This is a genomic window from Streptomyces sp. NPDC086787 (assembly GCF_044745865.1).
Lineage (GTDB): Bacteria > Actinomycetota > Actinomycetes > Streptomycetales > Streptomycetaceae > Streptomyces.
Genome location: NZ_JBIVBC010000014.1, coordinates 27792 through 82802, shown reverse-complemented (window position 1 = coordinate 82802; position 55011 = coordinate 27792). Strand labels below are relative to the sequence as shown.

Genomic DNA, 55011 nt, shown 5'->3' with positions numbered 1-55011 from the left:
CTGCGCGACGTTCACGCCGGCGAGGAGGAGTACCAGGATCGTGGAGCCTCCGGTCAGATACATACGGGCCTCCGGCCAGCGCAGGCTGACCCCGGCCAGTGCCAACGCCAGCCCGTAGCCGCTCAGCGTGATGAGGGCCTGGATCACGAGCACCAGCGGCAGCGCCGTCCAGACCATGGGGAACCCCACGAGAAGGGGGAGCAGCGCCAGCACGGTGCAGGAGGTCAGGAATCCGTCGGCGACCCAGTACAGCCCGCGCGAGGCGATCACCAGGAACGGGCTGCTGGGGCTGATGACGATGAACTGGAGTGTGCCGCCCCGTCGTTCGCCGACGCACGAGGACACGACGCCGAGGGCACCGAGCGGGCCGAGGACCACCGCGTTGCCCAGGGCGATCGCCTGCTCGGTGTGCACGGAGCCGACCAGCCTGCCGAGCGAGGCGAAGAACAGCACCTGGGACACGAGGCGCAGCATCCAGCCGAACAGCCAGGAGCGCCAGGTGAACATCGCCCGGTAGTCCTGGAAGCTGCTGATCACCCCGTACCGCAGCCGGGTGAGGAACAGCGCGAAGCGGTCAGCCATGAAGGATCACCTTGCCGTCGCGTGCCCGGTGCAGCACGCGGCGCAGTACGACGTAGCCGATGCCCGCCTGGAGCGGTGCCAGGACCGCGAGGGCGCACACGGCTGCGGCGTCGACACCGGTTCCGCCGACGGCGGCGCGCAGCGACTGCGCTCCCCAGGAGAGGTAGAAGGCGTGGGCGGGCCACTGGAGCGGGAGGGGCAGCGAGCCGACCGGCATGACGAGCCCGCCGAGCAGGTAGAAGGGGTACGTCATGGCGTTCTGGAGGGTTCGGGCCCCGCGTACGACGACGAGCAGTCCGCTGATCGCGAGGGAGACCCCCGCGCTTCCGCACAGCACCAGCAGCAGGATCAGACAAGTGGCGAAGGGGCTCTCGACGGTGATCGGGTAGCCGAAGCCGAGTCGCCCGATCAGCAGGATCTCGGCGAACGCGGGCAGACTCACCGCGGTGGTGGTCAGCACCCGCACCGCCAGGGCGTCGGCGTAGCGCCGGGGGTTGAACAGCCCGGCCTCGAGGGTGCCTTCCCAGCGGTCGTAGTCCACGGCGTCGGATGCGACGAAGACGGCCTGCGACCACATGCTCATCAGGAAGGCGGTGGTCGCCGCGGTGGTGGCCAGGCCGGCCCGGTGGTGTTCGCGCAGGACCGAGAAGAACACCAGGGAGTACAGCGGGGTGATCACCAGCGGACCGAGCAGCCGGGGCGAGCGCAGCAGCAGCCACCACTGCGCGCGGAAGTAGGCGCCCATCACACCACCAGTTCCCGGTCCTCGATGACGCTGCGGTAGACCTCGCTCAGGCTGGGAGGCGTCACGCTCACGTGGGAGGCGTGGGACTTGGCGAGGAGCCCGAGGACCGTGGTGGGGACGTCGGCTCCGGTCGCCTCGGCGCGCAGCGAGCCCTCGTCGTCGCGTTCGGCGCGGCGGACACCGGGTACGGCGCGGATCTGTGCGGTGGTCGCCTCGTCCACGCCCGTGGCGGTGATGACATGGCACTGGCCGAGTTCGGTGAGGAGTGCCGCGGGGGTACCGATGCGCAGCAGCCGGCCGCGGTCGATCAGGGCCACCCGGGAGCAGAGCGCCTGGGCCTCGGGCATGTCGTGGGTGGCGAGCAGGACGGTGACGCCGGTCGCCCGGAGTTCGCGCACCAGGGTGCGGAATCCCGCCCCGGCGTTGGGGTCCATTCCGGCGGTCGGCTCGTCGAGGACGATCAGCTCCGGCCGGTGCAGCAGGGCACGAGCCAGGTGGACCCGCTGGACCATGCCGCGGGAGAACGTCTCCAGGCGGTCGTCGGCGCGCCCGGTCAGCCCCATCCGCTCGATGAGTTCCTCGCTGCGCCGCTTGGCGTCGGACGAGACGAGCCCCTGGAGGGCCGCCCAGTAGCGCAGGTTCTGGCGGGCGGTGAGCCTGCCGTACAGGCCGCGTTCGCCGCCGAGGACCAGACCGACCCGGCGGCGTACCGGCTCGGGGTCCGTGACCACGTCGTAGCCGAGGACGTGGGCGGTCCCCGCGCTGGGCAGCAGGAGGGTGGTGAGGATGCGTGACAACGTGGTCTTGCCCGCGCCGTTGGGGCCGAGCAGCCCGACGACCTCGCCGCGCTCCACGGTCAGGCCGACGTCGTCGAGGGCCACCACCTCTTGGCCGCGCCGGGTGCGGAACCGCCGTGAGAGGTGCCGGACGTCGAGGGCGGCGGTCAACGGGCCCCCTTCCGGACGGCGGTGCGGGCGGCCTCGTACAGGTCGGGATCGACGATCTCGCCGTCGACGAGCAGGAATACACCGAGGGGGGTGCGCAGCAGCGTTCCGGCGGAGAACTCCTCGGTGACCGCTTCCGTCCCGGGCCCCGGGGCAGCGGTCTTCTCCAGGAGCATGCCGTGGACGGGCTGTCCGGAGGCGAGGCGTTCACGAACCGTGCCGGCTCCGGCGTGCGGGACGGTCGGCGAGCTGTTCCCGGAGTTCTGTCCGCCGGGGTCGCCGGCGCGACGCCGCTCCTGTTCGGCCGGTACCAGGTCCCGCAGCGCCCGCGTCAGTTCCTCGGGGACGGCGGGTGCCAGCGCCTCGATTCCGGAGGTCGCCTCGCACAGCTCGAGCAGCTCCGGCGCAAGTCGGAAGCGCTCCGCGGCGCGAGCGATGTCGGCACAGGGCGGCAGGTCGGACGAGGTGAGGACCACCGCCAGGTCGAGCATGTCCTTGACGGTGAAAGGGCGTTGGAACCGTTCCTCGGCGAGGGCGAGCAGATCCGCGTGGACCTGCTCGGCCGGGGTCTCGACGCGCAGCGGGACCGTGTCCGACTGTCCCGGGTAGGCGAACGTGGAGATCTCGACCTTGAGTTCGGGGTCGAGCATCGGATCCTCGGAGGGCCAGCGAAGGGCGAGGGCCGTGTGCCGTCGCCCGGCGGCTCCGAGGACGGTGATGTCGATGCCGTCGATCGGCCGCGCGGCGAACACCCGGGAGGCGGCCTGCCACAGCCGGGCCTCGTCGGGGACCACCACGTCGAGGTCGCCGAGTGGGCGCAGCACGCCCCGGGGATAACGGGCGGCGAGCGAGGGCCCCTTGAGTACCCGGGCGCCGGGAATGAGCGTGAGCTCGTCCGCGATGGCTTCGTACGTGGCCGCCCTGCGCCGCATCCGGTCGAGCTCCGCGAGGGATCCCGGCCCCATCGCGGCGCCCGACTGCTGGGCCACGGAGAGCACCAGCGGCGGGAGGTGGCCGCGTACGGCGCGGGCGTTGCGAAGCAGCACGATGGGCTCCCAGTGCCGCTCGATGCCGAGGAGCTCGTACAGCAGGTCGAGTGTGATCTCCACAGGCTCGGGGCGTGTGGTGGTCTGGGGGTCCAAGGTGCTTCCTTCTCCGGTGCGGTGGGGTGGCGGACGCCGTCGGGCGGGGTCCGCGAGAACGGCGGTGGGCGCGGGCGCTATCGGGTGCGCGAGGTGCCCACGCGGTCGAGTTCGTCGAGTGGTCCCCGCCGCGGGGCCGTCGCCGGCGTCGGGCGGGTCGCTGTCCGGTGCGCCGAGGGCCTGGAGAGAAGCCGGCCCATCGCGTAGTGGGTGACGAAGCCGAGCCCGATGATCAGGTCGCGGACCGGTTTGACCAGCAGGTACGCCGCCCTGTCGCGCAGCGGCGTGCCGCGCAGTTCCCGCACGTGGGCACACGTGTTGAGAACGACGGGCAGCAGTGCCCCGGCAGCGGCCCACGGGTATCCGACAGCGGCGGTGAGGCAGGCCAGCACCGTGGCCCAGGAGGCGAGGGCCCGCCAGGGCCGCCACCGGCACCGCTCCCAGAACGCCGCCGCGTGCAGGGTCGCGCACCTGGCCATGCCCTTGCCCGAGTGCCACGACTTGCGCAACAGGACGGGCACGTCGAGCTCGTCGTAGTGGTCCACCTGAAGGCGGCTGCGGAACTGGACGGCCCAGCCGTGACGTCCGGCCCTCAGCTGGAAGTCGACGTCCTCGAAGGCGGTACGGGCGAACACCGGTCCGGTGAGGCCGAGTTCCCTGGCCGCGGAAATGTTGACGATGATGTTGCCGCCCGCGCACAGCGCCTTCGGGTCGACCACCGCGTCGGGGGCGCCGGGCCGGGCGGCCAGGGCCAGTTTCCGTGAGGTCCGGGTCTCCAGCGCCCGCACCATCGGCCCCACCCCGCTGGTGGGGGCCGGATGGCGGGGGCCGAAGTACAGGGCGGTGGGCAGCGGATCCGCGCATGCCCGGTGCGCCGCCGCGGTCCATCCCGGCAGGGGAACGCAGTCGTCGTCGAGGAACGCCACGAACCGGTACGGCGAGGCGCGTTCGACGAGGAACTGCCGTGCCTCTCCGATGCGCATGGCGCGCGGAGTCGGCATCACGTCGACACCAAGGCGCCGGCACAGCGCGTCCAGGGTGCGGGCGGCGGGGCTTTCGGGGGCCCCGGTGTAGAGCACGACGACGTGCGTCGCCGGGCCGTCCTCCCGCAGCGCCTCCAGCACACGGGACAGGATCGGTTCGGGGACCGTGTGGGTGACCACGGCCACCAGCAGTTCTTCCTCCGGGCGCTCGACGGCGCGGGCGTTCACCGGCAGGTCCCGATCGCGGCGAGCAGCCGGTCGACGACCCGGCCGACGGTGTGGTCGCCGGCGGACTCGACCGCTGCGGCGCTCATACGACGCAGGCGTTCCTCGTCGAGCAGCAGCGCGACCGTCTCCGTCACGAAGCGGTCCTCGACGGCCGGGTCGGTGATCTCCCCGTCCACCAGTACACCGGTGACCCCGTGATCGACGCGTTCGCGCAGCGCCGCGACCGCGGAGAGCACCGGGACCGTGCCGAGCGCCACGCACTCCAGCGCGCTGATGCAGCACATCTCCTCGTACGCCGTCGGGTACAGCATGACCTCGCTCTCCCGGACGATCTGTGCGTAGCGGCTGCGGGGCACCGGTCCGAGGCGGGTCACCCCGTCCGTGGGCACGGCGAGTTCAGGGACCTCGCCGGCGGTCAGGGCCCCCGCCTGCTGCGGCGAGTACCCCCACAGCTCATAGCCGCCGAGGACCGTCAGCTGTGCCTGCGGGACCTGTTCGCGTATCCGGGGCCACAGGCGCAGCAGTCCCGCGAGGCCGCGGTAGGGCGCCGCCATGTGCACACACTGGAAGCGGCGACGTTCGGTGCCGGACGTGTCGGGCAGCGCATGGCCGAGGTTGTCCACGTGGTAGCCGTGGCGCGGGTTCAGCAGCGGCGCGTAGCGGTCGCGTGCCGCGTACGAGCCGACGAGTGCCAGATCGCATGCGCCCGAGGCCTCCAGGGCCTCGACGCCGGGTGTCTTGCGGTCGCCGACGAACAGCACCCGGAGCGTCCCGGTGGGCGCGCTCAGCAGGGGCGCGCCGTCCCGGAAGGCGATGAGGACGTCGGCTCCTGCGGGACCGCGGTACTGCTCGTGGCCCAGCCAGCCGCCGGCCGCGAGGGCGCCGGTGCCGGGCCCGTCGAGCACGATCCGGGTGTCGATGCCGCGGGCCCGCAGCTCGCGCCACCACAGCACGAGGGTCGCCTCGTTGCCGCCGAGGCCGCGTCCGTCGAGGTCGGCGGGGTCGAACCAGGAGGTTCCGGGGGCGATCAGATCAATGCGCATGCCCGGTCCCTTCGTTCGTGGTGCGGGGTGTGTGGTGGGCGTAGGAGGTGAGCACGTCCATCGCGTCCTGGCGTGGCAGGCGTACCCCTCTGGCCCGGTATCGCCGCAGCGCCTCGTCGAGCGTGCCCGTGCGGCCCAGCAGCAGGGCGAGCGCGACGACTCCGGTGCGGTCGAGGCCGAGTGTGCAGTGCACGAGCGTGCGTTCCCGGGCGGCGAGGCCGGAGATCTCCCGGACCAGGTCGCCCAGCAGCGTCACGGGCGCCTCGGACTCCCAGTAGGTGAAGGGCCGGTGCAGCAGCTTGCGCGGGGGCGTCCCCGCACGGTCGTAGACATCGGCGTCCGGAAGGGTCCGGGACAGGCAGACCACGGTGGTCGGCCCGGGGGGCAGCTCCCAGGACTCGGTGCGGACGCCGGCGACGAGCACGTTCGGCAGGACGGGCCAGGCGCGGTCCGCGGTGCTCGTGCCGGCGAGCGACTCAGTCGGCATACACCGCCTCCGAGTCCGCAGCGGCCAGCCGGATTCCCAGGTCGCGGCGTGCGACCTCGGCGGCGGTCTCGGCCTGTGCGGAGCCGTGGGCGCCCCAGTCGAGCAGCCCGGGGGCGTGCTCGATCGGCGTCATCAGCCGCGCGTAGACCCGTCCCGTCGATTCGTCGGGAGCGCGGTCGAGGAAGCGGGTGATCCTGGCGGCCATGCGGACCTGCGCGTAGGGCTCGGCGCCCGGTTCCTCCACCAGGACGTAGCCCATGTAGGTCGCCGTCCCGATCTCAACCTGGCTCTCCTCGATGCACTCGCGCGCGAGGGTCGCCTGGAAGTCCTCCCCGGCCTCCGGCTTTCCACCGGGCAGGTTGTAGCGTCCGAGGTCGTCCTGGAGCAGGACGCGTCCCTCGTCGTCGAAGAGGAAGCCGTAGACCTGGCGTACGCGCAGCCCGCCGGGCACCTGAGCCGCATTCCAATGTGCCTTCATGTTCTCGCTTCCATGCGTTGGTCGATGAGTGCGGTGATCCGGTCGACCACTCCCTGGTGGTCGTCCCCGGTGTTGTCGATGAACGTGTATCCGGCGCGTTCCGCCAGTCCCCGGAGTTCGGCCTCCAGCCTTTCCTCGAAGGGCTGTTGGCCGGGTGAGAAGCGGTGTTCGTCGCGCTCGTTGCATTCTCCCGAGCTGCGGTAGCGGTGCCGGCGCCGGTCGAGCGGGCAGTCCAGGTAGATCCACAGGTCCACCCGTCGGCGCAGCCGGCCGGCGAGCCGCGCGGCGATCCATCCCAGAACCGGCCGGTCGCGGGCCCGGTCGTAGGCCAGCACCCGGTGGACATAGCTCTGCTGGATGAGCACCCCGCCGCTGCCGCGCCCGCTGTGGGCCGCGGGGAACAGGTCGGCGACGTATGCGGCGTGGTACACGATGCTGCGCAGCAGCGACGGCAACCGCCGGGCCCGGTAGACGGTGTCGACGAGGCGGTCGACGGCCCCGCCGGACAGACACGTCGTTGACTCCGTGACCGGGGTACCCGCCGTGGTGAGCCGATGACGGACCTCTCGGCAGATCGTGGTCTTGCCCGCGAAGTCCAGTCCTTCCACCACCACCGTGATCACCGGACCGTCTCCTTGTGGCGTCCCTCACCGAGCCACTGCACGACCTGTTCGGTGATCTGCTCGGTCGAGTGGCGCGAGGTGTCGAAGGTGAGGACCCGGCGGTGACGGCGTCCGGCCATCGCCAGGGCCGCCATGAAGTCGTCGTGGAACTTCTCGCTGAGCACGGACAGCCGGTCGATGGAGTTGGCTCCCACGCGTCTGCTCAGCCGCTCCCGTCGGACATGCAGGGGGGCGCCGAGGTAGATCGCGAGGTCGAAGCCGATGAACAGCCCGGGGTTGCGCAGGGCGAGCCTTGCCGCGGGCCAGGGACCGCTCGCATACCCGTAGGCCAGGCACCGGTCCACGTACGACTCCTGGATGAGCAGCCCGCGCCGCTCCCAGCTCCGTGCGCCCCGGAGTGCCTTGTCGAGCACACAACCCGCCAGGTACGAGGTGTTGAGCAGAGAGCTCATGGGGTGGTCGGGTGCCTTGACGGTGTCCAACGGGCCGGTCAGGGGGTTGCGGGGCGCGAGGAATCCCCGGTGGTGGATGGGTCGGAGGTCCTGTTCCCGCAGGACCTCGGTCAGCCGGGCCGCCAGCGTGGACTTCCCGGACAGATCCAGGCCGTCGATGAGTATCCGCATGGCCCCGTCACCTCCACTCTCGGGCCGGGGCTCCGGCCGCGCTGTGCCACGGCCCGGAGTCGGTGTCCGGCCGTTCGTGCGCGGACGTCCGCGCACGGGGCGGGTACGGCGCCGGCATCCGGACCGTCGTCGTGATCGCGTTCATCGTTGTCTTCCGCCGGGGCTCGGCCGCTCGCACCCGGGGTCGGCGGTCGAGCGCCTCGGCCGTCACCACGTGCTCTCCCAGAAGGCGTGGTCGACCGACCAGCCGGTGCGCAGCAGCGCCCCGAGCACCGTGTCGGCCTGACGGGCCGCCGAGGGTTCGTGGGGATGCACCACGTGCCCGCACAGCCGGCGTTCCCGGGTGGCGTCCGCGATGGCGGCGACCAGCGCGGAGGTGGCGGCACGCCGGTGCTCCGGGTCGTCGATCAGGATGTCCACGAGCTCGGCGAACGCCTCGTCGGTGACCTCGTCCCGCTCGTCGGTGAGGACCGTGCCGTGTCCGACGGGTTCGCCGGCCACCTCGGCGATGAACGACGAACGCCCCCTGTTCGCCATGATGTCCGCGATGCCGGCGTGCAGGGAGTCCACCTCCCGGCCGGGATAGGCGTTGCGGAACGCCTGCACCAGCCAGCCGTGGACGAGGGCGTCGTCGTCGGTCCGGGCGGCACGCACACGCACTGCCGGGTCGGCGGGCGTCGGCGCGGAGTCCGTCCGGCGGTCGTGGCGTACGTAGGTGAACCGGGGCCGCCATGGCCCCGGAAGCGGCACACCGTCCGGCACCCGGAGGAGGACCGCCTCGGCCTCCCGGTGGCGCTCGCGGAGACGGTCGCGCAGGGCGCCGAGCGCCTCGGCGTCCCGGGGCAGCCCGGGATCGCAGTACTCGACGAGGATCTGCCGGCGCGCGGAGATGGGGTCGTCGTACTGGTCGGCCACGTACCGGTGGCCGAGGACCTCGTCGAGCAGACCGGCCTGCCGGGCCCGCTCCAGGTACTCCTGGGTGCTCACCGGGCCGCCGGACTGGCTACGGCCCGGAAGCCGTCCCGGATCTGCGCGGCGGCGCGCCGCACGTCGTCGGCGCCCACCGCCTCGATGTACGCGACCTCGTCGGCGGGCGACCAGGTTCCGGGCCCGCCACCGCGCATGGCCAGGTACCGCGCGCACTCCAGGGGTGTGTCGATTGAGGTGAGGACCCGCATCCGCTCCTGGCGGCGGGCGGACGTCAGGTCGTCGGGGTCCGGTCCGTGCGTGGCGATCTCGTCCAGCGCGGTCCGGATCACGTCGAGTGCGGCTTCGCCGTTGCCCGGTTCCACTCCGGCCAGGACGCGCCAGGCGCCGGTGTCGGCGTATCCGCGGTTCCACGACTGGAAGGTGTAGGCGAGCCCGGCTTCCCCGCGCAGCCTGCGGTACAGCACCGACGAGGGGCTGGAGCCGAGCAGTTGGGCGAGTACGTTGAAGGTCGGCCTGCGCGGGTGGTGGTTCGGCACCGACCGTGCGCCCGCGCACACCCAGGTGAACTCGTCCGCCCAGTGGACCGCCGCGGCCGGCTCCGGCGGCGGCGAGGCGGGCGGCGTCCACGGCGAGGCACCGACCGCGGCGAGCGTCCGCGGATCCATGCCGACCACCACGGGGTCGACGGTCTTCGGCAGGGCGGGGCCCACGACGATCACCGACAGCGGTGCGGCGAGCAGACGTTGCGCGTGCGCCGCCGCGACAGTCGCCGTGTCGAACCGCTCGACGTCGGCCTTCGTGCCGGCGACGGGGCGGCCCAGCGGATGGCCGGGGAAGAGGTGGGCGAGGAAGTCGTCCTGCACGACGTCGCTGGGGTCCGCCGCCGCGACGGCGAGTTCCTGGAAAACGGCGCGCTTCTCCCGCTCCAGGACGCCGTCGCTCCAACTCGGCTCCAGGACCGCCCTGTACAGCAGGCCGGTCACCTCGTCGGCGTCGTCCGGGTGCACCTGCGCGTAGAAGAGCATGCGGTCCAGACCGGTCTCCGCGTTGGCGTGACCCCCCAGTCGCTCGACGTGCTCGCTCAGCGACGGGACGGTCCCGACGGGCGCCGACATCAGTACATGCTCCAGCACATGGGCGAGTCCGCACTGCCCGACCGGGTCCTGCTGGGCGCCGTACTTCGACGCCAGGCAGATGGTGGTGGTGCTCAACCTCTCGTCGATCAGAGCGACGACCGGTATCGGGCCCTCCACCGTTCTGAACTGATGCACAACAGCCCTCCCTGCGGAATTCACTTTCGTCAGGCCGGTATGCCGCCACCCGAAGGCGGCGACACACCGGCCCACGTCACTTTTTAGCGGTCCTGCGGCTTGATCTTGTCAAGACGCGGGCGCAGGATCGCGGCGTGCTTCGCCATGTTTTCCTCCTTGGTTGTAATTTTTCGGACGAGAGTCAACGTAGGCAGCGATGCACGGCTGCGGCAATGGCGTTTTCCGTATCACGCAATCAAATCTCGATCAGAACCACAGTTCAGGCGGTTGCACGTCCCGAAATCCCGCGAGTTCTGCGGGATTCGGAAAGCCCTGGGCCGGGAAGTCGACGAAGTCCGTTAGGCTGGCGACTCATTTCGCGGTGGATCTTGTCCACGCGACGTACCGGAAATCAACTACCGGGAAGGTACGACGCAGTTCATGACGGCACGAATACTCGACCAATTGGTCGGCGATGCGGACTCCTTCTGGTCGTACTGGCGAAATCGCCCCGCTTGCTTCACGCCCGGCGACGGACTGAGCAGCCCCTTCACGCTCACCGACCTCGACGCGGCGCTGGCGAGCGGGCTCTTCCGGGAGCCGTACATCGAGATGTGGCGGGACGGCCGCCGGCTGCCGGTCAGGGACTTCGCCTCGTCCCGTTCCGTCGGGCTGGAGACGCCGGGCGGGTTCGCCGACGAGGCGAGGATCCATGCCCTCCTCGACGACGGCGCGACGATGCTCCTGCGCTGCATCGACCAGTGGCACGGGCCGACCCGCGACATGCTGCGCTCTCTCGCCGGCGAACTCGGGCGGGCCGTCGAGGCGTTCTACTTCGTGACACCGGCCGGGCAGCCGGGGCTCCCCCTGCACCGGGACGACGCCGACGTACTGGTCCTCCAGGTCGCCGGCAGCAAGAGCTGGAACATCCACGAGGGGCCGGCCGGCGCCTCCTGGCGTGCCGGCCGTGTGACGGCCGACGAACCGCAGCCCGCCGAGCTGTTCCGCACCGTGCTCCAGCCCGGCCAGGTCCTCTACATCCCCCGCGGATTCGCGCACTGCGCTACCGGACAGGACGGCCTGTCCGCGCATCTGTCCCTGACCGTGCGGGAGATCGGAGTGCCCGACCTGTCGGCAAGCCTCCAGGAGTACGCGCTCACCGACGGCGACGCGGGGATCGACTCGGGGCCGCTGCCCCTCTCGGACGACGCGATCACCGCGGCGGCGAAGACGCTCCTGGAGACCGCCCACCGGCAGCTCGCGGCCCTGACCCCGGACGCCCTGGTGGCGCACGCGCGACAGCGCCGTCTGGCCCGGATGCCGCAGCCGTCGCCGGGCCTGTCCCTCGCCGACCTGGCCTCGTCGTGGCCGGCGGCCGCACCGTCAGGACACGACGAGCACGACGGACACGACGGGCCCGGCCGGTAGGCGAAACGTTCATAGGCCATAGATCGGCAGCGGCCGTGTACTGATCAGTCGTTGATCGGGCCCTGCGAGTGTTTGCCGGGTCATCAGCCGCACCGAGACGGAGCACCGTGGCGGGTGGGCGCGCACGCTGTCGTACGCGCCGTCGTGCACGCTGCCACACCCGTGGCCGCACGCGTCGTCGCACCCGTGGTCGTGCTCGTGGCGGTACGCGTTCCGGGCACCTCACCACAGGGCCGTCGGGACTCGACCGCCTCCAACGGTCCACCGGCTCCGCACAACCGATGAGACACCAATGAACAGTCGACCGCCCCAGCCGCAACCCAAGACGTCCCAGCCGTGTTCTCCTCCCCCGCACCTGACCCTGGACGAACGCCAGCACAGGCTCATCTCCCTGCTGCTGGACGGGCACACGGACGTCAGTGCCGCGCAGCGGCTGGGGGTCAGCCCGCGTACGGTGACCAACATCCTGCGCTCCTTGATGAACCGGCTGGGGGTGGACAACCGGTTCCAGCTCGGAGTGGCCCTCGGCACCCATCTACGGACCGGGAACGGCCCCGTGGCCGACGACGGCCGGCCACGCGTTCAGTCACAGGGCGGGCCGAGGATGATGGCAAGGCCCTCCGTCTCCCCCGCGCTCCTGCCCTACGACGGGGCATGGAACGGAGTCTGGAACAGGGCATAGATCAGACGCTGATCGCCGATAGATCGCCTCGTGCCACCATCGATGAACTCGCACCAGCAAGCGGCACATCCGCACGAAGACGCTCTCCCGCAGCGTTCGCACGACTCGAAGGGGACCCCGATGTCCAGCCGAAACACCCCGCAGCGCAGCCAGGTCAGGGCATGGGCGGCCGGAATCGGACTGCTGGCCGCGCTGATCGGCACCGCCACGGCGGTGTCGGTGTCGCACCACGAGCTCCGCACGGTGGCGTGGAACAGCACCGGCTCCGACTGGGAGCCGCCCAAGTAGTCGTCGTATTCGCGGCCGAAGACGCGGACGACTGACTCCCTCCCCCGGGAGCAGGACGTCTCGCCGCCGTGCCGCCCGGGGGCAGCGCTCATGAACGGCAGCGCTCCACCGACGGCGCCGGACCCCCGACCGGCGCCGCAGCCCCGGGCGGCACAGCAACCTCCTCGAACAGCAACGCGGCCGCTCCGGCCGCGTCGGGCAGCCCCAGCCGGGTGAACAGGGAGTGCGCCCGCTCCCAGAAGGCATGCGCCTCGGCGCCGCGACCGAGGTCGGCGAGGACCCGGCCCAGGATCAGCAGCGCATGCCCCCGGTCCCGCTCGAAGGCGGTCCCCTCGCACTGCGCCAGGGCCTGTTCGGCATGCCCGAGAGCCGCGTCGAGGTCACCCACGGCCCGCAGGCTGTCGGCCAGCCGGTAGCGTGCGGACACCGCGCGGGAGCGCAGCCCGGCGCTCGCGCACATGGCCAGGCACTCGTCGAACCGCTCCACCGCCTCCGGGTGGTCGCCGAGCGTGTGCAACGCGAAGCCGAGGACGTAGAGGGCGTACGCGCGCTCCGGCTCCTCCAGGGGATGGGCGTCGGTCGCGAGGATCTGCCGGCACACGGTCGCCGCGTCGGCGGCGTGCCCGGCCCGTACCCGGGCCAGCGCGGCGTTCACCACGGTCGTCGTCTCGCCCGAGCGATGGCCCAACTGCCGGGCCAGGGCGATGGCCTCGTCGAAGTGGGCGACCGCCTCGCCGTAGCGCGAGAGGTACTGGGCGATGAGCCCGAGGTCGTTCAGCACCTGCCGCAGCACGACGGTGTCCCCCACCTCCCGGCACGCCAGCACCGCCGCCCTCGCCTCGCTCTCGGCGTCGCTGAGCCGGGCGGCCGCCAGGGCGATGGTGCAGCGCAGGAAGCGGGCCCGGCCCTCCGCCCCGCGGTCGCGATGCCGCACGGCTGCGTGCACCAAGGCGTCCGCCGTGGAAGCGAGTTCGGCGTAGCGGGTGCCGACGCCGAACGGGCTCAGTGCGATGAGGAGGTCGACGGCCTGACGCAGCCGCCGCACCGCGTGGTCGCGCCGCTCCCGGTATGCCGTGCCGTCACCGTGGCCACCGTCGCCGTCCCCGCCGCTCAGGTCGGCCACGGCGAGGGACGATACCGCGATCTGGGCCGCCAGGGCCCGGGCCTCCTCCGCCTCGACCCGTACCCACTCCCGTGCGGCGCCGAGGTCGGCGAAGCCGAGACCGGAAGTCGGCGGAGGGGTGAAGGTGCCGGTGATCGGGTCGCCGGGCACCGCATGCCGGAACGCCTCGCAGGCGGTCGCGAACAGGAACCCGAGCAGACGGTCCTGGGCCGTCGAGGCCTCGCCCGTCGACGCCCCGTCCGTCGGCGCCCCGTTCACCCGGGCGCCCTCCGCCTTCCGGCGGGCGAAGGCACGGAGCAGATCGTGGTAGCCGTAGCGGCCGGGCACCCTCGACTCCAGCATGCAGGCGTCGACCAGGGATTCGAGGACGTCCTCGGTGGAGGCCTCGTCCGTGGCGAGCATCGCCGCCGCGGCGGCCACGCCGATCTCCCGGCAGTCCACCGTGGCAAGGCACCGGAACGCCGTCGCCTGGTCCTGCGTCAGCTGGCGGTAGCCGAGCTCGAACACCGCCTCGACGGCGAGTTCACCGATCCTCAGCTCGTCGATGCGGCGCCACTCGACGGCCAGCCGCTCCCGCAGGCTGTCGATGGACCACATCGGCCGGGCGGCCAGCCTGGCGGCCACGATCCGCACGGCCAGCGGCAGGAAGCCGCACGCCTCGACCAGGCCCAGTGCCGCCTCGCGTTCGGCCGCAACCCGCGCCTCCCCGATCGCGCGGCTCAGCAACTCGCCCGCCTCGGTGCGGCGGAAGACGTCCACGTTGAGCTGGAGGACCACCGGCAGGCCGACCATCCGGCTGCGGGTCGTGACGACCACGGCGCAGCCCTCGGCGCCGGGCAGCAGCGGTCTCACCTGCCGGGCGTCCCGAGCGTTGTCCAGCACGATCAGCATCCGTCGGCCGTCGAGCATCGAACGGAACAGGGCCGTGCGTGCCTCCAGGTCGTCCGGCAGCACGTCGGCGGTGATACCGAGCGCGGAAAGGAAGTTCGCCAGGACGATCTCGGGGCTGCTCGGCACCGTGTCACCGCCGTGCAGGTCCGCGTACAGCTGGCCGTCCGGGAAGGCACCCCGCGCCTGATGTGCCACGTGGAGTGCCAACGATGTCTTGCCGACTCCGCCCATGCCGACCAGCACCGCGACCGCGGGTGTACGGCGCCCGCGGTCGCGCAGGGTGTCGCCGAGCGTGGACACCAGTTCCGCACGGCCGATGAAGTCCGGATCGGGGGGCGGCAGCTGTGCCGGTCTGGGCAGTGCCCGGGGGCCCGGTGCGTGCTCCGGCCCCGCCGCGTCCCCAGGTGGGTCCGCCGCCGGGTCGACCGGATCCGCCGCCGGGTCCGCCGCGTCCACGCCCGTGGCGCCGGCCGTCGTCCGATCGCCCGTGGTGAGGGCGGTGAACTCCGTAGCGGCACGCATGAGGGTGGGATCCTGGTCGAGGATCCGCCGGTGCAACTCCTCCAGTTCCGGCCCCGGTTCCACACCGAGCTCGTCGATGAGGAGCTGCCGGGCGCCACGGAACACGGCCAGCGCATCGGCCGAACGGCCCGCCTGGTACAGGGCCGTCATCAGCAGCCCGTGGGGGCGTTCGCGCAGCGGATGTTCGGCGGTCAGCTCGGTGAGCTCGGGCACGCACCGCGCGGCGTACCCCAGCTCCACCTCGCGGGCGAGGCGTTCTTCGAGCAGCGTCAGCCGCAGCTCGCCGAGCCGTTGACGCTGACGCTCGGCGAACGGGCCCGGTATCGCCGCCAGCGGCTCGCCCTCCCACAACGCGAGGGCGTCCCGCAGCAGTTCCAGCGCCCGTGCGGGCTGCCGCCGCGCACCGGCCCGCTCCGCCTGCGCTGCGAGGTCCACGGCCCGCAGGGCGTCGATCGACTGCTCGTCGACCTGGAGCCGGTAGCCGTCGCCGAAGCTCACCAGAACGTCCGGGTCCGAGGCGTCCCGCGCCAGGACCTTCCGCCAGCGCCAGGCGTACGTCCGCACGGTGGACACCGCCTTCACCGGCGGACCGGCGCCCCACAGCGCATCGGTCAACTCGGCGGCCCCGGCGCTGCGCCCCGGCCTGAGCAGCAGAGTGGCGAGCATCGCCTGCTGCTGCGGATACCCCACGGCCAAGGGCGCACCGTCCCGGTGAACTCGCAGGGGTCCGAGCACCGAGAACCGGAGGTCCGACATGGTTCAAACTCTTCTCGTATCGACTTACAAAGCTGCACCGACCACACTGCGCGGGCCACGGACTGCCTGCCGGGCCCACCGGGCGCGTCATGTCAGCCTGCCGACTGACCAGGTCGAATCGACGCCCTGGTAGAAGAGACGCGTCGGCGATGCTCTGCGTCACACGAGAAAAAGAACACCTTTCTTACGACCGTTGTGCGGGGACGGCGCAGGACCCGCTTCCTCCCCCGTGGGAAGCGGGTCGGCGTCGCCGCCGCGGAGCGTCACAGGGTCGCGGTCGTGCCTTCGCCGGACGCGCTGCCCGCGAGCCACTCGTCCCAGCCCAGGTTGAAGTCGGCGTAGCCGTTGTCGGGCGAGGCCTTGGCGCGGGACGAGCCGCTGATGGTGATGGGGTCGCCCTGTTTGACCTGGCCGTAGAACCACTTGGCGTCCGACATGGACAGGTGGACGCAGCCGTGCGAGCCGCGGGCGCTGCCGCCGCCCGGCGTGGGGTCGCCGGTCGAGTAGTGCACGTAGGTGCCGGACTGGGTCAGATGGACGTCCCAGGGCAGCGTCAGGTCGTAGTAGTTGGGGCTGCCCTTGTCACAGCTGATCCCAACACTGCAGGAGGTCATGTGGACCTTCTCCTGCTTGTCGATGACGGCCATCGTGCCGTTCCACGTCGGGTACTGGGCACTGCCCGCGTTGATCGACAGAGTGCGCGTCGCCCTGCCGTTCCGGCTCACCTTCATGGTGTGGCCGGTCACCGAGACGTCCGCGCGGACGTCGTCGCCGATCGTGAAGGTGTGGGTGTAATTGCGTACGCCGTAGCGCCCGTTGCCGTTGGCGACGTCCTTCATGTCGGCGTCGATCTTCACCTTGGTGCCCGAGGGCCAGTACGCCTTCGGCCGCCAGTCGGCGCGCTTGTCGCCGAACCAGTGCCAGGCACCGGCCACCGGCTGCGACGCGCTCACCTTCATGTGCTTCTCCACCGTGGCACGCGCCTTGGCCGCCACCGGGTTCGTGAAGACCACCGAGATGGGCATGGCCACGCCGACCGTGGTTCCCGTCTGCGGGGTGATCGTCTCCAGCAGCATGGGCGGGCCCGCGGGCTTCTTCGGTGACGGAGAGGCGCTCGCACCCGGCTTGCCCGGCGCCTTCGCGTCGTCCCCGCCCGCCTTGTCGCTGCCGCCCCCGCCGCAGGCGCTCACGCCCACCAGCACCGCACACATGACGAGTGCGCTGCCTATGCCGCCCTTGCGCCGTCCCACGACGTACCCCGCTCTCTCGCGCTTCAGCCCTGATGGGCCCGACTCCCTGTCGGACGGGGCGGGGGTGGGTGGCGGTTGCGTTCGCCGCGTAAAGTCTGTCTCAAAACTCGGCGGGTGCCGGTCACCCGCTCAGACCCGGGCGCGACATACGCCGACCCCGAACGGCGTTCCGCTCGCTAGCATCGCCTCTCATGATCGCACTGGTCGTCACTGTCGGGCTGGCGTTCGTCGGCTATGTCGTCGCCTATCTCAACGGCTTACGTCTGACGCAGCGCCAGGAGCGTCTTGCTCGGGTGAATCGCCAGCTCAGCGACTTCTATGGCCCCCTGTTCGCCCTCACTGAAACCAACAGCCGCACCTTCGGTGCGTTCCTCGAACGTCACGCTCGCCCTGGCGGAATCTCGCCGTTCACTCATGAAGACCCGCCCACTGCCGAAGAACTCACCGAGTGGCGGCTGTGGGTCACCACCGTCTTTCTGCCCAACATCCGGGCCATGCGCGACCTGGTCATCAAACACGCCGACCTGTTGGGCGAATCAGAGATGCCGCCGCTCCTGCTCCAACTGTGCGCCCATGTGTCGGGCTACGAGATCACAGCCGCCCGGTGGGCACAGGGAAACCTCGACCAACACCTCTCGGTCGTGTCGTTCCCCAGCGAGGAACTGGCCGCGTACGCACGCCGGGAATTCTCCTCGCTGAAGAAGGAACAGTCCCGCCTGCTGGGGCAACGGCAGATGACCGGCCCAACTGCGACTGGCGGGACCGCGAGGTGACGATCCGCGGCACTGCGCAGGCCGATGCAGCACCCCTCAGCGAATGGAGCCCCATGTACGCAAGGCGGGTCCTCGCCCTCACCCTCGTCGTCTCCGTCATGGCTCTGACGGGCGCCTGCACGGAGGACAGGCCCCGAAACGGGGAGGCGGAGGCCCGGCGGACGGCCTCCGCCGCCGCACCGACCCACTCCTGGGACGGCAAGGAGGAAGAGGAGGATGCGATACGGCGCGCCACGCGTGCTCTTGGCGCCGTGCGGACCGAAGGCGTCTCACGCGTGGACGAAGGGTTGGAGAGCCTGGCGCGGGGCCTGGACAGGACCTTCACCGGTGAGGGAGACCACCCCTACACCTTCGACGTCGCCTGCCAGGCACCCGACCGCCGCTCCGTGACGCTGACCCTCGCACGGGGCGACACGGCGAACGAGTGGGAAGTGACCTGCGGCGACCGCGAGGCCGACCGGTTCAACATCCCCGCCGGCGGCCGCTTCACGGCCAGGATCACCAAGTCGGGGCCGCACTCCGACGGCTTCGTGATGTGGCGGCTCAACACCGTGGCTCCGCAAGACGTGGACGGCTGCAAGGACGACATCACGGGGTGCGAGAAGTGACAGGCGTGGCGCCCGCTGTCCACGCCACGGTTCAGCCGCGGCGCAGCACGTCGACGGCGATGCGTGCGGCCGTGCCGATGACGGCGTCGGCCGCGGGGAGGGTGGCCGCGGTGTCGGCGCTCCGGGTGAAGACGGCCACGGCGTAGCGTCCGCCGTCGGGGTATTCGACGACTCCCACCTCGTGGCGCAGGGTCGGCAGGCTTCCGGTCTTGCCCGCGACGTGCACGTCGTCGAAGGGGAAGCCGGAGGCCATGCGGTGCGGCCACACCTGGAGGCCGAGGAGACGCCGCATCGCGGCGCCGTGCTCGGGGGTGCACGCTTCGTCGCGCCACAGGGCGCCCAGCAGTCGGGTCATGTCACGGGGGGTGCTGTGGTTGGTGCGCGAGGGATCGAGGGCCCTGAGCCGGGAGACGGTGTGCGGGTCGGTCAGTGCCTGGGCGCCACCGGGGCCGGCGTCTTCCCTGATGGTCGCGAAGAGCTCGCCGAACGTGTGCGCGGCGTGTGTGCGGCCGAGACCGAGGCGGGTCGTGGTGTCGTTGACGGCGTCCAGGCCGATGCGTCGCAGCACGAGGTCGGCGGCGGTGTTGTCGCTTACGGCCATCATCAGGTAGGCCACGTCGCGCAGTGACATGCGGACGGGGTCGAGCATGGCCGCGAGCCCGGTGGGACCCACGGTGCGGTCGATCGGGGGGCACTCGATCTGCTCGGTGAGGTCCAGCCGACCGGCCGCCGCGAGTTCGTGGAGGGTGACCAGGCAGCACAGCTTGTGAACGCTGGCGGTGGGAACCCTATGGTCCGCGCGGGCGCCGATCTGCGCGCCGGAGTCGATGTCGAGGGCGTGCAACCACCCGGTGACACCGGCTTCCGCGAAGGCCGTGTCGATGCGGCTCACGATGTCGGTCACAGCCAGAACTCCGCTGACGGGCGCAGGTGAAGCGGGCGGGGCGGGGTGTCGGCACTGGCGGCGGTGGTGGTCCGCAGCGCCCCGGTGGCCGCTTCCGCGAAGGCGTTGACGGCCGCGTCGCCGTTGCCCTGCGGCCAGGCGACGGAGTGCCGCCAAGCCAGTGGCGCGCCGGCCAGTGGACGCCACACCAGGTCCCCGTCCGGCCCGGTGGAGCCGAACGGTTGGGCATCACGCGGGCTGAAGGCGACGGCCTTCGCCGACAGCACCAGGCCCCGGACGAAGCTCGCGCCCTGGCCGTGCCGGATGACGGGAGGGGTGTAGCCGTTCCGGGCGCAGGTGGTCAGCACGTCGTCGTACAACGCCGGTGCGCCGGTCCGGGGAAAGAGGATCAGCCCGTACGCGCTCAGTGAGGAGAGCGGAACCTCGTCGAGCCGGGCCGCCGCCGCGTCACGGGGCAGCAGCACACCCAGCTCACGGCGCAGCACGGGACCGAGCTCCAGGCCGGAGACGTCGCAGGGGTGGTGGATGAGGCCGACGTCCAGTTCACGCGAGGCGAACCGGGTGAGCTGCTGAGTGGTGGTCAGCTCCTGGAGTTCCAGCTCCACCCCGGCGTGCCGCTGCTCGAAGTCGGTGAGGAGGGACGCGACGGTCTCCCCCGCGATGTCGGGCGGCAGCGCGGCGCGCAGCAGGCCGCTCTCGCCGTTGCGGATACGCCGGGCCGTGGCCATCAGCGTTTCCGAGCGGGCGAGCAGTTCTCGCGCCTCCTCCAGCAGCAGCTTCCCGGCCTTGGTGATCGTCACTTGTCGGCTCGTACGTTCGAACAGGCGCACTCCGAGCTCCCGCTCCAGGCGCTGGATGCGTTGCGACAGGGGCGGCTGGGCCATGTCGAGGCGGGCTGCGGCACGGCCGAAGTGTGACTCTTCTGCAACAGCCACGAAGCACTCCACGTGCCGGATCAGGTCCACGAACAGCAATGATATCTCAGATTAATCAATCATGCATTGATATTGAACTTGGACATGCCGCTTGAGGTGCTGGTCTTCTCGTGCCATGAGCCCGCTTACCCCGCATACCTCGCGTCCTCGCGGACGCACCCTGTTCCGCGCACGTACCGTGTTCTCCTGGAGTGTCGCCCTGGCGCTCGGAGTCGCGGTCGCCGGCTGCGGCTCGGCATCCGAGCGGACGTCACCGCCGACTTCGGTCAGCAGTGCGCCGCAGGCCGGCGGCACAGCCGTGGCGGACACCCGCGGACAACTGCGCGTGGGCGACAGCGTCCGCGAGTACCTGTTGCACCGTCCCGGCGCGCACGCCGGGACGGCCAGACCGCTCGTGATCGCCTTCCACGGCCGGGGTTCCAGTGCGGAGGGACTGCGCGAGCAGAGTCGCCTGAACGCCGCCGCCGAGGCGCGCGGGATGCTGGTCGCCTACCCCGAGGGCCTTCGCAAGGCGTGGGGCGCCGGAACCGCGGCCAGTGAGCGACGGCCGGACCCGGACGCCGATGTGCGCTTCACGCAGTCGCTGATCGACGAACTGGTGGACACCGGGCAGGCCGACCCCCGGCGGGTCTACGTCGTCGGGTTCTCCAACGGGGGCTCGATGGCGCTCCGCGTCGCGGCCCAACGGCCCACGCTGGTGGCGGGAGCGGCATCGGTGTCCGGTGAACTGCCCACGGGAGCCGCTGCCGTCACGCCCACCGGCGCCGTGCCCGTCATGATCGTCTACGGCGAGAACGACCCGGTGCGCCCGCTCGCCGGCCTGCCCTCCCCCGGGCCGGCGCCCGCGGGCGAGGAGCCGATCACCCCGACCATGTCGGCCAGGGCCAGCGCCGAGGCATTCGCCCGTGTGGGCGGCGCGGATTCACCGGCCACCCGGGCCGCGGCGGGATACGACCGCACCGTGTGGGGTGACGAGGGTTCCAGAGGAACCGTCGAACTCCTCGTCATGCACGGCGGCGGCCACACCTGGCCGGGCTCGGGCATCACCCCTCCGCAGGGCTTCGGCCGCACCAGCACCGCGTTGAACGCGACCAGCACGATTCTCGACTTCTTCGCCGCCCACCAGCGGTAGGACACGGACAAAGGACTTCCCCATGCCGAACCCCGAACACAGCACCCTCCATCGCCGCAGGCCGCGCGTGCTGCGCCGCTCCGTGGTCGCCGTGGCCGTGGTCGCGGCCGCTGCCACGGGCGGCGCGTACGCCATCGGTCTCGGCCCCTTCGCCCGGGGCTCGGACGGCCCCGCCCCCGAGGCCGTGGCGCAGGCCCGCGCGTTCCTTGCCGACTGGGCCGACGGGCGGCTGCCGAGTGCGGCCGGCCGTACCACCAGCCCCGGACCGGCGCAGGACGTGCTGAAGAACTTCACCGCAGGACTCGACATCGCCAGACCCGCCCTCACCGCGTCGGAGGCCACCACGGCCGCGAACGGAACCGTCACCGTCCCCTTCACCGCCAAGATGCCCATCGCCGGGCTGGGCACCTGGACGTACACCTCGAAAGTCCCGCTGCGCAGGCAGGACGACGGCACCTGGAAGGTGGCCTGGACACTGTCGCTCGTCCATCCGCATCTGAGCGCCACCGACAAGTTCCGGCTGGAGCGCGAGGAGGCCGCCGACGCCCCGAAGGCCACCGATCGCGCGGGAGCCACGCTGTCCGGTGACGAGCACCCCTCCCTGAAGCCGGTACTGTCCGCGCTCACCACTGCGGGCCAGGGATCCGGCGGTGCGGTACGACTCGTCAGCCGGGCCACGGGAGAGATCAAGGGCACGGAGGTCACCTTCACGAGGAAGACCGGCGGACCCGCCGACCGGCCCGTCGCCGTGACCATCGACAGTGCCTGGCAGTCCGCCGCGGAGAAGGCGGTCGCCGCCAAGTCCGGCGGCAGGGACGTGGCGCTCGTCGCGCTGCGGATCGACAACGGCGAGATCCTGGCCGCGGCCAACTCCCCGGCCTCGGGATTCAACCGGGCCGTTTCCGGCACCTACGCGCCCGGCTCCACCTGGAAGCTCGTCACGAGCAGTGCGCTGCTCCTCAAGAACGCGGTCGAACCCGGCGACGTCGTGGACTGCCCGAAGTATCTGACCGTGGGCAAGCGGTTCCAGAACGTCGAGACGTCCGAACACCGCAACGCCACCTTCCTGAAGGACTTCACCGAGTCGTGCAACACGGCGTTCATCAGCCTGCGGGACCGTCTCGGCGACAAGGAACTGGGAGACGTCGCCCGGACGTACTTCGGTGTCGGCCAGGAGTGGCACATCGGCATCCCCTCCTACGACGGGTCGGTGCCGACACCACGGGACCAGACCGAGAAGGCGGCGTCGATGATCGGACAGGGCCGGGTGCAGGCCAATCCGATGATCATGGCTTCCGTCACCGCGACCGTGGCGTCCGGGACCTTCCACCAGCCGAGGATCACCCCCGGTGCCAAGGACACGACGAAGACCAAACCCTTGCCGAGCAGGGTGGTGAGACAGCTGCGCGACATGATGCGGGCCACCGTGACCGACGGAACGGCCAGGGTTCTGGCGGATCTGCCCGGTGACGTCGGCGCGAAGACCGGCACCGCCGAGGTCTCCGAGGACACTCCCAACAACGGCTGGCTCGTCGCCCGACGCGGGAACGTGGCGGTCGCCTGTGTCGTCGAGAAGGGGGTCACCGGCGGCTCCTCGGCGGGACCGATCGTACGGGGCCTCCTGGCCGCCGTTCCCGACGACCCGTCGTGAGATCGAGGACCTGATCACCTCGGGCGGTCCGTCGCGTCACCGTGAAACGGAGCCGTCCTCGAAGGCAACGGATGCGTGATCGCGAGTGCCGCTCGTGACGGCCACCGGGCTGGTCGGGGCCGGCCCCGGATCGGCAGAGCGCTGTTCCCACTGTCCGGTGGTGCGTATGTAGCCGTAGATCACTGAGGTCATCGCCAGCATGAGCAGGGGCGCGAACACCTCCGGGTGCCCGGCCATCTCCAGCGGCAGATAGCGGTACGACACCAACAGGACGGTGAAGACAGCGGTGCCGTAGCCGACCAGCTGGATGCCCTGCCGGTCCCAGCCCCGGTCGAACGCGCGCAGCGCTGCCTCGACCGTGAGCGCGAACACCACGCCGGCGACGAGATCCACGCCGTAGTGGTATCCGAAGCCCAGCGTCGCGCTGAGCGTGGCGATCAACCAGAACGTCCCCGCGAGTCGCAGAGTCCGTGGACCCCTGCGTGAGTGGATGAAGATCGCGGTCGCCCACGCCGTGTGCAGACTGGGCATGCAGTTGCGGGGGGTGAGGTCGTCGTACGTCACCGGGTGCGGGATGTTGACGGGCGGCGGGATGTTCGGCCACAGGTTGGCCACCGCCCAGTGCACACCGCCGGTGCCGGAGGCGCCGGGGCCGTAGGCGAAGACCGGTCCGACCACCGGGAAGATCATGTAGATGCCCGGCCCGAGGAGGCCGATCACCAGGAAGGTGCGTACCAGGTGATGGCGCGGGAAGCGTCGCTCGGCCGCCACGTTGCGCAGTTGGTACAGCGCGACGACGATCGCGGCGACCGCGAGCTGGGCGTAGACCAGGGCGAGAAGGTGGGTGCCGATCGGGCCACTGGCCTGGAGAATTCTGCCCGCCAGCCACGACGGGTTGCCCAGTGCGTGGTCGGCGGTCGCCACATACTCGTCGAGCACCGCCGGGCGGGCCTTCGACGTGATGAACAGCCAGGTGTCGCCCGTCTTGCGGCCGGCCACCAGCAGCAGCCCCAGCCCGACGCCCTTCAGCAGCAGGGCGCGTTCCTGGCCGGTGCGGCGTGTGAAGGCGATGACCGCACAGCCCAGCATCACCCACAGCGCGCCGTTGCCGAAGAGGCGGTCCTCGGTCAGCGGGACGCCGACCGCCAGCCGTGCCAGCACGAAGACGGCGTCGATGACGATCGCGGCGCCGGCGGCGATGAACCGTTGCCGCCAGGTGAGCACCACCATCGTCAACGCCAGACCGCCGTACAGCGGACCCGGTTTCGGGGCGAGTACCAGCTCTCCCACCTGGCTGGTGATCGGCCCCGGCTGACCGTAGCGACGGGCGACGATCTCCAGCGTGATGAGGAATCCAAGAGCCACCAGGCCCGCTACGGCCCAGCCCTTTCTCCCGTTTATTCGCGAATAGATCCGCGTCGCTCTAGATATCAATCACTTGGCCGATTTGCTCGATACGGGCTGAATGGACGAAAACGATGAGGTTATTCACCGTAAGTTCGAACATAATATCTGAGCAGTTCGGGCGGCTTCCGCCGCCATCCGCTGGTCAGCTGCCCGCGGCCGGCCGGCTTCGGGCGAGCCGGAGCGGCGAGGTCGGCGCCGACTGCGATGATGTACCGGGTGACCGCCAACTTGCCTGTACACGGACCCGCTTGGTGGCCCGCGCTGCTGGAGACGCCCCGCCTCACTCTGCGCCCCGTGACGGCGGGAGACCTGCCGTCCATCGAGCGGCTGTGGCGGGACGAGCGGGTGCGTCGGTTCCTGGGTGGTCCGGTGACCGAGGACAAGGTCAGGATTCGCCGCCGGCGGCTCCCCGGGACACCGGGGGCGTTTGCCGTGGAGAGCCGGACGTCGGGGGAAGTCCTCGGGCTGGTCACCGTGGAGCCGGGCTCCCCACGGGACGGCACGGAGGTGTCGTACACACTCCTTCCGGAGTGGTGGGGGCGCGGCCTGGGCCGGGAGGCCGTCGCCGCCGCGGTCGACTGGGCCCGCGGCCTGCCGGGCGGGAACCAGGTGGTGGCGGTGACACAGAGCGCGAACACTGCTTCGCGACGCCTTCTGGAAGCGGTCGGCCTGGCGGCGGACAGCGAGGTCGTCGAGTACGGCAGGCCGCAGACGATCTATCGCACCGTCCGACCCGATCGCCGCGTGCGCGAGGAGTCGTCGGCGTAGAGCCGAGCACGAAGGCGTGCTCCTGCCGAACCCCGCGCTGCGACCTGGCTCAGGCGGTACGCGTGGCCAGGGGCGCAGCGCAGTGGTTCGACCCGCGCCGGTCAGAGCCTGGTGACGTTTTCGGCCTGGGGGCCCTTGGGTCCCTGGGTCACGTCGTACTCGACCCTGTCGTCCTCGTACAGCTCCTTGAAGCCGGTGCTCTGAATGGCGGAGAAGTGGACGAACACGTCGGGGCCGCCGTCATCCTGCTGGATGAAGCCGAAGCCCTTGTCCGCGTTGAACCACTTGACCTTGCCAGTCGCCATGCTGTTCTCCTCCAGGGTTGGTCGGCGACACCGTACCGCCCCTGAACAGCCCGTATGGGTATTGACGCAGCCACGAAAGGCCGTCGGCCGGGATTCCGGCCGACGGCCCGGGGGAGCCTACGGAGCACGGGGCGACGGCCCCGGCCCGAGGCCGTCCGCTACCTGAACAGGCGGTCACCGCTGGTGGCCATGCGGTGGGTGCCGCTGTGGCGGTTCACCCAGTCACGGATCATGGTGATGGAGTTGGCGCACTGCCAGCTGTTGTCGTACTCGCGCACTCCGGTGAAAGCGCCGTAGCCCGCGATGATGCCGTCCACACGTCCGTCGCCCAGCAGTTTGTCCACGTACCACGGGTCGTTGTAGGTGGTCGTCCAGGACAGCGTTGCCGCGAGCTGTCCGGCGTCACGGTCCGCGGCGCCCTTCTTCAGTTCCGCGCACGTGTAGTAGGTGGCCTCCGTGCAGTTGCCGAACCCCTTGGTGATGTCGCTGTCGCCGTAGTCCATCGCCCGGCGACCGTTCGGGAACCCGGAACCGGACCGGTTGAAGGCGTCGCGTGCCTGATCGCGGGTCCCGGTCGTCGTGATGCCCTCCAGCGCGCCGAGCCTGCCTTCCAGGCTCTTCCAGCCCCTGCCACCGACGTCCGGGGTGCTGCCGCCGTGGTACTCGTAGAAGCCGTAGAGCACCTGGATTCCGGCGGCCGTCAGCCGCTGCGCCTTGTCACGCAGTCCGGCGACGCTGCACCCGCGGTTCTGCTCTTCTCCGCAGTAGTTCGGGTCCTTGATGTCCAGCCAGACCAGGGCCAGTCGGCGCCCCGAATTGGCGTTGGAGATGATGCGGTCGATCATGCTGTCGAAGCTGGGGCCCAGACGGGACTCGCCGGCCGAGGAACAGTCGTGGTAGGCACGCCATTCGTTCGGGTTCCACCAGGCACAGACGTCTATCTCGATGCCGTTGGCGCCGTGGTTGAGTGCTGCGTCGACGCCGTCCAGGGTGTCGACGCGGTGCGCGATGGCGTAGATCGCGTGGCGCTGGTCGGCTGCCGCCGCCGGGCTCGAACCGAGTGCGGTGACACCGATGATCGCGCACAGTGCCGTCATCAGCGCCAGTAGCATCCGCGGGGCGGCGCCATGTCGAAGGCGAGTGGTCAAGGAACGTACTCCTTCATGTCGGCGAAGCTCCCCTGTACTTGGACAGTGGGTTTCTCCGCTGGGGCTGGGTCCGGCCGCAGCGGGACGCCGGTTTCGAGTTTCGACGGCGGGCGGCACGAGGCTCAGTGATCCGCGTGCGGTCCTCACGCAAATCCAGTTGCCTCAGGCCGAGTTGAGCTGCCGTCCGCTCCCCTGGCGTCCACGGCGGCCTCAAAACCGAACGCCAGTATGCGGCTTGCACTATCGGATATGCATGGACATAGATCCGCAAAGTGCCGCACATCCCGTTCTGTGGTCTTTTTCATTTCTTCACAGGGAACCCGTGGCCGTCGAGGAGTCTCTTCACTGGAAGGCGCCCGAAAGCCCGTCAGCAGCGCGCGTCGTGTCGTCTCCGGATGAGATGTCCGAACCTTCAGCGCCTTCAGGCGCGGGCAGCGTGGCGCCGCCCGTGGGCCGCCGGCTCCACCGGTGCCCGAGGTCAATGACCGGTCTGCTCCCCGCGGCACTGGCCGTGCAGTTCCGCACACGGTCCTACCGCGCGGGCGTGTACTGGCTCGCCGTTGCCCTGATCAGCGCCGTCGGCACACTGATCAGCGACAACCTCACGGACAACGTGGGCGTGCCGCTGGAGACCAGCACCGCGGCCTTCGCCGTCATCCTCGCGCCCGTGGTCTGGCACCGGCGTGAGCGGACGCTGTCCACCCGTGACCGGAAGGCTGGGAGAGGTGGTCCCCGACGGACGCACCGAGCGGGCGGGTGAGGATGTAGGCGATCCAGAAGCTCCACACCGCGTCCATGCCGAGCGCCAGGTGGGTGACGGCGACCGCGGCGACGGCCAGGGCGAACAGGGCCTGGGGCTTGGCGCCACGGGGACCAGCGCGCTGTTCCTCACGGTGATTCTCGCGCTGGTGATCCATCTGACCGCGACCCGCAAGGACGTCGCCCCGGCCGAATCGGCTGCCCACCGCCCGGCGTGACCCGATGCCGGCAGGCGTTCAGGAACATTTCAGGTCCGGTGTGCCAGGTTCATTCCGATAGCCGCCTTCGAGACCGACCCGGTCGGCGGAGCGCTCCCCCCGAACATCGGGACGGGCGCCCCGCCGCTGGGACTAACAGGAGACCGCCCATGGGGAACCCGGAAGTCGCCACCGACCTCGACATGCCGGGAGGGCCGAGTACGACGCGGTTCGTGACGAAGAGACTCCCCGAGGTCACCCTGGCGTTCTGGATCATGAAAATCGCCGCGACGACTCTGGGAGAGACGGCCGGCGACCTCTTCGCGCAGACCCTCGGGCTCGGCTACTTCCTCACCACGATCGCCCTGTTCGGGATCTTCGTGGTGACCTTGGTGGTCCAGCTGCGGTCCGAAAGCTACAACCCGTTCTTCTACTGGACCGTGATCCTGTCGACCAGCATGGCCGGGACGACCATGTCCGACTTCATGAACCGCGACGCCAGCTCCAAGTACCTTGCCTCCGGGGCCACTTCCCTGGGATGGGGGCCGCAGGGACTGGGGCTGGGTTACCCCGCCGGAGCGGCGATCCTCATCTCGGTCCTGCTGGCCATCTTCCTCTTCTGGAGGATGAGCGGGCTGACGTTCCAGATCCGCGACATCGTCACCTTCCGCGGTGAGGCCCTGTTCTGGTCCGCGATCCTGGTGTCCAACACGCTCGGCACGTCCATGGGGGACTTCCTCTCGGACAGTTCCGGACTCGGCTACGCGGGCGCCGCGCTGCTCGTGTTCGGACTGCTCCTGGTACTGGTCGCGTTGATGAAGGTCGCCGTTGTACCGAACGTCGCGCTGTTCTGGATCGCGTTCGTCCTCACCCGACCGCTCGGTGCCACAGCGGGAGACCTCCTCACCAAGCCGGTCGCCAAGGGCGGTCTCGACCTGGGCACAACGGGCTCCTCCGCGGTCCTCCTCGCGGTCCTCTTCGGCCTGATGGCCCACGCCCACCGGCGGGAGCGCAGGGACCGCGCCGCCCGGGCCGCCGGGCAGGGACCGGTCAGCGAGCACGCAGGCCGACGATGAACCGGGCCCCGTGAACCGGCCCGGGCTCGAACGACACGTCGCCGCCGGCGGAGCGGGCCAGCCGTCTCGCGAGAGCCAGCCCCAGACCCGCGCCGTCATGTCCGTCGGCGCTGTCGGCGCGCCGTCCGGGAGTGAACAGCTCGGCGACGAACCCGACCGGTACGCCCGGGCCGTCGTCGACGACGTCGATGCGAACGGCGTCGGCGGTGCGCCGCGCCGAGACCGTCACCTGCGACCGTGCGTAGCGGACGGCATTGGCCAGCAACGGGCTGAGGATGCGTTCGAGGAGAGCGGGAGCGGCTGCCGCGTGCAGCACCGGGTCCTCGGCCGCCAGCAGGACCTCGACGTGCTCCGGCGGTCTGTGCTGCTGGAGCACGCGGTTCAGGACCGGCACGATGTCGGTGGTGCCGGGCACGGCCGTCCGCTCCCGGGCACGGTCCCGGGCGTCGTCGAGGAGCGTGTCGCAGATGGTGCGCATCGACCGGGCCGCCTCGGCCACCACCTCGTGAGTGGCCAGGGTCTCCTCGGCGGTACGTGGTCGGGCCCGCCACCAGTCGAGTTCGACGATGATCCGGGTGAGCGGGGTGCGCAGCTCGTGGGACAGCTCGCCGGTCAGCTGCTGCTCGTACCGCAGCACCGTCCGTATCCGGTCCAGCAGTGCGTCCAACGAGGATCCGAGTCCGGCGAGTTCCACCGGGTGCCGCTCGGTGCCGAAGCGGTCCTCGGAGCCCACCGCACTCCACCGGGCGGCCTGAGTGGTCATGGTCTGCACCGGGCGCAGCGCCCGGCCGACCGAAAGGCGTGTGAGGACGTACGTGCAGACCAGCATCACGCCGTCCAGGACGAGCGACCCCATCAGCAGGGTGCCGGCGGAGCTTCGGTAGGGGTCCAGACTCAGCGCCGTGACGACCGTCGCGGCATGGCGGCCCGGCACCGGCAGCGCACACAGTCGCACCGGATGATCGCCGGCGGAGGTCACGCATGCCCGCCGTCCGCCGTCGGCCAGTCGGGCGGCGGCCAGGGACAGCGGGCTGTCCGGTGAGGCCGACGGCGGCTTCTCCGTCATTCGTCCGTCGGCGTGGATCCATACGTTGGCGTCCAGCAACTCGTCGTTGACGGTTTCGAGGACGCGCGCCCGGGTGCCGCCGGTGTCCACGGTGGCGGCGACGGCCTCCGCCCGGTTGCGCAGCTCCGCGTCGGCCTGGTGCCGCAGATGCCGGTCCACTGCGAGGTTGAACACGACGGTCAGGATCGTCATCAGCAGCGCGGCGGCGGTCAGCGCCACCAGGGAGAGCCGCCCGCGCAGTGTGCGGGGGACGCAGCGACGCGGGAGGCCCGTCATGACAGACGATGCCCGACCCCGCGCGCGGTGGTGATCGTCAGGCTGCTGCCCGCGTCGCGCAGCTTGCGGCGCAACCGTGTCAGGTACTGGTCCAGGGTGTTGTCACTGACGTAGGCCCCCTCGGGCCAGCCGGACCGGAGGAGGTCGAGCCGGCGCACCATGGTTCCGTCCGCCGCGACGAGCGTGGCCAGCAGCCGGAACTCCGTCGGGGACAGATCGACTCGTGTGCCGCCGTCGGCGGTCAGGCAGTGGTTCACTGCGTCCAGCTCCAGGTCGGCGTGGGAGGCCACGGGCCGGGGAACCGACCTCTTCAGCACAGCTTTCAGGCGAGCGGCCAACTCGGCGAGGTGGAACGGCTTGGGCAGGTAGTCGTCACCGCCCGCGGAGAAGCCGGACAACCGGTCGGAGATCCGGTGCCGGGCGGTCAGGAAGATGACGGGCGCCGGGAACCCGTTGGCCCGCATGGCCTGGCACACGTCCCGTCCGTCCGCGTCGGGCAGCCCGATGTCCACGACGGCTGCCGCGATGTCGGCCGTGGCCAGCCGCAGCGCCGTGGCACCGTCGGCGGCCGGGACGGGGTCGAAGTCGTCGGACAGGGCGTGGCGCAGCACGTCCCGCAGCGCGTGGTCGTCCTCGACGATCAGGATCTTCGGCCGCATGATCCCTCCTCGGTGTCCGGGGCGGGCCGCATACCGCCGACGAAGGGGTCGGGCAGCCACCGGGCCGCGCCCCACAGCCAGGCTCCCAGCCAGCCGGCCGCGAACAGCCAGCCGCCCACGACATCGGTGAGCCAGTGCACCCCGAGCCAGATCCGGGTCAGCCCGACCGCCGCACCCCAGCAGCCGATGAGCAGCCGCAGCGGGGCGGCCCCGCGCGGAGCCCGCACGGACACCGCGACGATCAGCAGGCCGGCGGTGAGGGCGCCCGTGGTGCTGTGCCCCGAGGGAAACGCCCAGCCGCCGGCGGGTGTCGCCCAGTCCGCGTGCGGCGGCCGGGGCCGGTGCGCCAGCTCCATCACTCCGTACCGGACGGCCTGGCCCGCTGCCAGGCAGGCCAGGCAGAGCGCGGCAGCGGTCAACCGCTGCCGCGATGTCCGCCCTGCCACGAGACCGGCCAGCACGGCGAGCGAGTACGGAACGACACCGGAACCCGTGCGGGTGACCGCCCGGGCCACCGCCTGCAGCCACTCCGGCCGGTGCCCGACCGACCAGGCGAGAAGGTCCTGGTCCAGTTCCAGGGGCGCGCCTCCGCCACCGGCCGCGACCGCGGCCAGGACGCCGAACGCGGCCCATGCGCCGAGGCTGAGGCTCCCGGCGAGCTCAGCGACATCACGGCGGTTCATGCGGCCGACAGAAGTGAAGTCAGGCGCCGCCGCGTGAGCCACCTCGCCAGGGCCCGCGCATGCCGTCGCACGACGAGCATCGCGCCGGTCGCCACCACTACGCCGACCACGGCTCCGGCCAGTACGTCGTGCGGGTAGTGCGCGCCGACCCACACCCGGGAGACTCCCATCAGCAGAGCTGCGACAGCCGCGATCGCGCCCACTCGCCGCGTGACGAACACCAGCGCCGCGGCGGACGCGGTCGCGATCGCCATGTGATTGCTGGGAAAGGACCAGTCCCCGGGCGCCGGACACGCCTCCAGCGTCCGAACACGCAGGCTCTGGCAGGGCCGGTCCTCGCGCACGACCGACTTCAGGGCCATGTCCACGCCGTATGCCAGGACCGCCACGACCGGGACGGCGAGTGCGTTCACCGCCGCTGCGGCATCGGTCCGCCGGGCCCGCCACCAGCAGACGGACATGAGGACGGCGAAGGCCACGAGACCGAACGTCGACCAGGCGGTGACCGTGTCGTCGAGCCATGCGGGCACATGCTCGGCGCGGTGCACCACCGACTCGTACACGGACCCGTCGATGGAGGAACCGTCGAAGGCCAGGATCATCCGTTCCCCCCTGCGGCAGCGGTGTCGTCATGAGAACGGAACCTTTTCCATCGCACGACCTGGAGTGAGTGAGCAACCGTCATGGCGACTACAAGAATGTAGACAGTCTACAGAAGAGTAGACGATCGCACGCCGCGAGCGAGCGCCTATAATGTCTACAAGGAAGTAGTCGATCTGCGCGATCGCAGACGGCTCGCGGGTGGAGGCGGTTCCGTGACGGACACCGAGGGTCAGCGCAGAGCCGCCGGCGAGTTGGAGGCCGGCGTGCTCGCGGCACTGTGGGCGGCCGACGCACCGCAATCGGCGGCCCAGGTCAGAGCGGCCCTGTCCCAGGATCTGGCGCGCACCACAGTGGCGACGCTGCTGGGGCGCCTGTGCGAGAAGGGGCTGGTGGGCCGCCGGCCCGGCAGCCGCGGGTTCGTCTACTTCGCCGCACAGGACTCACACGGGCTGACCGCCCGACGCATGCACCGCGAACTCGACCAGGGCGGAGGCGACCGCAGCCTCGTGCTCGCCCGGTTCGTCGAGGGACTCAGTCCCGACGACGAGGCCGAGCTGCGCCGCCTGCTGAAGGACGACCACGCATGATCGCCCTCCTCCTGATCCCCCTGCTGCTGCCCTGGGCGTTGCCGCCACTGGCACGAGGGACCGCCGAGCGGGTACGCCCGGACATCGCCCTGTGCGCGATCACCGTCGCCGCCGCCGCGCTGGCCCTTGGGGTGGTCGCCTGTCTGGGCACTCTTCTGCTTCCGCTCGCACTGCGCCTGCCCACGCTCGCCGGGATGGCTCACCTGCTCCAACCGCTCGACGCGGGACCGGCCCTGGTCGCCATCGGCGCCTCGGCGCTGGCGGCCGGCGCGCTCGCCGGGACCGTGATCGTCGGGACGCGTGGCGCCGCGGCGGAGGTGGGGCGGCTGCGCGCGGCCCACAGGCAGGTGGCGGGACTGCCGCAGGACGGGGGCATGTGTGTGCTCGACGACGACCGGCCTGACGCGTTCGCGCTCCCGGGTGGCCTGCGGACCGGGGGCCGGATCGTGGTGACCGCGGGGATGCTCCGGGCACTGGACCCACGGGAACGCGAGGCGCTGCTCGGGCACGAGCGCGCGCACCTGACCGCCCGCCACCATCTGTTCCTGGCGGTCGCCCGGCTCGCCGGCTGGTGCCATCCGGCGTTGGCCGGCGTCATCGCGATCGTCTCCTTCGCCGCGGAGCGCGCGGCGGACGAGGCCGCCGCCCTCACGTGCGGAGATCGGCGGCTGACCGCGCGGGCCGTCGGGCGTGCCGCCCTCGCCGTGTCCTCCCGGCCTCCCGGCCGAACCGGGCCGGGCGGGCCGACCCTCGCGGCCGGGGTGACGACCGGCCCCGTGCCTGCGCGGGTCAGAGCCCTGCTCACCCAGGCTCCCGCGCGGCGCATGGCTCCGACCCTGATGGCGATGACCCTGCTGTGCACCGCATCCGGTGTGTCATCCCTCGCCGGCGCCGTCTGGCTGCACCGCGGCGTCGAGATCGCACAGGGCGAGCACCCCTCCGACTGACGAGGCCGTGGTGCCGTCGACTTGGGGCAGCCTCGCGTATGACTCGCACCGGTGCAGGAGCGGCCCGACGCCGGTCGTGGCTGAAGGAACGCGGCGCCGTCGACACCACTCTGGCGCGCATGGGGGACGTGCTCCAGTCCTCCGGGGCGTCGCGCCCGTTCCCGGCGCGGCCGGTCAGACGCCGGGTACGGGAGCGGCGGGTGCGGTGGCGGCTCAAGCGTCCAGGGCTCGGCCGTAGCGGCGAAGGAGGAGGACGGCGGTGGTGGCGAGACCGATCAGCAGCCCGAGCCACAGCCCCCGGGTGTCGCCGCCGAGGGGGTGGGAGAGCAGCCAGGAGGCGGGAAGGCCGACGGCCCCGTAGCCGATGAGGGCGATGCGGAAGCCGCTCCTGGTGTCGTCGAGGCCGCGGAGGAGTCCGGACGCCGATGTTCTGCGCGCAGCCGAAGAACTGCAGGACGGCGACGATGACGAGCAGGCCGGTGGCGATCCGCAGGCCCTGCTGATCGGCCTCGGATCCGGCGTCGAAGTAGGGCCGCAGGACCAGGTGGGGTGCGGCGGGATAGAAGATGCCGACGAGCGTGGTGACGGCGGCTCCACAGGCGAGGGCGGTGTTCTTGATACGGCGGGCGGCGGTGTGGTCGCCGAGGGCGAGTTCGCGGCTGACGTTGATGGAGGCCGCGTGGGAGAGGCCGACAGCGACCTGGAAGACGATGTAGACGAGTTGGTTGACGGCGGTGTGGGCGGCGAGCGCCACGGTGCCGAAGCTGCCGGCGAACAGCGCGGTGACGAAGAAGAAGCCGGCCTCGGATCCGTAGGTGGCCGCGATGGGCGCTCCCAGGCCCAGCAGACGGCGGACGGTGGGGGCGTCGGCGCGCCGGAACGCCAGGCTCAACAGGGGTGCGAGGTCGGTGCCTTGACGCGCGGAGGCGTACAGGGCGAGGAAGGACAGCAGGTATACGCTGCTGGCGGCGACGCCGATGCCGGTGAGGCCGAGCCGGGGCAGGCCGAAAGTCCGCCCAATCTACCGGTCGCGGCAACCGAGCGAACTTCGCATGTCAGGCCGGACTTCTGGGCACGGTCGACCGCCGGTGCTCACACCGTTCGCCTGCCGTCGGCGGCGACGGCCGGGGTCCTCACAGGGCTGCCGCCAGCGGGGCCGTGCGGGTGGAGAGGGCTTCGGAGAACCGGTCGACGACCTGGGCGAGAGCTGCGGCCGGATCCGGGGCGAGGGTCAGTGTGCCGTCACCGCCCACCGCGATGTCCTTGTCCAGCGTGAACCAGCCCTGGACGATGTGCGCGGCTCCCATGGAACTGAGCACCGGGCGCAGGGCGTAGTCGATCGCCAGGACGTGTGCCGTGGTCCCGCCGGTCGCCAGCGGAAGGACCGTCTTCCCGGTCAGACCGTGCTGCGGCAGCAGGTCGAGCAACGCCTTCAGCAGTCCCGAGTAGGCGGCCTTGTACACGGGAGTGCCGATCACGACCCCGTCGGCGCGGTCGAACAGCGCGGTCGCCTCGACGATCGCCGGGTGCAGGAAGTCGGCACCGAGCAGCGCCTCGGCCGGGATCGTGCGGACGTCCAGCGGGATCACCTCGTGCCCCTGGGCCGTGAGCCGGGTGTCCAGGTGGCGCAGCAGGCGGGCGGTGCGGGAGGTGGCGGAGGGACTTCCGGAGACGGACAGGACGGTGGCCATGGCGGACCCTTCGGGAACGGGAGACTTGGGACTGGTGAGGGAAGGAGGAGGGAGGCAGAGGGAGGGCAATCCGTACGGGCCGCGCGTCGCGGGGCGGGTCACGCCCTTGGGGCTTCGCGTACGCCACGGCTTCGCCCGGCAGGTTCCGGCGCTACGGCGACTTGGGACACATGCCGTTCTCGATCGCATGCTTCGCGACCTGCATGGCGGATGACGGACCGTCAAACTGCTCGGCAGTCAGGCACGCGACACGGGCGGTGGCCGAAGCAGGGCCCGACGGGGTGAGCGGGAAGGGGAGGGAGCGGTCAGGCAGTCCGCTGCCGCTTCAGAGGCAACACGCGGCGGACCACACTCGACCGAAGTCGATGTGGTCACGGGTGACCAGGCGCTGCTCGGCGTTCATGCGGTCAGTTGAGCAGTACATCTCGCGACTCGTCAACCGAGGCCCGGATGCCGGACGATCGGCTCGGTCCCGGTATTTCCTAGTGATTTACTGGGGAAGCGTTGACGGCTCCCAGCGGGATACGCAGGATGAAGGACATGTCTCACGCACAGCTACGACTTGGTCGGTGTGCGGCACACAGGAGAGCCCCGGCATCACATCTTGTTGTCGACCTTGAGGAGACCACAGCCATGGGCATTGCCACCGCACCGTCCGGTCCCGCTTCGGAGTCCGAACCGACCGTGCCCGGCCGTTCGCACTGGCTGCGCGTGGCCCGCGAGACGGCGGACGACCTGGCCACGGACGCTGTGGCCCGGGAACAGGCAGGCAAGGTCCCGTTCGACGAACTCAACCGCCTGCGCGAGGCGGCGCTGCTGACGCTTCTTGTGCCGGCCGGGTCCGGGGGAGGCGGCAGCGACTGGCCCACGGCCTACGCGGTGGTCCGGGAGATCGCCAGGGCCGACGGCGCGATCGGCCAACTGCTCGCCTCCCACTACTTCCTGTGTTGGAGCACCGGGTTCCTCACCGAGCCCTCCCGCGCCGCTCGGCTCGAACGGCGGTGTGCGGCGGAGCAGTGGTGCTGGGGCGGTGGTCTGGCCCGTCAGGAGTCCCCACTCACGCTGACCAGGAGGGGCGGCGGCCATGTGCTGGACGGTCGGCAGAGCTGCTCCACCGGGGTTCTGGTCGCCGACCGCCTCGCCGTGCGGGCCGTGCGGGCCGACACCGGGGAACCACTCGCCGTCGTCGTCGATCCCGCCCGGCCCGGCGTGAGGACCGACGGCGACATCGACACCTTCGGCCAGCGGCTCGCGGCCGGCGGGAGCCTGGAGTTCGACTCCGTACCGGTCGCCGACGACGACATACTCGGTTCCCTGTCCGCGGACGAGGACATCCTGTCCCCCCTGGCAGCTCTGGTGTCACCGGTCGGGCGGCTCCTCTCCGCCCAGCTCCGTCTCGGCATGGCCGAGGGGGTACTCGCCGAAGCCAGGGAGTACAGCCGGGTGGGCCACTTCCCCTCGCACCCGGCCAGGCCGGTGGGCTCCGCCCAGGACCCGCAGGTGCTGACCGTCCACGGGGAACTCACGGTCCTCACCCGCTCCGCGTCCGCGCTCGCCGGTCAGGCTCTGGAGGCCGTGCACGGTGGGCTGGCACGCGGTGAGGACCTCACCTACGACGAGTACGTGGACATCGCGATCCTCGTGTCCATGGCCGAAGCGGCCGCCTCCCGGGCCGTACAGGAGTCCACCACCCACGCCCTCGACGTCGTCGGTGCCCATGCGGCTTCCTCGCGGCTGGGGTTCGACCGCTTCTGGCGCAACGCCCGGACGCACACCCTGTACGAGCCCGTGTCCCATCGGCTCCGCGACATCGGGGACTACTTCCTCAACGGCGCACACCCTCCGTTCGTCCTGCCTGCCTGACCACGACGGCCCGACCGGCACGGGCGAATTCACCGTGCCCGTCGTTCGGTCGATTGTGAACGCCATACTTCACGCGTATGTCGAACGACTCAGGATATGAGACGTGAACTGATGCGACATTGACTTGACCTGAATTCGCTGCAAGCCTCGTGGCTGTGAGCAAGTCCGAGAACCTCGCCGCGCGCCTGCACGTCGACCTGCGACGTCAGGCCAGCGCCATCTGTGCCGCCGGTCGCCGCACCCGCTGACAGGCACAGCTCTCCCGCGCTCCCATTGACAGCCGGCCGCTGCGCCGAGTCCCTTTTCTCCGCGGGCTTCGGGCTCCCCACTCCCCGTTTCCCATTCCGGCGCAGTTGATTTCCCGTCATTCCGCTCCCGTCATTCCGCGATTTCCGTGCGCTGATGTGCATCGCCATGCGCCGCACCGTCCCGTCGGCGCCGGCGGACCCGGGATGGCAGTACGCACTCCAGCCGCTCCACCGATCTCGAACAGGAACCTCCCATGGCCACGACGGCATCGACCCGACGTCACTTCCTCTCTCTGCTCGGTCTTTCGGCAGTGGCCGTGAGCTGCGGCACGACCGCGAACGGAGCCTCTTCCGGCAAGGGCGGGACCAAGACCCTCCGGTACCAGGGCTGGGCGGGCCAGGTCACCCTGCCGGAACTCGCCGAGGACCTCGGCCACCTGAACGATGTGAAGCTGAAGTGGGTCGGCAACACCATCAGCGGTCCCCAGGACATCCAGTCCGCGGCCACGGACCAGGTCGACTTCGGTGGCGCGTTCAACGGCGCGGTCGTCAAACTGGCGGCCAACGGGGCCCCCGTCAAGGCGGTCATCAGCTACTACGGCTCCGACAAGTACGCCTACAACGGCTTCTACGTCCGCGAGGACAGCGCGATCCATTCGGCCGAGGACCTGATCGGCAAGAAGGTCGGCATGAACACCCTCGGAGCCCATTCCGAAGCGATGCTCGACATCTATCTGCAGCGCGGCGGTCTGTCGCAGGGGGAGATCGGGAAGGCCGAGCCTCTCGTGGTGCCGCCCGTCAACACCGAGCAGGCGCTGCGTCAGAAGCAGATAGACGTGGCCGTGCTCGGTGGAATCCTGCGCGACAAGGCACTGGCGGCCGGTGGAGTCCGGCCGCTCTTCACCGACTACCAACTGCTCGGCGCGTTCAGCGCCGGCACCTACGTCATGACCGACCGCTTCCTGAAGCAGAACCCCGACACGGCCCGGGTCTTCGTCACCGGCGTCGGAAGAGCCATCGAGTGGGCCCGTTCCACTCCGCGCGAAGAAGTCGTCGCCCGGATGACGGACATCGTGAAGAAGCGCGGCCGCAACGAGGACACCGCACCGCTGAAGTACTGGCGGTCCTTCGGAGTCGCCGAGACGGCCGGCCGGATCAACGACAAGGAACTGCGGCTGTGGATCGACTGGTTGGTCGAGCGCGGCGACATCAAGAAGGGGCAGGTCGAGGCGGCCGACCTCTACACGAACGAGTTCAACGCGGCCGCCTCCTCCGCGACGAGCCAGTCGGCGGGCCCTTCGACCAGCCATTCGCCGACTTCCTCGACGAGTTCCTCGAAGACCTCCTCGACGAGCGGGAGCTGACCCATGCCCGAAACCACCACGCCCAAGATCGCCCTCAAACAGGTGCGCAAGGACTTCGACGTCAAGGGCCGAGCAGCGAGGCGGGACCGGCAGAGCGCCCGGTTCACCGCCCTGGACCGCATCGATCTGGAGATAGCGGCCGGCGAGTTCGTCGTCCTGGTCGGTCCCAGTGGTTGCGGCAAGTCGACGCTGCTGGATCTGCTCGGCGGGCTCGCCCAGCCCACCGACGGGCAGATCCTGTTGGACGGCGAGCCCATCACGGGCCCGGGCCTGGACCGAGGCGTCGTGTTCCAGCAGTACGCGCTGCTTCCGTGGCGCACCGCCCAGGGCAACGTCGAGTTCGGTCTGGAGGCCACCGGCGTCCCCAGGCGTCAACGGGCTTCACGTGCCAGGGAGTTCCTGGACCTGGTCGGCCTGTCCGGTTTCGAGAACCGTCATCCGCATGAGCTGTCGGGCGGCATGCGGCAGCGCGTGGCGATCGCCCGATCCCTCGCCTACGACCCTGACGTGCTCCTGATGGACGAGCCGTTCGCGGCGCTGGACGCCCAGACGCGGGAGTCGCTGCAGGACGAACTGCTGCGTATCTGGCAGCGCACGGGCAAGACCGTCGTCTTCATCACGCACGGCATCGACGAGGCCGTCTACCTGGGACAGCGCGTCGCTGTCATGACGTCGAGGCCGGGCCGCATCAAGCAGATCGTGCCGGTCGCCTTCGACTCCCGTACGGCGACCGACGACCTCCGGTCCAGTCCCGAGTTCGCGCGCCACCGGCACGAGATCTGGTCGCTGCTGCACGACGAGGTGGCCAGGGCCCAGCAGTTGGAGAAGGAGGAGGCTTCCGTATGAGTCCCGTCACCGGCACGGCCACCGACAAGCCCACCGCACCGGGCTCCGTGAGCGCCGTCCAACCCGCCCCGGCCGCTCCCCCCGCCCCGGCCGCTCCCCCCGCCGCGGCCGTCCCGTCCGCCCCGGCCGGTGCTTCGGCGTCGCCGGTCCGCCCGGTCGCCTCCCGGCCGTCCCGGTTCCGCCGGGCGGTCCGCCGGCTGCCGTACCTGCTGGCCAAGGGCGCGATCAAGTCCGCGGCGATCGTGGCACTGCTGCTGCTCTGGGAGACCGCGCCGCGGCTCGGCCTGGTCGACCGGACCTTCCTGCCGCCCTTCAGTGAGGTCGCCGACGCCTGGTGGGGACTGGCGACCGATGGCCAACTCGCCGACAACGCAAGCGCCAGCCTGGTGCGCTCCTTCAGCGGATTCGGTCTCTCCGTGGCCGTCGCCGTCCCGCTCGGCCTGCTGATCGGCTGGTACCGGCCGGTCGCCGACCTCCTCGGACCGCTGCTGGAGGTCTTCCGCAACACCGCGGCCCTGGCCCTGCTGCCGGTGTTCGTGCTGCTGCTGGGCATCGGCGAGACCTCGAAGATCTCCATCGTGGTGTACGCGTGCACCTGGCCGATCCTGCTCAACACCATCAGCGCGGTCCGCAACGTCGACCCGACCCTGCTGAAGCTGGCGAGGTCGATGGATCTGTCCGCGCTCCGGCTCTTCCAGAAGGTGATCCTGCCGTCCTCGGTCCCGGTGATCTTCACCGGCGTCCGGCTGGCCGGGGCGGCGTCCATTCTGGTCCTGGTCGCGGCCGAGATGATCGGCGCCAAGGCGGGCCTCGGCTACCTGATCAACGCCTCGCAGTACAACTTCGCGATCCCGCAGATGTACGCGGGCATCGTCACGATCTCCGTCATCGGCATGGTCTTCAACCAGCTCCTGGTGACCGTGGAGCAGCGGCTCAGCTCCTGGCGGGTGCCCGCCGGCGGCTGAGAGAGCCCTGTTCGTCCCCTGCCCTCCTCCGCCCCGCTCTCCCCCGTTCCTCCCACCCTCTCCCCCAACCTCCACCCTCTCCCCCGACTCCCCGATTCCCCGATCCGAGGTACGCCATGACCACGGCCCCCTTCCGCCGTTTGCATCTCAACGCCTTCCTGATGAACGCCGGCCACCACGACGCCGCCTGGCGACACCCCCGTACCCAGCCCGAACGCGTCACCGATCTGCGCTACTTCCAGCAGCTCGCGCAGACCGCCGAACGCGGCCTGCTGGACTCGGTCTTCCTCGCCGACGGCCTCGCCCTGTGGGGCAAGGTCCGGCACAACGCGCTCGGCGGCTTCGAACCCCTGACGCTGTTGTCGGCCCTGGCGGCGGTCACGGAGCACGTCGGCCTGATCGCCACCGTCTCCACCACCTTCAACGAGCCCTTCCACACCGCCCGCAAGTTCGCTTCCCTGGACCACATCAGCGGTGGCCGGGCGGGGTGGAACATCGTCACCTCCGGCACCGTGAACGAGGCCCGCAACTTCGGGCAGGACGAGCACCTGGAGCACGGGCTCCGCTACGAGCGGGCCAGGGAGTTCGTCGAGGTCGCCACGAAACTGTGGGACAGCTGGGAGGACGACGCGATCCTGCTCGACCGGGAACGCGGCGTCTACGCCGACACCGACAAGGTGCGGGAGATCAACCACCGTGGCGAGCACTTCGGGGTCCAGGGCCCCCTGAACGTACCGCGCACCCCTCAGGGATACCCGCTGCTCGTGCAGGCCGGTTCGTCGGAGGACGGCAAGGAGTTCGCCGCCCAGTACGCCGAGGCCGTGTTCACCGCCCAGCAGACCCTCGCCGACGGCCAGTCCTTCTACAAGGACCTCAAGTCGAGGCTGCCTCGGTACGGCCGCACCGAGGAACAGTTGCTGATCCTTCCCGGCATCGCCCCCGTCATCGGCTCTACCGAGGCCGAAGCCCGTGCACTCGAACAGGAACTGACGGATCTGCAGGTTCCCGAATACGGGCTCGCCCAACTCTCCGGAATGCTCGGTACCGACCTGACCGGACTGCCGCTGGACGGCCCGCTGCCCGACCTGCCCGAAGAGCGGGACATCAACGGCAACAAGAGCCGCTTCACACTCGTCGCCGAACTTGCCCGTCGCGACGGTCTCACCCTGCGCGAGCTGATCGCCCGCCTCGGCGCCGGACGCGGCCACCGCGTCTTCGCCGGCACCCCCGAGCAGATAGCCGACCAGCTCGAGGAGTGGTTCACCCAGGGCGCCGCCGACGGTTTCAACATCATGCCGCCCCATCTTCCGGACGGCCTGGAGGACTTCGTCGACCACGTCGTACCGATCCTCCAGCGACGCGGCCTGTTCCGCACCGAGTACAGCGGCCGCACCCTGCGCGAACACTACGGCCTGGCCCGCCCCGCCAACCGCCTGGCCGCGACGCCCGTCGGCCAGGGCCTGTCGGCGTAGGCGGTCCGCACACCTCACTGGTCACCTCTCGAAAGGACAGTCGCACATGACCACCAGCACCGTCTTCGACATCCGTAGGATCGGCGGCCGTATCGGCGCCGAGATCCTCGGTGTGGACCTCTCCACCGAACTCGACCCGGCAGTCGTGACCGAGATCAACTCCGCGCTCCTGGAGCACAAGGCGCTCGTCTTCCGCGACCAGCGGCTCGACGACGCGGACCAGCTCCGCTTCGCCTCCCACTTCGGCGGGCTCACCACCGCGCACCCCACCGTGCCCTCCGTCGAGGGCCAGTCCGAGATCCTGCCCGTCGATGGCGACGAGGGCATCCGCGCCAACCACTGGCACACGGACGTCACCTTCGTGCGGACACCCCCGAAGGCGTCCACGCTGCGCAGCATCGTGGTCCCTCCCTACGGCGGCAACACCCTCATCGCCAACTCGGCCGCCGCCTACCGTGATCTGCCCGCGCCGTTGCGCGAGCTGGCGGACAAGCTGTGGGCCGTGCACACCAACGACTACGACTACGCCGCCCCGAAGAACGAGAAGGCCGCGGAGCATCGCAGGCGGTTCGTGTCCCGGAAGTACCGGACGGCGCACCCCGTCGTCCGCGTCCACCCCGAGACCGGGGAGCGCGGGCTGTTCATCGGGGGCTTCGCCCAGAGCATCGTCGGCCTCGGCCCCTCCGACTCGCGCGACCTACTCCGTATCTTCCAGTCGTACGTCACCCGGCCCGAGAACATCGTGCGCGTGGCCTGGACGCCGGGTGACCTCGTCCTGTTCGACAACCGCATCACCCAGCACTACGCCCCCGACGACTACGGCGACCTCGCACGTCTGCTGCACCGGGTGACCGTCGCGGGTGACGTGCCCGTCGGTGTCGACGGCACCCTCAGCCGTGTCATCGAGGGTGACGACGCCTCCCACTACACCCCTGCCGTGGCCTGAAACCCCGCGGGCCGTCGGGCGGGACCACCTGCCCCCGCCCGACGGGCCGCCCGGAGCGGCTGTCGAGCCGGACGGTACGGGATACTGGGCTCATGCGGATCTCAGCAAGGGCGGACTACGCGGTGCGTGCCGCGCTGCAGCTCGCCGTGTCGGGGAGTGACGGGCCGCTGAAGGCCGAAGCCATCGCCGCCGCCCAGGACATCCCGCACAAGTTCCTCGAAAGCATTCTGAACGACATGCGCAGAGGCGGTCTCGTCGTCAGCCGGCGCGGCGGCAGTGGCGGCTACCGGCTCGCCAGGCCCGCCGAGTCCATCAGCATCGCCGATGTCATCCGCGTGGTGGACGGGCCGCTGGTCTCGGTGCGCGGGGTCCGCCCACCGGAGCTGTCCTACACCGGTCCGGCCGAGTCGCTGCTCCCCCTGTGGATCGCACTGCGGTCCAACGTGCGCGAGATTCTCGACGGTGTGTCGCTCGCCGACGTCGCATTCGCCCGACTGCCCGCCAAGGTGTCCGCGTTGACCGAGGGCCCGGAGGCCTGGACGAACCCCTGACACGCCCCCGGCATCAGGGTGATGTTCGTGGAACGGTGCAAGAATCGCACGATGACCAGGACCGACCGCGGCAGCAGGACGATGGGCGCTCCGCCGGCAGTCGTCTACCGTGCTCTTCTCGACCGGGAGTCCCTTGAGGCGTGGCTGCCGCCGGACGGCATGCGTGGGCGGATCGAACGGTGGGATCCGCGGCCCGGTGGCGGATTCCGCATGACCCTCACCCACCTCGACCCCACCGGCGGCCCCGGCAAGACGTCGGACGTGACGGACGTGGTCGACATCGAGTTCACCGCACTGGATCCGGCGAAGCGCGTGGTGCAGCACGCGGTGTTCGAGGCCGAAGACCCGTCCTACACGGGCACCATGACGATGACCTGGCATCTCGAAGCCGTCGGGGACGGGACCGAAGTGACCGTCACCGCCACGGACGTGCCGGCCGGCATCGATCAGGCGGTGCACGAGGCCGGGATCGCGTCCTCGCTGGCCCACCTCGCGTCCTATGTGGAGCGGCCCGGCGCGGCGGGACGCATGTGAGGTTCCGGCCGGTCCCGGGTCGGCAGTCGATACCCCGCCGGTTCCGGCCCTCGGCTCGGGCAGGACAATCTCTGAGCATGAACAACCAGTCCCTGTCGGGCCCCTTGAGCGGACTGCTCCGCGCCGCCCGCGCGTACCCGCGCCGTGCACCGCTGACTCTCGCCTATGTCTGCCTGCTCCTGATCAGCCACGCCTGGGTGCGGTACGGGCTCTCCGCGGAGCGCGCGGCCGACGTGCTGCGCTACGTCAGCACCAACCTGGACAACCTGCGGAGCCATCCGGTGGCCGCGCTGCTCGGCAGTGTGCTGTTCTTCGACGGCACGCTCACGGATGTGTCCTCGGTCGACTTCGTCGGGACCCTGATCACTCTGGGCCTCGGGGTCTGCTGCTTCCTGGCCTGGGTGGAGTACCGGTTGGGAAGGCGCCGCGCCGTCGCTGTGTTCCTCGGCGGGCATGTCGCGGCCACCCTGCTCACCGCTGTCGTCATCGTCGTCGCACTGCGGCAGGGCTGGTATCCGGAGGCTGTACGGCACGCCCCGGACTTCGGGATCAGTTACGGCGCCCAGACCGTGCTCGCGGTCGGCACGCTCGCCCTGCCTCGCCGGGGCCGGCTGCCCTGGGCGGCCTTCGTGATCGCATGGCCCTTCGGCGGTGTCATATGGACCGGGCCGCTGCCGGACTTCACCACCCTCGGTCATCTCATCGCGGCAGTAATCGGCTTCGGGCTGCTGGCCGTCCCGGGGTTCGGGCGGTCACGGGAGCGGGTCGCCCGGCCGGTCTCCGCCGCTCGCGAACCGCAGGCGTAACGCCGCAGGCAGGCTCCTCCGCACGGCCGGACTCTCCGAGCGGTGGGTCGGCCGCTACGCCGCGGAAGCCTCCCCGACCCTCTCACCGGCTGCGCGGTCCTTGCCGAGTTCCGCGGTGAACTGCGCGCCGGCGAGGAGCGCGAGGTTGGACAGCCAGAGCCAGACGAGGAAGACCACGGCTCCGGCCAGGGAGCCGTAGAGCCTGCTGTACGTGCCCAGGGTGGAGGTGTACAGGAAGAAGCCCGTGGAGACGGCCAGCCAGAGTGCTGTGGCCAGGATGCCGCCGGGCAGGCTGTGATCGCGTCGGCGTGCCGGAGCCGGGCCGGTGTGGAAGACGACCACGACCAGCAGGATCACCAGGCACAGCAGCAGAGGCCAGCGGAGCAGACTCCAGCCCCAGGCCGCGGTGGCGTCCAGACCCAGCACCCGGCCCGCCGCGTGGGCCAGCGGACCGGTCAGCAGCAGGGCGGAGGAGCCGGCCAGGAGCAGGGTGAGCAGCACGAGGGCGGTGAGCAGGATGCGGTGTGCCTTGCGCCAGGGCGAACGCCGGTCCTCGACCCGGTACATGCTGTGCAGGGCACGGCGGAAGACGGCCAGGTAGCTGGAGGCGGACCACAGTGCGCTGACGGTCCCGGTCACCAACAGCGGCCACGCGCCCCGGTCCGCGCCGAGCACACGGGACAGGACGGAATGCAGATCCGCGGCGGAGTCGGCGGGGGCGTACGCGGTCACCTGGGTGACGAACTCCTCGGCCGTGCCGGGGCTGATCAGCCCGAACGCCAGGACCGCGACCAGCAGGGCGGGAAGCACGGCGAGGATCGCGTAGTACGTCAGTGCGGCCGCGTAGTCCGAGATGTCGTCGTTCCACAGCGAGACCGGTGTGCGCCGCAGCGCCGGCCACCAGACGGCGGGCGGTCGCATCCGGGGGGCACCGCGGGCGGCGCCCCTCCTCGTGTTCTTCACTGCGCGTGGGGCGCATGGTGCGCGCATGCCCGACCACCTCCAACCCGGATCGACTCCCGCTTGCCCGGAATCAGGGCCCGATACTCCCTGGAGGTGGTCGGTCGTGCCGTGGCAGTACGCCCGTCACGTGGTTCACCCCCGCCGCGGCGAGGGTGAACCGGGGGCAACAGACCTACGCGTAGCAGCCGTTGACGGTGGCGGCCAGGTCGTCCATGGCGTCCTTGGTGGCGTTCTGGTCAGCAGTGGCGCCGTTCTCGATGAAGGAGAACACCTTCCACTTGCCGTCCTTGCCCTGGGTCAGGCCGCTCAGCGCGATGGCGCCGGTGAGGGTGCCGGTCTTCGCGTGCACCTTGCCCACGGCGCACTTGGAGTGCTCGCCGTCGAAGCGTCCGTACGCCGGGCTGAGCGTGCCGCCGGCGTCGCCGGAGACGGGCAGGCCCTTGAGGATGGAGCCGAGGGTGGGCGCGTAGCGGGGCTGTGTCAGCAGTTCGAGGATCTGCGCGAGGGTGGCGGCCGGGACGCGGTCGTTGCGGGACAGGCCGCTGCCGTCGTGGAGCACGAAGTTGTCGAGCGAGACTCCGTACACCCCGCTCAGGACGTGCCGCAGGACCTCGGTGCCGCCCTCGAAGGTGGCCGGGCGGCCGGCGCCCAGGGCGGTCATCCGCAGCAGGGTCTCGGCGATGTTGTTGTCACTGTGCTGGAGCATCGTCTGGACGATGGCCGACAGCGGCCCCGACTTGTGCCGGGCCACCGGCACGTCCTTCGGGCTCGCTACGGCACGGGTGACGTCGCCGGTGACCTTGACGCCCTGCGCGGCGAGTTGCTTCGCGAAGACCTGTCCGGCGTCGATGGAGGTGTCCTGGACGCCGTGCTGGTCGACGACCAGCGCGCGGACCGGGGCGACGGTGTCGGGGTAGTAGCCGTCGTTCCAGCCGTCGGCCAGGGTCGGCTCGGGGAACAGGCTGTCGTCGACGTGGACCTTCACGGTGGTCAGACCCGCGGCCTTGAGTCCGGCGACCGCGGTCTTCGCCAACTCGGCGAGGTCGGCGCTGGTCAGGGTGCGGTCACCGCCGCCGATGAGGGTCAGCGTGCCGTGGCCGTAGACGACCTTCGTGGTGAACCGGTGGTCCGGGCCGAGCACGGTCAGGGCGGCGGTCGACGTGGCCAGCTTGGCGTTGGAGGCCGGCATCAGCGCGGTGGAGGCGTTGTGGCCCCAGATCGTGGCGTCCGAGCCCGCGTCGAGGACCACGCCGCTCACGTTCGAGCCGAGCCGCTGGTCGAGTACGCGGGTCTCCAGGTTCGCGGCCATCTTCTGGTCGTCGGCGTCCAGGCCGTCGGCCTTGGCCGTCTTCGCGACAGCGTTGTCCGCGGCGAAGGCGGACGTGCCCGCCAGCGCGGCGGTGGTCATGGGTGCCGCGATGGCGAGGACGAGAGCCCGGCGCAGGCCGGTTCCCGTGCCCTGCTGTCTGGCCTTGCGATGCCGACGCCGACCACCCGGAAGGAAGGTGTTCTCGGATGTCTCGACAGCTATTTCGTTCATGGGGAGTTCAGGGCTTTCAGGCGTGGGGGGTCTGAATGAGACAAAATCAAGCGCAATGTATCAGCCCTCCCACATGAAATCGGCCAGAGATCATCGGCTTTGTCCAAGCGGGCAGCCGATGGGGAACCGACGGGCAACGGGCGGGCCCGAACGGGCAATCGTCCTGGTTCGCGGACGCCCGCACGGACCACTTTCCCGGTGCCGCGGCCTCAGCCGGTCAGCAGCACACCCACGTAGGACACGGCGGCGATCAGGATCCAGGCACCCAGTCCGAGCGCGGCCACCTTGCCTCCGGTCCTGGTCAACGACGGCAGGTGCACGGCGCTGCCCAGGCCGAACAGGGCCGTCGCGAGCAGGAGTTCCTGCACGACACCGGCCGCCCCCAGCAGGGAGTCGGGCAGCACGCCCGTCGTGCGCAGCGTCACCGCGGCCAGGAAGCCCACGAGGAACAGCGGCACCAGCGGCGGGCGGCTCGCTCCCGGAGCGGTGTTGCCACGGCGGCGGGCGGTGATCGCCATGGCGGCGACCAGCGGGGCCAGCAGTGCCACCCGCATGAGTTTCACCAGCACGGCCTCACCAAGTGCCGGGCCGCCGGCGGTCTGGGCGGTGGCCACCACCTGGCCGACGTCGTGGACGCTCGCCCCCACCCAGCGGCCGAATTCGGCGTCCGCCAGGCCGAGCGGCCCCTGGAGCAGGGGCAGTACGGCGATGGCGAGCGTTCCGCAGAGTGTCACGACGGCCACCGAGGTGACGACGTCGTCCTCCTCGCTGTCCTGCACCGCGCTCACCGCGCCGATCGCCGAGGCGCCGCAGATGGCGTAGCCGGTGGCGATCAACAACGGCTGGCCGCCGGGCAGTCCGAGCCGACGGCCCAGCCACCAGGTGCCCAGGAAGGTCGCGGCCACCACCGCGACGACCATGACGACCGTCGCCCAGCCCATACCCAGGACGTCCGCCATGCTCAGCTTCAGGCCGAGCAGCACGATTCCGGCCCTCATGAGTCGCTTTGCCGCCAGCCCAAGCCCGGGACGACAGACTCCCCGGACCCGTGTGCGCAGCCATGGGGTGTGCGCCGCGGCCACACCCAGAACGACGGCCGCGGTCAGCATCGGCACATCGGGCACGGCCCGGTGCGTCAGCCACGCGATGCCCACGCCCGCCGCGGCCAGCGCGAGTCCGGGCCCGGCGCCCGTTCCAACGGCACCGATCGCCCCGGCGATCCGGCGGCGCCCCGGCACTCCGCTCGCGCGGACGCCGGTCGCGCGCGGCCCGCTCGTACGTGATCCGGCGAGTGCCATTACCGGTTGGCCGGAAGCTGGTAGACGCGCCGGACACTGCTGCCGAGGCGGGAGACGTCCGCGCCGTAGACATGGATGGACAGCGCCGTGTCCGTACCGCCGTTGCGCACGAGGTGGATGTCGCCGGGCGGGGCGAACGCGGCGACCGCGCCGACCGGGTTCACCACGTCCTGGGTGGCGACCAGCCTGGCCGCGCTGCCGTCCGGAACCAGCGCGTAGCGTCGTTCATGCTCCTCGCCCTGGTGAACGCCCGTCACACACCAGGACACATGGTCGTGGATCGGGGTGACCTGTCCGGGCAGCCAGACCAGGGCCACGACCGAGAAGCTCCCGTCCGGCTCCGCGTGCAGCAGGTGCTGGCGGTAGCAGTCGGGGTCGCCCTCGCAGTGCTCGGGGGTGAGGAGGTCGAGGGTGCCGAGGTGCGGGCCGAGCCGGTCCGCCACGAGGTCCGCGGTGGGGCCCGGTGGCAGCCCCCGGTTCACGGTCGCGCGGATCTCGGTCACCAGGGCCCGCAGCCGGGCCGTGGTGCGGGGCGCGGTGGTCGTTGCCGTGTTCGGAGGGGTCATGCACGCAGCGTCCGTGGCCGGAAGGCCACACGTCCAAGGACGATTGTTTTGCGGGGCCCCAACGTCCGCTTATGGGAAGGACGGTGCCGGGCCGGCCGACGGGCCGCTCGGCCCGGTTCTCAGCAGCCGGACTTCGACGCGGCGACCTCGCTGAGCCGGTCGAGCACCAGGGCCGTCGCGGGGATGCGCAGGTGGTCACGGAGAGCGTACGCGTAGATCCGGCGGCGGGTGTGGGGTTCCACGATCCGGCCGGTGACATTCTTGTGGCAGAGGAACGACAGCACCAGAGCGGGCACCATGGCGATGCCCACGCCGGCCGCGACGAGGCTCTGCATCACCAGGTTGTCGTCGGTGGTGCAGGCGATGTCGGGGGTGAAGCCTTCTTCCGCGCAGGCGTGCAGGAAGTTCGTGCGGCAGCGCACACAACCCGCGATCCATCGTTCGTGCGCGAGATCCGCCAGCCGCACCCCTCGACGCCTGGCCAGCGGATGCCCCGTGGGGAGCAGCACGGTCAGTGGATCCTCCATGAGCGGGATCTCCTCCAGCTCTTCGGGGACCTCCGTGTGCTGCCCCGGATAACTGAAGGCGAGGGTGATGTCACAGTTGCCCCGCGCCACGAGCTGCAAGGACTCGGGCGGCTCGCTCTCCAGCAACTCGACCCTGATACCGGGGTGTTCGGCGGCGACCCGGGCCATCGCCTTGGGCAGCAGGGTGGCCCCGGCGCTCGGGAAGGCACAGACCCGCACCCGTCCGGACCGCAGTCTGGAGATGGCGTCTATCTGTTCCTGGGCGGCGGTGAGGCTGTCCAGGATGGAGGCCGAGTGCCGTCGCAGCGCCTCACCCGCCTCGGTGAGCCGGATCCCCCTGCCGACACGAGTGAACAGCGGGGTTCCGACGTCCCGTTCCAGGGCTTTCATCTGCTGGCTGACAGCAGGCTGGGTGTAGCCCAGTGAGCGGGCGGCGGCTGAGAACGAACCTGTCCTCACCACCTCGTAGAAGGTCTTGACGTACCGGGAGTCGAACACAGTGGTGAAGCATAAGCAGAAATTGGGATGAACGGAGGAAGCCGCTCCATTGCTTTCACCTCGGCGAGGACGGCCCGGCCGGCGTGGGCCAACCGCTCCTCGTGAGGCGACCCTTGACGGTCCGGACCCGGAGTCGTCGGGGTGGCCGGGTGTGGGCTGACCGCATGACAGTCCCATGCAGGCCGGAACGGCGGCTTTGATGGCGGTATGCCGCACCTGGGTTCGATGTTGACGACCGTGGCGTGCACGACGGCCTCCTCAGCCGGTCACCAACCGCGTGGGCCGGGACGGAACTCACGCCCCGCCCTGCCGGCGTCAATCCGGCCTGCCGAGCCATTGGGTGACGACGGCTTCGATGAAGTGGTCGGTGACTTCGTACCCCTCGACGAGGAGGCGGAAGAGCACGGGTGAGGTCAGCAGCGAGTACTCGTCGGCGGTGATCTGCCGACCGGAGGGTTCCAGCAGGGTGTTGAAGGCCGCGTGCCGGTTCTCGACGATCCGCGTGAGCGCCTGTGCGCTGTCGGGGTCGTGGTCGGTCTGCGCGATGACGGCGTGGACGGCGGCGCGGGTGCGCCGGTCGCCGAGGCCCGCGCGCAGGCTGACGAGCCATTCCGTGGCGACCGTGCGCACGTCGTCGCCGGGCTCGGGGTAGCCCACGTCGGGGCCTTCCAGCAGCAGGTCCGACAGCAGGTTCGCCCGGGTGGGCCAGTGCCGGTAGAGGGTCTGCCGGGTGACGTCGGCGCGTTCGGCGAGCACGGCGTAGGTCAGCCCGGCGGGGCCGAGCTCGGGCAGAAGATCACGGGCGACCGCCAGCACCCGGGCGCGGGTGCGCTGAACCCGTGGGTTGCTCATGGTCGGGCGGCGCCGGTGGTTCGACATGCGGTGATCATACGCGCGCACCTGAAGAATCATACGTGGCGTATGATATACAGGACCTGTAATCATACGCTCTGCATGATTCAGGTGGCGGGCATCTGCCCCTGCCCCGGCAGCAGCCCAAAGAGAGGAATCAACGACATGAAGCGACTGCAGTACCGGCGTCGCGGCGGGCCGGAAGTGCTCGAATGGGCCGAGGCCGACGAGCCGACGCCGGGGCCGAAGGAGATCGTCGTCGAGGTCAGGGCCGCGTCGGTCAACCCGACCGACATCAAGATGCGCACCGGCGAGCTGGGCGTGGCCAACATGTTCGAGCCCTCCCCGAGGGGCATGGGACTCGACTTCGCCGGCGTGGTGCGCTCCCTCGGCCCGGGTGTCTCGACGGTCGCACCCGGCGATGCGGTGATGGGCCTGTCCGCACCGCGCTTCCGGGGCTTCGCGGATCTCGTCAAGATCAAGGCGGACCAGGTCCGCCGCATCCCCGACGGCCTGGACTTCGCCGAGGCGAGCACCCTGCCGATGGGTGCTGCCACGGGCGCGAAGGTGGCCGCCAAGTATCTGACACCACGCCGTGGTCGGCAGGACCACCGCGTCGCGGTCCTCGGCGCCGGCGGCGGAATCGGGCTCTACGCAGTCCAGTTCGCCCGCGACGCGGGCTCACTCGTGACGGCCGTCGCCGGCGGGGGCGCGGCCGACGCGCTCCAGTCGTTCGGTCTGGAAGAGGTCCTCGACTACCGGACACAGTCCCTGGCCGCGCGCCGCGGGCGCTACGACACCATCATCGACCTGTCGGACCGGTACATGTACGGCGACGTCGAGGCCGTGCTCGCCCCGGACGGCTGCTTCCGCACGATGACACCGAGTCTGCGACATCTGTGGACCCTCACGACGAATCGGCGGGCCAAGCCGGCGTTCGCGATAGCCGACACCGACGGCCTCGACCGGGCCGTCGAGGCCGTCCGCGGGAAGCGGCTGGTCACCAACGTCGGCGCGACCTTCCCGATGGAGGAGGCCATCGAAGTGCTGCGTGACTACGAGGAGGGGCGCCTCAAGGCGGTCGGCAAGGTCGTCCTCACCCGTTCCTGAATCGCCCGTCCCGGAGCCGCCCGGGCCACACGCCGTCCGCCGGAGCCCGGGCCGTGAGCGAGCCTCAGCCGGTGGCCCCCAGCAGGGCGGCCCACTCCTCGACGGCCGGTCGCTCGGCCAGGTCCCTGGCGGACACGTCGATGCCGTGGGCACTGCGCCGGCGGCCGACCAGGGCCATCAGCCGGACGGAGTCCAGGCCGTAGTCGACGAGGTTCTCGTCGTCGAGGATGTCCTGGACGGGCTGGGTCGGCTGCACGCACCGGACGGAGGGCGGGTCCTGACCGGCCGCGGCCACGACCCAACGGGAACGCCGGACCCGCCCCGTCGACCGGTGGGAGGACGGCGGCCCGCGACGGGCCGGGGACAACCTGTCTCGAATGCCTGTGCTAGAAAACCGCGTCATGAAGACCGAGCCGATCACCACGTCCACTCCCCGTCCCGTACGTCGGGCCACGCTGGTCCAGGGGTGGCACGAACTGTCCTTCCTGCACTGGCCGGTGGACCCGGAGCAGGTGGCGCCGCTGCTTCCGGCCGGCACCCGCCCCGACACCCTCGACGGGGTGACCTACGTCGGCCTGGTCCCGTTCCTGATGCGCGGCGTCGGCCTGGGACCCGGACCGGGTCTGCCGTATCTGGGCACGTTCTGCGAGACGAACGTGCGTCTCTACTCGGTGGACGGGCAGGGCCGGCGCGGCGTCGTGTTCCGGTCCCTGGACGCGGCCCGGCTGATACCGGCGCTGGTCGGCCGGCTCGGCGTGCGACTGCCGTATCTGTGGTCGGCTATGCGGCTTCGGCGCGAGGAGGACACGATCACCTACACCTGCCGTCGGCGGGGCCCGGCGAACCGGGCCGCGGCGAGCCGGGCCGTCGTGCGGATCGGAGAGCCGATCGCCGAACCGACCCCGCTGGAGCAGTTTCTGACCGCTCGCTGGGGTCTGCATGTGTCGTGGCACGGCCGTACGGCGCACTTGCCCAACGAGCACGCGCCGTGGCCGCTGCACCGCGCCCAGCTGCTGCATCTGGACGACGACCTGGTCACGGCCGCCGGGCTGCCACCCATGACGGACCCGCCGGTCAGCGTGCTCTACTCCCCCGGTGTCTCGGTCCGCTTTGGAGCGCCGACCGTGCTCCCAGCGCTCATGGACTCCGCCTCAAGTCGGTGAAGTCGGGCGTGCCGCCCGGCAACCGAACACCGCCCGTTGCCATCCTCCACTTCAGCGGCACCGGGCGACCGTGACACGAGGTCCCGCACGCCGCACCAGTCCCGAGCACCTTCCGGAAGGCGGAACCCAAGTGACCTCGACCAGGCGGCTCCTCACCCTCTCGGTGGCCACAGCCCTGGGCCTGACCGGGCTCGCCGCCCCGGTGACCGCCACGGCGGCCCCGAAAGGCACATCGGCACTGACATGGGGCGCCTGTCCGGCCGGGTCACAGGCGCCGCGTGGCACCTACTGCAGCACGATCAAGGTTCCGCTGGACTATGCGAAGCCGACCGGCCCTCAGATCACCCTCACCTTGTCGCAGGTGGGTGACCGGGACGCCGAACGGACCCTGGTGGTCAACCCGGGCGGCCCCGGGCAGTCGGGCGTCGAGGCCGCGCAGCCGGTCTGGGCCTCGATGTCTCCCGAGGTCGCCGCGAAGTACAACGTTGTCAGCTTCGATCCCCGGGGAGTCGGCGCGAGTTCCCCGGTCTCCTGCGGCGACGCCAACAAGCTCGTCAAACACCCGGCTCCGGACTACACACCCGCCGACGCCCACGCCGAGCAGGCCCGGGCATCGATCGCCCGGGGCATCGCTGAGCGGTGCGCCACGGCTTCCGGCGCCCTGCTCGACTCCGTCTCCACCGCGAACGCCGCCCGCGACATGGACCGCGTCCGCGAAGCGCTCGGCCAGTCCAAGCTGGACTACCTGGGCTACTCCTACGGCAGCAGGCTGGGAGCGACCTACGCCACGCTGTTCCCCTCCCGCACCGGCCGGATGATCCTCGACGGCGTGATGGACCCGGCCGTCGGCGACTACGCCGCCACCTACGAGCAGAACCCGGCACTCGAACAGCGCACCCGTCAGTTCTTCGCCTGGGCCGCTCTCAACGACCGCACCTACCACCTGGGCAGCACCGAGGCCAAGGTGTCGGCGACCTGGACGGCGGTCCGGGCCAAGTTGCGCACCGCCCCCGCGAGCGGACAGGCGGGCGCGACGGAACTCGACGACCTGCTGGCCTCGGCCCTCTACACCGACCTGTCCTGGCCGGACCTGGCGAGTACGGTCGCCGACTACCGCAAGGGCGACCCCTCCTCCCTGGTCGGCGCCTCCAAGCAGCTGGCGGCCGGCGCCGTCGACCCCGCCCGGCTCGCCTACAACTGCGTGGACGACGCCTGGCCGCGGAACTGGCAGACCTGGCACGACGACACCACCGCCGCGGCGAAGAAGGCACCGCTGTTCGCCTGGATGAACACCTGGATCAACGCGCCCTGCGCCTTCTGGAAGGCACCCACGGCCCCGCCGGTGAAGATCGGATCGGTGAAGGTCCCACCGGTCCTGCTGCTCCAGTCGCACGACGACCCGGCGACGCCGCTCGTCGGCGCACAGCGGATGCACCAGGCGCTGTCCGGCTCCCGTCTGGTCGTCGCGGCCGGCGGCAACCACGGCCAGTACCTGTTCGACACAAACGCCTGCATGGACGCCTACGGCGACCACTACCTGCTGACCGGGCAGCTCCCCACGGCCGACGCGACCTGCAAGGCAAGTCCCCCGCCCACCCCCTGACGACACGTCACCGGTGATCGCCGGCTCCCGACCCGCGGTGGGGGCCCCCCCGGGGGGGGGCCCCCCCCCGGGGGGGGGGCGGGCGCCCGCCCGCCGCCCCACGGGGGAGGGCGGGGCCAGGAA

General features: G+C 70.9%; 57 protein-coding genes and 1 pseudogene (1 of these 58 cut by a window edge). 25 read left to right on the top strand and 33 right to left on the bottom strand.

From position 1 onward, the window contains the following. From ACIPK3_RS27125 to ACIPK3_RS27070, 12 genes are all read right to left on the bottom strand, one after another. Positions 1–582 carry the 5' portion of a hypothetical protein gene (locus tag ACIPK3_RS27125; protein ID WP_402573750.1) on the bottom strand. Its footprint begins 213 nt before the window's first position, so only the first 582 of its 795 coding nucleotides appear in the window; it begins with the start codon at positions 580–582; the stop codon falls past the left edge of the window. Beyond that, positions 575–1327: an ABC transporter permease gene (locus tag ACIPK3_RS27120; protein WP_402573748.1), complete on the bottom strand. Its 753-nt coding sequence runs from the start codon at positions 1325–1327 to the stop codon at positions 575–577. The genes ACIPK3_RS27125 and ACIPK3_RS27120 overlap by 8 nt, the downstream gene beginning before the upstream one ends. Then, on the bottom strand, positions 1327–2274 hold the full coding sequence (locus ACIPK3_RS27115; protein WP_402573746.1) for an ABC transporter ATP-binding protein: 948 nt from the start codon (positions 2272–2274) through the stop codon (positions 1327–1329). The genes ACIPK3_RS27120 and ACIPK3_RS27115 overlap by 1 nt, the downstream gene beginning before the upstream one ends. Beyond that, on the bottom strand, positions 2271–3413 hold the full coding sequence (locus ACIPK3_RS27110; protein WP_402573744.1) for a hypothetical protein: 1143 nt from the start codon (positions 3411–3413) through the stop codon (positions 2271–2273). Before ACIPK3_RS27110 ends, ACIPK3_RS27115 begins: the two co-directional genes overlap by 4 nt. Positions 3414–3490: 77 nt before the next feature. Continuing rightward, complete coding sequence (locus ACIPK3_RS27105; RefSeq protein ID WP_402573742.1) at positions 3491–4624, bottom strand: glycosyltransferase; 1134 nt, start codon at positions 4622–4624, stop codon at positions 3491–3493. Continuing rightward, complete coding sequence (locus tag ACIPK3_RS27100; protein ID WP_402573740.1) at positions 4621–5667, bottom strand: glycosyltransferase; 1047 nt, start codon at positions 5665–5667, stop codon at positions 4621–4623. The genes ACIPK3_RS27105 and ACIPK3_RS27100 overlap by 4 nt, the downstream gene beginning before the upstream one ends. After that, positions 5657–6154 carry a tyrosine-protein phosphatase gene (locus tag ACIPK3_RS27095; protein WP_402573738.1) on the bottom strand — a complete coding sequence of 166 codons (498 nt, stop codon included), beginning with the start codon at positions 6152–6154 and terminating at the stop codon, positions 5657–5659. Before ACIPK3_RS27095 ends, ACIPK3_RS27100 begins: the two co-directional genes overlap by 11 nt. Then, positions 6144–6632: an NUDIX hydrolase gene (locus ACIPK3_RS27090; RefSeq protein WP_402573736.1), complete on the bottom strand. Its 489-nt coding sequence runs from the start codon at positions 6630–6632 to the stop codon at positions 6144–6146. Before ACIPK3_RS27090 ends, ACIPK3_RS27095 begins: the two co-directional genes overlap by 11 nt. Further along, positions 6629–7255 (bottom strand): hypothetical protein, encoded by a 627-nt coding sequence (locus ACIPK3_RS27085; RefSeq protein ID WP_402573735.1) that lies wholly within the window; start codon positions 7253–7255, stop codon positions 6629–6631. The genes ACIPK3_RS27090 and ACIPK3_RS27085 overlap by 4 nt, the downstream gene beginning before the upstream one ends. Continuing rightward, on the bottom strand, positions 7252–7878 hold the full coding sequence (locus tag ACIPK3_RS27080) for a hypothetical protein (protein ID WP_402573733.1): 627 nt from the start codon (positions 7876–7878) through the stop codon (positions 7252–7254). Before ACIPK3_RS27080 ends, ACIPK3_RS27085 begins: the two co-directional genes overlap by 4 nt. 207 nt (positions 7879–8085) lie before the next feature. Continuing rightward, complete coding sequence (locus ACIPK3_RS27075; RefSeq protein WP_402573732.1) at positions 8086–8865, bottom strand: GNAT family N-acetyltransferase; 780 nt, start codon at positions 8863–8865, stop codon at positions 8086–8088. Next, on the bottom strand, positions 8862–10079 hold the full coding sequence (locus ACIPK3_RS27070; RefSeq protein WP_402573730.1) for a M16 family metallopeptidase: 1218 nt from the start codon (positions 10077–10079) through the stop codon (positions 8862–8864). Before ACIPK3_RS27070 ends, ACIPK3_RS27075 begins: the two co-directional genes overlap by 4 nt. A 420-nt stretch (positions 10080–10499) precedes the next feature. Between ACIPK3_RS27070 and ACIPK3_RS27065 the strand changes: the two genes are divergently transcribed. The 3 genes from ACIPK3_RS27065 (at position 10500) to ACIPK3_RS27055 (ending at position 12456) form a co-directional block, all read left to right on the top strand. Further along, positions 10500–11486: a JmjC domain-containing protein gene (locus ACIPK3_RS27065; protein ID WP_402573729.1), complete on the top strand. Its 987-nt coding sequence runs from the start codon at positions 10500–10502 to the stop codon at positions 11484–11486. Between the two features lie 292 nt (positions 11487–11778). After that, complete coding sequence (locus tag ACIPK3_RS27060) at positions 11779–12168, top strand: helix-turn-helix transcriptional regulator (protein ID WP_402573728.1); 390 nt, start codon at positions 11779–11781, stop codon at positions 12166–12168. 120 nt (positions 12169–12288) lie between these two features. Continuing rightward, positions 12289–12456, top strand: coding sequence for a hypothetical protein (locus ACIPK3_RS27055; RefSeq protein ID WP_402573726.1), 168 nt, complete (start codon positions 12289–12291; stop codon positions 12454–12456). An 88-nt stretch (positions 12457–12544) separates the two neighbouring features. On the opposite strand, the gene ACIPK3_RS27050 is transcribed toward ACIPK3_RS27055, so the two are convergent. Together ACIPK3_RS27050 and ACIPK3_RS27045 are read right to left on the bottom strand one after the other, a co-directional pair. Then, positions 12545–15748 carry an AfsR/SARP family transcriptional regulator gene (locus ACIPK3_RS27050; RefSeq protein WP_402573724.1) on the bottom strand — a complete coding sequence of 1068 codons (3204 nt, stop codon included), beginning with the start codon at positions 15746–15748 and terminating at the stop codon, positions 12545–12547. Positions 15749–16011: 263 nt separating this feature from the next. Beyond that, a complete protein-coding gene (locus tag ACIPK3_RS27045; protein WP_402573722.1) occupies positions 16012–16998 on the bottom strand; it encodes an Ig-like domain-containing protein in 987 nt (328 codons plus the stop codon). Positions 16999–17189: 191 nt separating this feature from the next. Between ACIPK3_RS27045 and ACIPK3_RS27040 the strand changes: the two genes are divergently transcribed. Together ACIPK3_RS27040 and ACIPK3_RS27035 are read left to right on the top strand one after the other, a co-directional pair. Beyond that, positions 17190–17771, top strand: coding sequence for a hypothetical protein (locus ACIPK3_RS27040; RefSeq protein WP_402573720.1), 582 nt, complete (start codon positions 17190–17192; stop codon positions 17769–17771). A gap of 53 nt (positions 17772–17824) precedes the next feature. Continuing rightward, positions 17825–18379, top strand: coding sequence for a hypothetical protein (locus tag ACIPK3_RS27035; protein ID WP_402573718.1), 555 nt, complete (start codon positions 17825–17827; stop codon positions 18377–18379). Between the two features lie 31 nt (positions 18380–18410). Here the strand turns inward: ACIPK3_RS27035 and ACIPK3_RS27030 are convergent, their stop codons facing one another. Beyond that, positions 18411–19283, bottom strand: a complete 873-nt coding sequence (locus tag ACIPK3_RS27030) for a serine hydrolase (RefSeq protein WP_402573716.1) — start codon at positions 19281–19283, stop codon at positions 18411–18413. Then, entirely contained in the window at positions 19280–20218 is a 939-nt protein-coding gene (locus ACIPK3_RS27025) for a LysR family transcriptional regulator (protein ID WP_402573714.1), read from the bottom strand. The genes ACIPK3_RS27030 and ACIPK3_RS27025 overlap by 4 nt, the downstream gene beginning before the upstream one ends. A gap of 115 nt (positions 20219–20333) precedes the next feature. Here ACIPK3_RS27025 and ACIPK3_RS27020 point away from each other — a divergent pair, with 115 nt between their 5' ends. Continuing rightward, on the top strand, positions 20334–21350 hold the full coding sequence (locus tag ACIPK3_RS27020) for an alpha/beta hydrolase family esterase (protein ID WP_402573712.1): 1017 nt from the start codon (positions 20334–20336) through the stop codon (positions 21348–21350). Between the two features lie 22 nt (positions 21351–21372). After that, the gene (locus ACIPK3_RS27015; RefSeq protein ID WP_402573710.1) at positions 21373–23001 is read left to right on the top strand and encodes a penicillin-binding transpeptidase domain-containing protein; all 1629 of its coding nucleotides are present in this window, start codon (positions 21373–21375) and stop codon (positions 22999–23001) included. Positions 23002–23037: 36 nt separating this feature from the next. Here the strand turns inward: ACIPK3_RS27015 and ACIPK3_RS27010 are convergent, their stop codons facing one another. Next, positions 23038–24414 carry a phosphatase PAP2 family protein gene (locus tag ACIPK3_RS27010; protein WP_402573890.1) on the bottom strand — a complete coding sequence of 459 codons (1377 nt, stop codon included), beginning with the start codon at positions 24412–24414 and terminating at the stop codon, positions 23038–23040. Between the two features lie 210 nt (positions 24415–24624). Here ACIPK3_RS27010 and ACIPK3_RS27005 point away from each other — a divergent pair, with 210 nt between their 5' ends. Next, complete coding sequence (locus ACIPK3_RS27005; RefSeq protein ID WP_402573709.1) at positions 24625–25176, top strand: GNAT family N-acetyltransferase; 552 nt, start codon at positions 24625–24627, stop codon at positions 25174–25176. Positions 25177–25277: 101 nt separating this feature from the next. Here the strand turns inward: ACIPK3_RS27005 and ACIPK3_RS27000 are convergent, their stop codons facing one another. Both ACIPK3_RS27000 and ACIPK3_RS26995 read right to left on the bottom strand, forming a co-directional pair. After that, positions 25278–25481, bottom strand: a complete 204-nt coding sequence (locus ACIPK3_RS27000) for a cold-shock protein (protein ID WP_402573708.1) — start codon at positions 25479–25481, stop codon at positions 25278–25280. A 158-nt stretch (positions 25482–25639) separates the two neighbouring features. Beyond that, positions 25640–26629 carry a phospholipase gene (locus tag ACIPK3_RS26995; RefSeq protein WP_402573706.1) on the bottom strand — a complete coding sequence of 330 codons (990 nt, stop codon included), beginning with the start codon at positions 26627–26629 and terminating at the stop codon, positions 25640–25642. A 481-nt stretch (positions 26630–27110) separates the two neighbouring features. On the opposite strand from ACIPK3_RS26995, the gene ACIPK3_RS26990 reads away from it, so the two are divergent. Continuing rightward, a complete protein-coding gene (locus ACIPK3_RS26990) occupies positions 27111–27389 on the top strand; it encodes a hypothetical protein (RefSeq protein WP_402573704.1) in 279 nt (92 codons plus the stop codon). Here ACIPK3_RS26990 and ACIPK3_RS26985 read toward each other — a convergent pair. Further along, positions 27283–27546, bottom strand: coding sequence for a hypothetical protein (locus tag ACIPK3_RS26985; RefSeq protein ID WP_402573702.1), 264 nt, complete (start codon positions 27544–27546; stop codon positions 27283–27285). The two genes, ACIPK3_RS26990 and ACIPK3_RS26985, sit on opposite strands and share 107 nt — an antisense overlap. Positions 27547–27755: 209 nt before the next feature. Between ACIPK3_RS26985 and ACIPK3_RS26980 the strand changes: the two genes are divergently transcribed. After that, a complete protein-coding gene (locus ACIPK3_RS26980; protein ID WP_402573700.1) occupies positions 27756–28661 on the top strand; it encodes a hypothetical protein in 906 nt (301 codons plus the stop codon). Here ACIPK3_RS26980 and ACIPK3_RS26975 read toward each other — a convergent pair. From ACIPK3_RS26975 to ACIPK3_RS26960, 4 genes are read right to left on the bottom strand one after another with little or no spacing between them, the layout of a single operon-like run. Next, a complete protein-coding gene (locus tag ACIPK3_RS26975; protein ID WP_402573698.1) occupies positions 28636–30003 on the bottom strand; it encodes a sensor histidine kinase in 1368 nt (455 codons plus the stop codon). The two genes, ACIPK3_RS26980 and ACIPK3_RS26975, sit on opposite strands and share 26 nt — an antisense overlap. Continuing rightward, on the bottom strand, positions 30000–30662 hold the full coding sequence (locus tag ACIPK3_RS26970) for a response regulator transcription factor (protein WP_402573696.1): 663 nt from the start codon (positions 30660–30662) through the stop codon (positions 30000–30002). Before ACIPK3_RS26970 ends, ACIPK3_RS26975 begins: the two co-directional genes overlap by 4 nt. Beyond that, a complete protein-coding gene (locus ACIPK3_RS26965) occupies positions 30644–31345 on the bottom strand; it encodes a phosphatase PAP2 family protein (RefSeq protein WP_402573694.1) in 702 nt (233 codons plus the stop codon). The genes ACIPK3_RS26970 and ACIPK3_RS26965 overlap by 19 nt, the downstream gene beginning before the upstream one ends. Continuing rightward, positions 31342–31947: a phosphatase PAP2 family protein gene (locus ACIPK3_RS26960; protein ID WP_402573692.1), complete on the bottom strand. Its 606-nt coding sequence runs from the start codon at positions 31945–31947 to the stop codon at positions 31342–31344. Before ACIPK3_RS26960 ends, ACIPK3_RS26965 begins: the two co-directional genes overlap by 4 nt. Positions 31948–32160: 213 nt before the next feature. On the opposite strand from ACIPK3_RS26960, the gene ACIPK3_RS26955 reads away from it, so the two are divergent. Both ACIPK3_RS26955 and ACIPK3_RS26950 read left to right on the top strand, forming a co-directional pair. Continuing rightward, the gene (locus tag ACIPK3_RS26955; protein ID WP_402573690.1) at positions 32161–32535 is read left to right on the top strand and encodes a BlaI/MecI/CopY family transcriptional regulator; all 375 of its coding nucleotides are present in this window, start codon (positions 32161–32163) and stop codon (positions 32533–32535) included. Next, entirely contained in the window at positions 32532–33482 is a 951-nt protein-coding gene (locus tag ACIPK3_RS26950) for a M48 family metalloprotease (protein WP_402573688.1), read from the top strand. The genes ACIPK3_RS26955 and ACIPK3_RS26950 overlap by 4 nt, the downstream gene beginning before the upstream one ends. 213 nt (positions 33483–33695) lie before the next feature. On the opposite strand, the pseudogene ACIPK3_RS26945 reads toward ACIPK3_RS26950, so the two are convergent. Then, a pseudogene (locus ACIPK3_RS26945) lies at positions 33696–34494 on the bottom strand (MATE family efflux transporter); the annotation flags it as partial. 121 nt (positions 34495–34615) lie between these two features. After that, positions 34616–35173: an NADPH-dependent FMN reductase gene (gene ssuE, locus ACIPK3_RS26940; RefSeq protein ID WP_402573686.1), complete on the bottom strand. Its 558-nt coding sequence runs from the start codon at positions 35171–35173 to the stop codon at positions 34616–34618. A 633-nt stretch (positions 35174–35806) separates the two neighbouring features. Here ssuE and ACIPK3_RS26935 point away from each other — a divergent pair. The 10 genes from ACIPK3_RS26935 (at position 35807) to ACIPK3_RS26890 (ending at position 44768) form a co-directional block, all read left to right on the top strand. Next, entirely contained in the window at positions 35807–37036 is a 1230-nt protein-coding gene (locus ACIPK3_RS26935; RefSeq protein WP_402573684.1) for an acyl-CoA dehydrogenase family protein, read from the top strand. Between the two features lie 155 nt (positions 37037–37191). Next, entirely contained in the window at positions 37192–37284 is a 93-nt protein-coding gene (locus ACIPK3_RS26930) for a putative leader peptide (protein ID WP_402573682.1), read from the top strand. 254 nt (positions 37285–37538) lie between these two features. Beyond that, positions 37539–38648 carry an ABC transporter substrate-binding protein gene (locus ACIPK3_RS26925; protein WP_402573680.1) on the top strand — a complete coding sequence of 370 codons (1110 nt, stop codon included), beginning with the start codon at positions 37539–37541 and terminating at the stop codon, positions 38646–38648. Positions 38649–38651: 3 nt separating this feature from the next. Beyond that, complete coding sequence (locus ACIPK3_RS26920) at positions 38652–39494, top strand: ABC transporter ATP-binding protein (RefSeq protein WP_402573679.1); 843 nt, start codon at positions 38652–38654, stop codon at positions 39492–39494. Continuing rightward, the gene (locus tag ACIPK3_RS26915; RefSeq protein WP_402573677.1) at positions 39491–40459 is read left to right on the top strand and encodes an ABC transporter permease; all 969 of its coding nucleotides are present in this window, start codon (positions 39491–39493) and stop codon (positions 40457–40459) included. The genes ACIPK3_RS26920 and ACIPK3_RS26915 overlap by 4 nt, the downstream gene beginning before the upstream one ends. A gap of 116 nt (positions 40460–40575) precedes the next feature. Beyond that, entirely contained in the window at positions 40576–41931 is a 1356-nt protein-coding gene (locus tag ACIPK3_RS26910) for an LLM class flavin-dependent oxidoreductase (protein WP_402573675.1), read from the top strand. A 46-nt stretch (positions 41932–41977) separates the two neighbouring features. After that, positions 41978–42877, top strand: coding sequence for a TauD/TfdA dioxygenase family protein (locus ACIPK3_RS26905; protein WP_402573673.1), 900 nt, complete (start codon positions 41978–41980; stop codon positions 42875–42877). A 92-nt stretch (positions 42878–42969) separates the two neighbouring features. Next, the gene (locus ACIPK3_RS26900; RefSeq protein WP_402573671.1) at positions 42970–43428 is read left to right on the top strand and encodes an RrF2 family transcriptional regulator; all 459 of its coding nucleotides are present in this window, start codon (positions 42970–42972) and stop codon (positions 43426–43428) included. 51 nt (positions 43429–43479) lie between these two features. Then, positions 43480–43962: an SRPBCC family protein gene (locus ACIPK3_RS26895; protein WP_402573669.1), complete on the top strand. Its 483-nt coding sequence runs from the start codon at positions 43480–43482 to the stop codon at positions 43960–43962. A gap of 77 nt (positions 43963–44039) precedes the next feature. After that, positions 44040–44768, top strand: coding sequence for a rhomboid-like protein (locus ACIPK3_RS26890; RefSeq protein ID WP_402573667.1), 729 nt, complete (start codon positions 44040–44042; stop codon positions 44766–44768). A gap of 54 nt (positions 44769–44822) precedes the next feature. Here the strand turns inward: ACIPK3_RS26890 and ACIPK3_RS26885 are convergent, their stop codons facing one another. The 6 genes from ACIPK3_RS26885 to ACIPK3_RS26860 form a co-directional block, all read right to left on the bottom strand. Next, on the bottom strand, positions 44823–45689 hold the full coding sequence (locus tag ACIPK3_RS26885; RefSeq protein WP_402573666.1) for a YihY/virulence factor BrkB family protein: 867 nt from the start codon (positions 45687–45689) through the stop codon (positions 44823–44825). A gap of 214 nt (positions 45690–45903) precedes the next feature. Continuing rightward, on the bottom strand, positions 45904–47271 hold the full coding sequence (gene dacB / locus ACIPK3_RS26880; protein ID WP_402573664.1) for a D-alanyl-D-alanine carboxypeptidase/D-alanyl-D-alanine-endopeptidase: 1368 nt from the start codon (positions 47269–47271) through the stop codon (positions 45904–45906). Positions 47272–47480: 209 nt separating this feature from the next. Next, positions 47481–48569 (bottom strand): YeiH family protein, encoded by a 1089-nt coding sequence (locus ACIPK3_RS26875; protein ID WP_402573662.1) that lies wholly within the window; start codon positions 48567–48569, stop codon positions 47481–47483. Next, positions 48569–49135, bottom strand: coding sequence for a cysteine dioxygenase (locus ACIPK3_RS26870; protein WP_402573660.1), 567 nt, complete (start codon positions 49133–49135; stop codon positions 48569–48571). The genes ACIPK3_RS26875 and ACIPK3_RS26870 overlap by 1 nt, the downstream gene beginning before the upstream one ends. Before the next feature lie 119 nt (positions 49136–49254). Then, positions 49255–50160 (bottom strand): LysR family transcriptional regulator, encoded by a 906-nt coding sequence (locus tag ACIPK3_RS26865; protein ID WP_402573658.1) that lies wholly within the window; start codon positions 50158–50160, stop codon positions 49255–49257. A 315-nt stretch (positions 50161–50475) separates the two neighbouring features. Next, positions 50476–51039 (bottom strand): TetR/AcrR family transcriptional regulator, encoded by a 564-nt coding sequence (locus tag ACIPK3_RS26860; RefSeq protein ID WP_402573656.1) that lies wholly within the window; start codon positions 51037–51039, stop codon positions 50476–50478. A gap of 138 nt (positions 51040–51177) precedes the next feature. Between ACIPK3_RS26860 and ACIPK3_RS26855 the strand changes: the two genes are divergently transcribed. After that, positions 51178–52122, top strand: coding sequence for an NADP-dependent oxidoreductase (locus tag ACIPK3_RS26855; protein ID WP_402573654.1), 945 nt, complete (start codon positions 51178–51180; stop codon positions 52120–52122). Positions 52123–52186: 64 nt separating this feature from the next. Here the strand turns inward: ACIPK3_RS26855 and ACIPK3_RS26850 are convergent, their stop codons facing one another. Further along, complete coding sequence (locus tag ACIPK3_RS26850; protein ID WP_402573652.1) at positions 52187–52378, bottom strand: phosphopantetheine-binding protein; 192 nt, start codon at positions 52376–52378, stop codon at positions 52187–52189. 145 nt (positions 52379–52523) lie between these two features. Here ACIPK3_RS26850 and ACIPK3_RS26845 point away from each other — a divergent pair, with 145 nt between their 5' ends. After that, entirely contained in the window at positions 52524–53285 is a 762-nt protein-coding gene (locus ACIPK3_RS26845; protein ID WP_402573650.1) for a YqjF family protein, read from the top strand. Positions 53286–53415: 130 nt separating this feature from the next. Next, entirely contained in the window at positions 53416–54888 is a 1473-nt protein-coding gene (locus tag ACIPK3_RS26840; protein WP_402573648.1) for an alpha/beta hydrolase, read from the top strand. The last annotated feature ends 123 nt before the right edge of the window (positions 54889–55011 follow it).

What these genes read in the sequence shown, in the direction of transcription:
- ACIPK3_RS27120 (WP_402573748.1), bottom strand. Translation starts at nt 1,327, where the DNA reads ATGGGCGCCTACTTCCGCGCGCAGTGGTGGCTGCTGCTGCGCTCGCCC.
- ACIPK3_RS27100 (WP_402573740.1), bottom strand. Translation starts at nt 5,667, where the DNA reads ATGCGCATTGATCTGATCGCCCCCGGAACCTCCTGGTTCGACCCCGCC.
- ACIPK3_RS27095 (WP_402573738.1), bottom strand. Translation starts at nt 6,154, where the DNA reads ATGCCGACTGAGTCGCTCGCCGGCACGAGCACCGCGGACCGCGCCTGG.
- ACIPK3_RS27090 (WP_402573736.1), bottom strand. Translation starts at nt 6,632, where the DNA reads ATGAAGGCACATTGGAATGCGGCTCAGGTGCCCGGCGGGCTGCGCGTA.
- ACIPK3_RS27080 (WP_402573733.1), bottom strand. Translation starts at nt 7,878, where the DNA reads ATGCGGATACTCATCGACGGCCTGGATCTGTCCGGGAAGTCCACGCTG.
- ACIPK3_RS27065 (WP_402573729.1), top strand. Translation starts at nt 10,500, where the DNA reads ATGACGGCACGAATACTCGACCAATTGGTCGGCGATGCGGACTCCTTC.
- ACIPK3_RS27060 (WP_402573728.1), top strand. Translation starts at nt 11,779, where the DNA reads ATGAACAGTCGACCGCCCCAGCCGCAACCCAAGACGTCCCAGCCGTGT.
- ACIPK3_RS27055 (WP_402573726.1), top strand. Translation starts at nt 12,289, where the DNA reads ATGTCCAGCCGAAACACCCCGCAGCGCAGCCAGGTCAGGGCATGGGCG.
- ACIPK3_RS27050 (WP_402573724.1), bottom strand. Translation starts at nt 15,748, where the DNA reads ATGTCGGACCTCCGGTTCTCGGTGCTCGGACCCCTGCGAGTTCACCGG.
- ACIPK3_RS27040 (WP_402573720.1), top strand. Translation starts at nt 17,190, where the DNA reads ATGATCGCACTGGTCGTCACTGTCGGGCTGGCGTTCGTCGGCTATGTC.
- ACIPK3_RS27035 (WP_402573718.1), top strand. Translation starts at nt 17,825, where the DNA reads ATGTACGCAAGGCGGGTCCTCGCCCTCACCCTCGTCGTCTCCGTCATG.
- ACIPK3_RS27020 (WP_402573712.1), top strand. Translation starts at nt 20,334, where the DNA reads ATGAGCCCGCTTACCCCGCATACCTCGCGTCCTCGCGGACGCACCCTG.
- ACIPK3_RS27015 (WP_402573710.1), top strand. Translation starts at nt 21,373, where the DNA reads ATGCCGAACCCCGAACACAGCACCCTCCATCGCCGCAGGCCGCGCGTG.
- ACIPK3_RS27000 (WP_402573708.1), bottom strand. Translation starts at nt 25,481, where the DNA reads ATGGCGACTGGCAAGGTCAAGTGGTTCAACGCGGACAAGGGCTTCGGC.
- ACIPK3_RS26990 (WP_402573704.1), top strand. Translation starts at nt 27,111, where the DNA reads ATGACCGGTCTGCTCCCCGCGGCACTGGCCGTGCAGTTCCGCACACGG.
- ACIPK3_RS26985 (WP_402573702.1), bottom strand. Translation starts at nt 27,546, where the DNA reads ATGGATCACCAGCGCGAGAATCACCGTGAGGAACAGCGCGCTGGTCCC.
- ACIPK3_RS26980 (WP_402573700.1), top strand. Translation starts at nt 27,756, where the DNA reads ATGGGGAACCCGGAAGTCGCCACCGACCTCGACATGCCGGGAGGGCCG.
- ACIPK3_RS26975 (WP_402573698.1), bottom strand. Translation starts at nt 30,003, where the DNA reads ATGACGGGCCTCCCGCGTCGCTGCGTCCCCCGCACACTGCGCGGGCGG.
- ACIPK3_RS26970 (WP_402573696.1), bottom strand. Translation starts at nt 30,662, where the DNA reads ATGCGGCCGAAGATCCTGATCGTCGAGGACGACCACGCGCTGCGGGAC.
- ACIPK3_RS26965 (WP_402573694.1), bottom strand. Translation starts at nt 31,345, where the DNA reads ATGAACCGCCGTGATGTCGCTGAGCTCGCCGGGAGCCTCAGCCTCGGC.
- ACIPK3_RS26960 (WP_402573692.1), bottom strand. Translation starts at nt 31,947, where the DNA reads ATGATCCTGGCCTTCGACGGTTCCTCCATCGACGGGTCCGTGTACGAG.
- ACIPK3_RS26950 (WP_402573688.1), top strand. Translation starts at nt 32,532, where the DNA reads ATGATCGCCCTCCTCCTGATCCCCCTGCTGCTGCCCTGGGCGTTGCCG.
- ssuE (WP_402573686.1), bottom strand. Translation starts at nt 35,173, where the DNA reads ATGGCCACCGTCCTGTCCGTCTCCGGAAGTCCCTCCGCCACCTCCCGC.
- ACIPK3_RS26935 (WP_402573684.1), top strand. Translation starts at nt 35,807, where the DNA reads ATGGGCATTGCCACCGCACCGTCCGGTCCCGCTTCGGAGTCCGAACCG.
- ACIPK3_RS26925 (WP_402573680.1), top strand. Translation starts at nt 37,539, where the DNA reads ATGGCCACGACGGCATCGACCCGACGTCACTTCCTCTCTCTGCTCGGT.
- ACIPK3_RS26920 (WP_402573679.1), top strand. Translation starts at nt 38,652, where the DNA reads ATGCCCGAAACCACCACGCCCAAGATCGCCCTCAAACAGGTGCGCAAG.
- ACIPK3_RS26915 (WP_402573677.1), top strand. Translation starts at nt 39,491, where the DNA reads ATGAGTCCCGTCACCGGCACGGCCACCGACAAGCCCACCGCACCGGGC.
- ACIPK3_RS26910 (WP_402573675.1), top strand. Translation starts at nt 40,576, where the DNA reads ATGACCACGGCCCCCTTCCGCCGTTTGCATCTCAACGCCTTCCTGATG.
- ACIPK3_RS26905 (WP_402573673.1), top strand. Translation starts at nt 41,978, where the DNA reads ATGACCACCAGCACCGTCTTCGACATCCGTAGGATCGGCGGCCGTATC.
- ACIPK3_RS26900 (WP_402573671.1), top strand. Translation starts at nt 42,970, where the DNA reads ATGCGGATCTCAGCAAGGGCGGACTACGCGGTGCGTGCCGCGCTGCAG.
- ACIPK3_RS26895 (WP_402573669.1), top strand. Translation starts at nt 43,480, where the DNA reads ATGACCAGGACCGACCGCGGCAGCAGGACGATGGGCGCTCCGCCGGCA.
- ACIPK3_RS26890 (WP_402573667.1), top strand. Translation starts at nt 44,040, where the DNA reads ATGAACAACCAGTCCCTGTCGGGCCCCTTGAGCGGACTGCTCCGCGCC.
- ACIPK3_RS26885 (WP_402573666.1), bottom strand. Translation starts at nt 45,689, where the DNA reads ATGCGACCGCCCGCCGTCTGGTGGCCGGCGCTGCGGCGCACACCGGTC.
- dacB (WP_402573664.1), bottom strand. Translation starts at nt 47,271, where the DNA reads ATGAACGAAATAGCTGTCGAGACATCCGAGAACACCTTCCTTCCGGGT.
- ACIPK3_RS26875 (WP_402573662.1), bottom strand. Translation starts at nt 48,569, where the DNA reads ATGGCACTCGCCGGATCACGTACGAGCGGGCCGCGCGCGACCGGCGTC.
- ACIPK3_RS26870 (WP_402573660.1), bottom strand. Translation starts at nt 49,135, where the DNA reads ATGACCCCTCCGAACACGGCAACGACCACCGCGCCCCGCACCACGGCC.
- ACIPK3_RS26860 (WP_402573656.1), bottom strand. Translation starts at nt 51,039, where the DNA reads ATGTCGAACCACCGGCGCCGCCCGACCATGAGCAACCCACGGGTTCAG.
- ACIPK3_RS26855 (WP_402573654.1), top strand. Translation starts at nt 51,178, where the DNA reads ATGAAGCGACTGCAGTACCGGCGTCGCGGCGGGCCGGAAGTGCTCGAA.
- ACIPK3_RS26845 (WP_402573650.1), top strand. Translation starts at nt 52,524, where the DNA reads ATGAAGACCGAGCCGATCACCACGTCCACTCCCCGTCCCGTACGTCGG.